We start from the raw sequence: 57671 nt of genomic DNA, 5'->3' as shown, positions 1-57671 counted from the left end.
TCAGCGCCGAGGCGAGCAGCACGTCCACGGACAGCGCCCGGTCCAGGATGCTGGGGCCGATCACCATACGGGTCACGCCCAGCAGGACGGCCGCCCCGAGCAGGAGGCCGATGGCGATCCACAGGATGTTCACGCGTCCCTCCCCAGGTTCTCGACGGTCGGTCCGGCACGGAGCGCGTCGATGTCCTCACGGGTGCCCAAAGCCATCACGATCCGCTCCTCCAGCTTCCAGATGTCCTCCCGGCCGGCCTCGATGCCCCTCTCGTCGTCCGCGCCCAGCAGGTGCACGTACAGGATGTGGTTCGGCTGGGAGACCTCGACGATCACGCTGCCGGGGATGATCGAGCTGGCGATCGCCGTGCACACCAGCATGAGGTCGGCCTCGGTGCGCAGCGGCACCGCGACCACCGAGCTGCGCACGGGGCCGGGGGAGAGGGTCTGCACCGTCACCCGGAAGCTGGCCACGGCCATTCTGCCGAACACGTACACGAGCATGCGGACCAGGTACACCGGCCTGAACCGGAACCCCGGGGTGATCGGCGGCAGCGGGAAGACCAGCATGATCAGGACCGACACCAGGAACCCCAGGACCAGCAGGCCGAGGGACTCGAAGCGCAGCCGGAAGCCGTCGAACAGCAGGAGCCACACCAGGGTCATGCCGAGCGCCACCGGGACCTGGACCTTGCCCAGGCGCCGCCGCAGGGCGGCCAGGCCCATTCTCTTCTTCGCCTTCAGGTCGATCACCGGGCGCCTCCGAGAACCGCCTCGACGTACGGGGTCCGGGCCATCAGCTCCACCGCCGCCTCCGAGGAGTAGTGGATCAGCGGGCCCGCGAACACGGTCAGGGCCAGGCCGAACGCGACCAGGGCGACCGTGGCGCCGACCATGCTCTTGGGCAGGACCACGGACGTCACGACCGGGCCCGCCAGGGTCGAGGTGTCGCCGAGGCGGGAGGACGGGCCGACCGCCTCGCCCGGCCCCAGGGCCGCGGTCGACGCGTCGTCGGCCTCGACGTCCTCCAGCACGGTGCCGGGCTCGGCCACCATGCCCTCGGAGGGCGTCCGCCAGAACGCGTAGTTCCACACCCGCGCGATCACGTACAGGGTCAGGAGGCTGGTGAGGACCGAGGCCCCGACCAGCGTGTAGGAGAGCGGCGTGCCCGCCTCCACACCGGCCTGGAGCAGGCCGATCTTGCCCAGGAAGCCGGACAGCGGCGGGATGCCGCCCAGGTTCATCGCGGGGATGAAGAACAGGACCGCCAGCACCGGCGCGATCCGCCCCAGCCCGCCCAGCTGGTCCAGCGACGTCGACCCGCCCCGGCGCTCGATGAGCCCCGTGACCAGGAACAGCGTCGTCTGCACGGTGATGTGGTGCGCCACGTAGAACACCGCTCCGGCCAGGCCGTGCTCGCTGCCGAGCGCCACGCCGAACAGCATGTAGCCGATATGGCTGATCAGCGTGAACGACAGCAGACGCTTGATGTCGGTCTGCGCGACCGCGCCGAGGATGCCCATGATCATGGTGGCCAGCGCCACCCACATGAGCAGGTCGTTGAGGACCTGGCCCGGGAAGAAGAGCGTCTGGGCGCGGATGATCGCGTACACGCCCACCTTGGTGAGCAGGCCCGCGAACACCGCCGTGACCGGCGCGGGGGCGGTCGGGTAGGAGTCGGGGAGCCAGGCGGCCAGCGGGAAGACCGCCGCCTTGATGCCGAACGCGAACAGCAGCATCACCTGGAGGACGACCCTGAGGTCGGGGGAGATCTCCGGCAGGCGCTCGGCGAGCTGCGCCATGTTGACCGTGCCGGTGGCCCCGAAGATCAGCGCGATGGCGATCAGGAACAGCACCGACGACACCAGCGACACGACCACGTAGATGGCGCCCGCACGCATCCGGGACTGGGTGCCGCCCAGGGTCAGCAGCACGTAGCTGGCGGTCAGCAGGATCTCGAACCCGACGTACAGGTTGAACAGGTCACCGGCGAGGAAGGCGTTGGAGACGCCGGCCACCAGGATCAGGTAGGTCGGCTGGTACACCGACAGCGGCGCGACCTCGGCCTTGCCCGCCATGCCCTGGCCGATCGAGTAGACGAGCACGGCGAGCGTGATCGCCGCCGAGACCGTCACCATCAGGGCGGACAGCTGGTCGGCGACCAGGGTGATGCCGATGGGCGCCTCCCAGCCGCCCACCTGCACGGCCTGCGGGCCGAACTCGTAGGCGCCCAGCATCAGCGCGAACCCGATGAGCAGCACGAGGGCCAGCGAGATGACGCTCAGCCACTGCTGGACCCGCGGCCAGCGGATGCCGAGGGCCAGCTTGACCCCGGCCGCGAACAGCGGGAGCACCACCGGCAGGGGAATGAGGTAGTGCACGAAACCGACGAGGTATTCCCCATCCATGATCAGTCACTCCCTTGCAGGTCGCTGTCCTCGGCGCGGGCCAGGCGCTCGCGCTCGGCCGACATGGTCTGGCGCGCCTGGCGCCGCTGCGAGCGGATGCGGCGGCGCAGCTCGCGCCACAGCTCGCGCTCGGCGGCCCGGTCGGCGCGGCGGTGCTCGCGCAGCCGCCTGCGTCCCAGGCGGATGCGCCCGCGCAGCTCCTGCACCTGGGCGGTCATGCTCTCCGTGCGGTCGGTGAGCCTGCGCATGGTCTCCTGCGACCGCTCGTCCGGCCCGCTCTCCTCGGCCTCGACCTCGTAGCGGGCCAGTTCGGCCTGGGCCGCCGCGATCTCCGCCTTGATGCGGGCCTGCTCGGCCAGCTCCTGGGCGTCGGCGGCGGCGATGGTCGCCTGGAGCTCGGCGCGCTGGCGGCGGATGTCGGCCTGGAGCCTGCGGCGCTCCTTGGCGAAGCGCTGCCGCACCGCGCGGCGGCCCTCGCCCTGCACGATCCTGATGTCCTCGGCGTCGTCCTGGACCTCGTCGTTGCCCTCGAGCTGCCAGTTCCGGTACGCCATCGCCAGCAGGAACGCGGTGATGCCGAGGGTGATGACGATCGCCGTCAGGATCATCGCCTGCGGCAGCGGATCGGTCATCTCCTCCGGATCGGCCAGCCACAGGAGCGGCGGCTCGCCCGGCTCCCCCGCCATCGACAGGATCATCAGGTTGACGCCGTTGCTCATCACGATGAAGCCGAGCAGGACACGGGTCAGGCTGCGCTCCAGCAGGAGCACCACCCCCACCGCGACGAGCACGCCGATGAGGACGACGAGGATCAGGCTGGGTGACTCGTTCACGAGGTGACCTCCTCGGCCCGGGCCAGCGCGTCGGCCCTGGCGCCCTCTTCCGCGTGTGCGGCGTCCCTCTCGATCTGTTCGTCGATACGGGCGCCGAGACTGCGCAGGATGTCCAGGATCAGGCCGATCACCAGCAGGTACACGCCGATGTCGAAGATCATGGACACGGTCACGTGGGCCTCGCCCAGGATCCAGAGGTCGATGTAGGCGTCCCCGCCCGCGAGGACGTCGGTGCCGAAGATCGCCCCGCCCAGCGCCGTGCCGGTGGCCAGCGCCAGCCCGGCGCCGATCAGGGCCCCCGGCTGCACCCACGCCGTGGCGTACAGCTCGAACCGGCCTCCGGCGAGGTAGCGGACGATGAACGCCAGCCCGGCGACGATGCCGCCCGCGAACCCGCCGCCGACCGCCGTGTGGCCGGTGAGCAGCAGGTACACGGAGATCACCATGATCACCGGGAAGAGGAAGCGCGAGACGACCTCGAAGATGACCGACCGGCGCTCGGTGGGCAGGGCGTCCGCGCCCGGCAGCCAGGCGTTGTTCCACCTGGGCTTGATGTGCATGCTGTCCGGCGCCATCCGCAGCTCGCCCAGGTCGATGCTGCCCTGGCCCTTGGCGGGTTCGGGGGCGCTGGTGACCGACACCGCCATCACCCCGCCCGGGGCCTTGCGGGGCTGCGCCCGGCGCCGCACGAACATCAGGCTGGCGACGCCGGCGGCCGCGGCCGCGAGCACCGCGATCTCGCCCATGGTGTCCCACGCGCGGACGTCGACCAGCAGCACCGAGATGATGTTGTAGCCGCCGGCCTCCTCGGCGGCGGCGGGGTACCCCTCGGAGACCGAGGGCGCCTGCCGCGCGGCGAGGGCGAACCAGGTCATCGTGGCGACCAGGATGCCGGTGGCGGCGCCGATGGCCATGTTCCACACCCGGCGGCCGCGCAGCGCGGGCGCCGAGAAGAGGGAGGGCAGCCGGCGCAGGACCAGGACGAAGACCACCAGGCTGACGGTCTCCACCAGGAACTGCGTGAGCGCGATGTCCGGCGCGCCCATCAGGTAGAAGAGGGCGGCGATGCCGTAGCCGCCGGTGCCCACGAGGATCACCGCGAACAGCCGCCGCCGCACGAACAGGGCCAGCAGGGCCGTCCCGGCGACGATCACCGCCGGGATGACCTGGACCGGGGTGTCCCACAGGCGCACCTCGGGGTGCGGCCCCTCCCAGATGCGGCCGCTGACCATCCACCAGCCCGCGGCGACGACCAGGGAGACCAGGACGGTGCCGAGGTAGACCGGCAGCGAACCGCGCTGGGTCCGTCCGGTGACCTGGAGCGCCAGGTTCTCCAGGGCCGCGAGCATCCGCCGGTAGATCCGGTCGGGGTCGACGAAGGAGGTGCGGCTGCCGATCCACACGACCTGGTGGCGGAAGTAGAACAGCACGAGGCCGACCGCGACGCAGACGGCGGACAGCAGGAGCGGGAGCTCGAAGCCGTGCCACAGCGCCAGGTGCGTGGCGTACGCGCCGGGGGCGAGGGGCACCGTGTCCGCGTAGCGGGCGAGGAGGACGTCAAGCGCGTGGGAGAGGGGCCCTCCCAGCAGGCCGAGCGCGGCCATGGCCGCGGCGGGCGCCAGGAAGAGCGCCCCGGGGGCGTGCACCGGGGTGTCCGGGACGTCCTCCTTGACGGCGAACGCCCCCCACAGGAAGCGCAGGCTGTAGGCGACCGTGAGGACGGAGCCGGTGACGATGCCGACGAGGACGGCGGTGTCGAAGGGGCCGCCCTCCGTGAAGGCGCCGAAGGCGAGCTCCTTCGCGGCGAAACCGAGGGTGGGCGGCAGGCCCGCCATCGAGGCGAGCGCCAGGACCGAGATCCAGAAGGTCCCGGGCATGGAGGTGCGCAGGCCGGAGAGCTCACGCAGGTCGCGGGTGCCGGTGCTGTGGTCGATGATGCCGACCACGAGGAACAGCGGCGCCTTGAACAGCGAGTGCGCGATGAGCATGGACACGCCGGCGAGGGCCGCGGCCCGGGTGCCCGCGCCGAGCAGGACGATGAGGAAGCCGAGCTGGCTGATGGTGCCGTAGGCCAGGACGAGCTTGAGGTCGTACTGGCGCAGCGCCTTCCAGCCCCCGAGCAGCATGGTGAGCACGCCGAAGAACAGCGCCGACCAGGTCCAGACGGCGGAGTCGGGGAAGGCCGGGGTGAGCCGGGCGACCAGGTAGACGCCGGCCTTGACCATCGCCGCCGCGTGCAGGTAGCCGGAGACCGGCGTGGGCGCGCGCATGGCGGCGGGCAGCCACAGGCTGAACGGGAAGAGCGCCGACTTGGACATCGCGCCGACCATCACGAGGGCGAGGGCGACGTCGACCAGGGCGCCCGACGGCGGGGCGGCAACGAGCTCGGAGATCACGTAGGTCCCGGCGGTCTCGCCGAGCACGATCATGCCGACCAGCATGGCCAGGCCGCCGAAGGTGGTGACGGTCAGGGCCGTCATCGCCGAGCGGCGGCTCTCCTTGAGCTCCGTGTTGTGCCCGATGAGGAGGTAGGAGAAGACCGTGGTCAGCTCCCAGTACACGAAGAGCTGGATGAGGTCGTCGGCCAGGACCAGGCCGAGCATGGCCCCGGCGAAGGCGACGAACACCCCGGCGAAGCGGCCCAGGCCGGGCTCGGAGTCGTTGAAGTAGCGGGCGCAGTAGACCAGGATCAGCGTGCCCACGCCGGCGGCGATGAGCGTCATGACCAGCCCGAGCGTGTCCATGTACAGGCCGAGCCTGAGCGAGAACTCGGGGGCCCACTCCACGGAGGCCGAGAGCTCGCCGCCGCGCAGGACGGCGGGGGTCTGGAAGAGGGCCCAGACGGTGGACGCGCCGGGGACGACGGCGAGGGCGAAGAACGCGTTGCGGCCCCACTGGCGTACCAGTAAGGGTGCGATCGCCGCTGCGATGAAATGCGCGATCAGCACTGTTGTCAATGCGCCCCTCCCGGACCGGTCCGGGCCCGCCCGGTGCCGGGCGGACGTCCACTGCCCCCAGCGGCGGTCCTCGTCGTCCACAAGCGGACGCGTGGACGGGGTGTCGCTACGGTTTGTGGGGGCATGGATGCTTATGAACTTGCGTGCTTAAGCTATTTAATAGTTAGACTACACAAACGTCAAACCACCGCGCGGGTCGGAGGACCCGCGGCGCCCGCCCAGCCTGCGAGGACCGTTTCGTGCCCGACGAGACCCACGAGCCAAGTGCCGAGCAGCCAAGTGCCGAGCTCGAAGAGTTCCAGCGTGCCTGGACCGAACTGATCAACGCGGCCATACACGCGCGCTCGCGCAGCGGCCACGGACACCGGGGTGCCGAAGAACTCACTCTGACGCAGGCCCTGCTCATGGAGGCGGTGCGGGGCATGGACAACCCGAGTGTGGGCGCCGTCGCCCAGATCGTGGGCGTCTCCTCTCCGTCCGCCACCCGCATGATCCAACAGCTGGAGCGCAAGGGCATGATGGCGCGCCGCCGCTCGGAGCGGGACGAGCGCAGCACGGTGGTGGCGCTCACGGAGGAGGGTGAGAGGGTTCTCGCCATCCGGCGCAAGGAGATGGAGCGCAAGCAGCGGCAGGTCTTCGACGCCATAAGGCCTTCGCTGCGCCCCGTCGTGCTCACGCTCCTGCGGGACCTGCGCGCGGCGGTGGACGACACCTGACCCGCGGGCGGCGGACCCGTTCCTCCCGCACGCGGCGCCCGGGGTGTGGACGGGGGCCGGACCGGAGTGCGCCCGAGGACGGGGACGCGTACGGGACCGGGCGGGACGCGCCGGGCGGGGGCGGGGCCGTGCGCCCCGCCCCCGCCCCGCGCGGTCGGCGGGGACGTGCGCAGCGGAGCCGGTGCGTCCCGCACCCGCCGCGCGGGGCCGGTCGCCCCACTCGAACCACGGCTCGGCGGGTCCCGCCCCCGCCGCGGCCGGCCCGGTCAGCCCCGGCCGCCGGAGACCTCCGGTTTCCCCTCCCCCGGGGGCGGCGCCGCCCCCTCCGCGAGGTGCAGCCCCGCGACGCCGGCCAGGATCAGCACGACGAAGCCGATCCGCAGCGGACCGACGGCCTCGCCGAGGAAGGCGGCCCCGGCCAGGACCACCCCGGCCGCGCCGAGCCCGACCCACACCGCGTAGGCCGTGCCGACGGGCAGGTCCCGCAGGGCCAGGGACAGCAGCGTGAAGCTGGTCGCGGCGGCGCCCACCGCGAGGACGCTCGGCCAGAGCCGGGAGAAGCCGTGCGACTCCTTCATCGCCAGCGCCCACACGACCTCCAGGGCGGCGGCGGCCAGGAGCAGCGCCCAGGGGAGCGGGAGCCACTCGGGAGCGTGCGGCGCGCTCACGCGTTGGCCCCGGCGTCGACCAGGATCGACGTCCCCGTGATGCTCCGCCCGCCCGGTCCGGCCAGGTGGGCCACCGACGCCGCCACGTCCTCCGGGTCGGTGTAGCGCCCCAGGGCGGTCAGTGCGCGCTCGGCGTCCGCGCCGGGGCCGTCGGCCGGGTTCATCTCCGTGTCGGTGGACCCCGGGTGGACGAGGTTGACGGTGATCCCCCGGGGGCCCAGCTCGCGGGCCAGCGAGCGGGTCAGCCCCACCAGGGCCGCCTTGCTCGTCGTGTACAGGGTGGCCTCCGGGAGGGAGGCGCGCTCGCTCAGGTTGGTCCCGACGCCGATGATCCTGCCGCCCGGTCCCATGTGCCGGACGGCGGCCTGGGCGGCGACGAACGCGGCGCGGGCGTGGACGGCCATCGACCGGTCGAACTCGGCCACGGTGGCGTCGCCGAAGGGCCCGAAGACGGCGATCCCCGCGTTGTTCACCAGGATGTCGGGTCCGCCCAGGCGCTCGTGGACGAGGTCGACCGCCTCGCGGATCCGGTCCGGCTCGGCGGAGTCGGCGCGGACCGCGAGGGCGCGGACCCCGACCGCCCCGGCTTCGCGGACCAGCGCCTCGGCGCGCTCCCGCGCGTTCAGGTAGGTGAACGCCACGTCGGCGCCGTCGGCGGCCAGCCTGCGGACGATCGCGGCCCCGATCCCGCGGCTGCCGCCCGTGACGAGCGCGACCCGTCCGGCGAGGGGGCTCCGTGTGCTGTCGTGGGCCATGTCGGCTCCCTGGTGCGTTGCTGGGGGTGGTGCGTCCGGGGAGGGTTCCCCGTGCGGCCGATACTAAGTGGAATTTTTTCCACTTACAAGGGGGCGGTGGGGCTCCGGCTATACTCGCCGCGTGTTCGCAGGTCACCAGGAACCCCCCGAGGCGTCCCCGTGAGCGGCCCCGCCCCGCGGCGCCCCACGCTCCCCATGGCCGGGGCGGCGCGCCCCGAGCGCGCCGACGCCGCCCGCAACCGCAGGGCCCTCCTCGCCGCCGCCCGCGAGCTCCACGCCGAGCACGGCACGGAGGGCCTCACCCTGGAGGCGGTGGCGGCCCGCGCGGGCACCGGGGTGGGCACGGTCTACCGGCGCTTCGGAGACCTGGCCGGACTCACCCACGCGATGGTCGACTCCCAGGAGTACGAGTTCCAGAGGGGCTTCCTCGAAGGCCCGCCGCCCCTCGGACCGGGAGCGCCGCCCCTGGAACGGCTGCACGCCTTCGCCGACGCCTTCGTCGACCGCCTGGAGGCCCAGGCCGGGCTCCTCGCCGTCGCCGAGACCGCCTCGCCGCAGGCCCGCTACCGGAGCGGGGCCTACGCCGCCCACCACGCGCACCTGGTCTCCCTGGTCGCCGAACTGCGCCCGGACGCCGACCACGCCTACCTGGCGGACGCCCTGCTCGCCCCCCTGGAGGCCGCGCTCCACGTGCACCAGCGCCGGGGGCGCGGGATGTCCGAGGAGCGGGTCCGCGCCGGGGTGCACGGGGTGGTCGACCGCATCGCCCGCCCCTGAGGCCGGGGGAGGGGCCCGCCCGGCCCGGACGGCGGGCGTCCCGCCGCCCCCCCCGGGTCGGGGCGGGGGCGGGGGAAGGCGCCGGAGGGCCGCCGGGCGCGGCGGCGCGTCCTCCACGGGCCGGTTCTGCCTTCCGCAGAAGGGCGCCGTCCGCCTCCCGGCCGCTCCGGGCGCGGCGTACGCTCGGAGGAGACCACCGCTCACCCACCGGGAGGACCCGATGACCGACGTCCTACGCTCCCTGGACGAGGCCCGGAGGGGTCACCGCGCCGAGGAACCGCCGGAACCGCTCATGCGGGACCTCATCGGCGACCTCCTGCGACGGACCCGGACCGAGCAGGGCCGGACCCTGCGCGAGGTGGCGGAGGACGCCCAGGTCTCCCTCCCCTACCTGTCCGAGATCGAGCGCGGACGCAAGGAGGCCTCCTCCGAGGTCCTCGCCGCCGTCTACCGCTCCCTCGGCCTCAGCATGGCCGACGTGCTCGCCGCACTGTACGAGCGGACCGTGATGGTCCCGCTCACGCGAACACGCACCGGCCCGGGCGACTTCCGGCGCGCGCCCGTGGCCCCCGTCGCCGTCCCCGCCCACCAGGCCAGGGTCCTCTCCCTGGCCGCGTAGCGGCCCGCGGCGGGCGCAGCCGCTCTCCGTCCTCCTCCCCGACTGCGCAGGGCCCTCGCGTCCACGGCGTGCGGGAGGCCGGGGCCGGGGTCCTCTCCCCGGCGTATCAGGGCGCTGCTCCGCCCCCCGACGGGGTCGGGGGGCGGAGCGCGTGCGGGGGGCCGCCGGTCCGTGCGGGGCCCGGTCCGCGCGGACCGGCGGCGGGAGGCCCCGGGGCCGGCGGCACGCCCGCCGGACCCCGGGGCCCACCGCCCCTCAGGCCGCGCCGACGGCCTCCGGTGCGACCTGGCGGGTGGTGATGATCCCGTCCACCAGGCCGTACTCCTTGGCCTGCTGCGCGGTGAAGATCTTGTCCCGGTCGGTGTCGGCGCGCAGCCGCTCCACCGTCTGCCCCGTGTGCCGCGCCAGGATCTCCTCCACCTGCGAGCGCACCCGCAGGATCTCGCCCGCCTGGATCTCCAGGTCGGCGGCGACGCCCTGGCCCTCGCCCGAGGGCTGGTGCAGCAGGACCCGCGCGTGCTCCAGCGCGAGCCGCTTGCCGGGCGCGCCCGCCGCGAGGAGCACCGCCGCCGCGGAGGCCGCCTGGCCCATGCACACCGTGGCGACGTCGGCACGCACGAACCGCATCGTGTCGTAGACCGCCGTCAGCGCGGTGTTCGAGCCGCCCGGCGAGTTGATGTACAGCTGGATGTCGGCGTCGCTGGACTCGTAGTCGAGGTGGAGCATCTGCGCCATGACCACGTTCGCGACGTCGTCGTCGATCGGGGTGCCCAGGAAGACGATCCGCTCCGACAGCAGCCGGCTGAAGACGTCGAAGGACCGCTCGCCGTGGGGCGTGCGCTCCACGACCATCGGCACCGTGTACCGCCCGCTCATCGGGTTCCCCCCGCCGTGCCCGTGGCGAAGCCGGGGGCGTGCGCGCCCAACCGGATGCCGCCGCCGTCGACCTCGGCCGCGGACGCGACCACGTGGTCGACGAACCCGTAGTCCCTGGCCTCCTCCGCGGTGAACCAGGCGTCGCGGTGCTGGTCCCGGGAGATGGTCTCCTCCGACTGCCCGGTGTGCCGGGCGATCAGCCGCACCATGGTCTGCTTGGTGTGCGCGAGGTTCTCCGCCTGGATGGCGATGTCGGCGGCGGTCCCGCCGAGCCCCCCGCTGGGCTGGTGCATCATGATGCGCGAGTGCGGGAGGCTGTAGCGCTTCCCGGGGGCGCCGACGCAGGCCAGGAACTGGCCCATGCTGGCGGCGAACCCCATGACCAGCGTGGACACGTCGTTGGGGATGAAGTTCATCGTGTCGTAGACGGCCAGCCCCGCGGAGACGGAGCCGCCGGGGCTGTTGACGGCCAGCGTGATGTCCTTGTGCGGGTCCTCGTCGGCGAGCAGCAGCAGCTGGGCGCAGACCCGGTTCGCGCTGGTCTCGTCGACCTGGGTGCCCAGCAGCACGATGCGGCTGCGCATGAGGCGCGCCGCCATCTGGTCGTCGAAGGCCGCCCCCGCCGCCTCGTGCGAGGCGACGGGAAGTGGGTGGATGGACATGGAACCCTCCTCGTCCGGCCCTCCGTGGCGGGATGGTCGCCCGCCCGGCCGGTGGTTCCAGCCTGCGGTGGCGGCGCCGGCGGATTCCACTGTTTCGGCCCGCCGCAGATCTGCCCCTGGCAGACCCCGTTCCGCGCCCGGAGGGGGAAGGGGCCCACGTCCGGGGAGGTGCACGTGCGAACAGGCGTGCATCGGTTTATGCGGGGGAATGCGCCGATGCCCGTGTGCAATTGGCGTGCATGCGGGGAGAGCTTATAGATTTCCGCTCGAAATGTATACCCCGGGGTGATACATCCCTGTCCGCCGAAGGTTTCTTGTGGAGTCGTTGGCGGTTGTCTTGGCTGTTCGTGGCCTCGGGGGGCATTTGTGTTCGATCTTTGTCGGTGTTTATGTTCCTGAGAACAGGCAATGGAGGGTGCGATTATGGTCCGATGTTGAGTGGTGGCCATTGGGTGGTGTTCGGTTGGAGATACAGATCCTCGCCCAGGAGCCCCGGATGCTGGTCGGCGGTCGGCTGGTGGAACTGGGCCCCCCGAAGGAACGGCTCGTCCTCGCGATCCTTGCCCACTCGGTGGGAAAGGTCGTGCCGGTCCGGGTGCTGATCGACCGGGTGTGGGGTCAGGACACCCCGGCCTCGATCCGTACCAGCCTCTACTCGCACATCACCCGCATCCGCAGGCGCCTGCGTGAGGCGGGGGCGGAGATCCGGCTGGAATCCCGGTCCCACGGATACGTCCTGGAGGCCACTCCCGACTCCGTTGATCTGTATCGAGCTCAAAGGCTGTACGGGGACGGAGAGAAGCGCCTGCGGGAAGGGGAGCACCGGCCTGCGGCCGAACTCCTTTCACAGGCTTTGGGGCTCTGGAAGGGTGATCCCCTCGTCGGGGTCCCGGGAGCATGGGCCGAAGCCACACGCGACCGCATCGAGGAGATCCGGCTGAGGGTGCTCGTGCGCTGGGCCGAGGCCCAGGCGGAGCTGGGCGAGTACGACGAGGCCGCCGATCGCCTTGCCGAGGCCTGCGCTCAGAGTCCTGGGAATGATTCGCTGGTCCACGCCCGCATGCGCGTCCTTGCTGCGGCCGGCCGCCAGAGCGAGGCCGTCGAGTGCTACGGGGAATTGCGTGACTTCTATCGGGAGGAACGCGGAGTCGAGCCGAACCCGCGGACACGGAGACTCTTTCAGGAGCTTCTCGAAGGGGACCGGCGGACGGAGGAGAGGGCGCCCGCCCCAGAACGGCGAGTGGACGGGCCGGGCCCCGTCGTCTTCGACAATCTCGAACCCGGACTGCCGGACTTCGTCACGCGTGAGGCGGAACTCGAGATGCTCCTTGCTGGAGCCCGGACCGATACCGCCACCACTGTCGTCCAGGTGGTGGAGGGAAGCGCGGGCGTCGGTAAAACGTCGCTCGCCGTCAAAGCGGCCCAGATCCTGCGCGAGAACTACGATGTCGTCATCCATCTGCTCCTTCGTGGGACGAATGGTCCGGTCCAGCCCGCGCACGCGCTCCACCGGCTGCTGCGCATGCTGGGAGTGCCTCACGACCAGATACCCCAGGGGGTCGGGGCCCGAGCGGACCTGTGGCGGACCCGTCTCTCCCGGCACCGTGCGCTCATCGTCCTGGACGACGCCGTCCGGGGACAGGTGGCGCCACTGGTCCCGGGGGTGGCCGGCAGTACCGTTCTGGTGACCAGTCGCCAAAAGCTCACGGAACTGGACGGCGCGCGCACCCTGACCCTCGGCCCGCTGTCCCCCTCCGACTCCGTCCGGATGCTCGCAGCCCTCACGGGCAAGGCCGCCGAGCCGGAGGCGGCCGGACGGCTGGCATCGCTGCTCGGCGGACTGCCCCTCGGCCTCCGCCTGGCCGCAGGCCGCCTGCGCCGACACCCCACCTGGCCCCTCGACCACCTCGCGGACCGGATCGCCCGAAACGGCATCGAAGAGGTATCGGCCGGTGAGCGGGATCTGACGTCGGTCTTCGAGCTCTCCTACACGGAACTGAGTCCGAGGGCACGGTCCGCGTTTCTGGCCATGGGGATGCACCCGACTGCGGAGGCCTCTCTCCACGTGGTCGCCGCAGTACTGGGGGGCTGGGATGGAGCAGAGAGGGCGATGGAAGAGCTCCTCGGCGTCCACCTGGTGGAGGAGGCGGAACCGAATACGTATCGGATGCACGAGCTTCTGCGGAGTTTTGCACGTCATCGGGCAGCCGAAGTGCTGTCACCGGGCGAGCGCCGCAGTGTGGGGCACAGGTTCCTCGACCACTACCTCGCGATCGCCGACGTGGCGGACCGTGCGGTCGTGCCTGGCCGCTCCCGCCTGGACGTACGACCGACACACGCGTCGCGCCTCCCCTGTTTCGAGGACGCCCGTGAGGCGGGACAGTGGTTCTCGACACACTTCCCGGAGATAGAGGCTGCGGTCGGGTACGCACACTCGCACGGATTCATGGGGCATGCCGCCCGCATCCCCCTGGCATTGGCCGGCCTGCTGGACAAGTACGGTCCGTGGGACGGCGCCGAGGCCCTCTACCTCGGAGCCGTTGAGGCGTGGCGCTGGATCGGCAGGGGGCCGGGGCTCGGCAGGGCCCTGTACGAACTGGGCCGGGTGCGGTGGCGACTGCGCGATCTTCCCGCCGCGGTGGAGGACATTCGGGCGGCCTTGGCGGAGAGCGAGCGGCGAGGGGACCGGACAGGCCATGCCTGGGCGATGGACCAGCTCGGACTGATTCGTCAGCGTTCCGGCGACGACCGGGGTGCCCTTGCTGAGTACCGGAAAGCGCTGACGGAGTTCTGTGCCCTGGGCGACGATCGGGGTGTGGCCCAAGTGTTCAACCACATGGGGATCAGCCAGAGCATCTTGGGGCAGTACGAGGCTTCCGAGGCCTCCCTCACGACGTCGGTCGCGCTCCACCGCTTGCTCGGTGACATCAACTCCGCAGCCCAGGTGCAGATGAACCTCTCGAGGGGGCTCTACCTGAGCGGATACCACCGGGACGTGAGAAGGGCGTGTGAGCGTGGTCTGGCTGTCTTCAAGCAGACCGGCGACGACCGCTCCGTCGCGAAAGTCATGCAGGGCATGGGTCTGGTGGCCGAGTACAAGCACCAGTACGAGGAAGCGCTCGACTGTTTCACGGAGGCACGGCGGCTGCTCCGGAGCCGGGAGGACGAGGCCGAGATCATCGAGGCCGACGCGGGCCTCGCCGCGGCCCTCCTCGGCCTTGGTCGGCACGATGAGGCCGACGCGCTTCTGGAGTCGGCCCTGAGGCGCGTTCGTGCCCTGGGAGTGCCGGAACTCGAGGCGCGGCTGCTGCTCGTCCAGGGCGACGCGCGTGTGGAGGACCGCTGCTTTTCGGAGGCGCGCCTGTGCTACCGCAACGCCTGTGAGTTGGCCAGGCGCGGAGGAGAGCGCTCGTACGAGGCGAGGGCTCACGACCTTCTCGGTGACCTGCTCCGCCGCGAGGGGCGTGAGAGCGAGGCGCTGGAACACTGGAACCGCGCGATCACCCTTCTCGAAGGGGTGCAAAACCCCCATTTGGGATCGATACGCATCAAGGTGGAAATGTGTTCTCAATTCGGTAGTTGAGCACTAGGTCGCCTAGGCGTAATGAGCGTGTTTTGTCCGCTAGGATCTGGTGCATCACCCCGTAGGTTCTCTGCGCTCGGGTGAACCGGTTGGGCCTCTGTGTCCGACCGGTGAATCGTGATGATCCGATAGTGGGGGAGCAAAGGCGCTCATGCCTCCTGAGGTAAATTCCGGCCTTCGTGAACTTGACGCGGCCCAGTCGCGTCGAGCGAAGGCACTTCCCGGCCCTGGTGAGCTTGACGCGGCCCAGTCGCGTCGAGCGGTGGCCCACATGTGGCCCTGGTTCTTCTAGGGCTCCGAGCAGGGTGTTCAGGCTGGCGCAAGTTCTCGGTCAGCCTGACTCAAGGCCCCGCAAGGGGGCCGCAAGAGGTTTTTCATAATTTTCCCAGATTGGTGCTTCATTGTTGCTCCCAGCTTGATCTTAGAGCTGGAAGGAAAAAGCAATGAGATATGGCCACCAGAGTTGGCGGAGAGATTCTGTTGGGCCTGTGGCTCCAGTCACCTTCGAGGTTGAGAGAACTATTCTCGTGCTCCTCGAAAACAGGCAGTCGGCAAACCGGGTCGATGATTTTCTTGGGATGTTCGAGCAGGACAGGCGTATCCAGGTGGTTTTCGCTTTAGGGCGGGGATCACGTTTCGAGCGGAGCGCCGAGTCCTACACTCGGGACCTCGACGGCCTCCTCCTGGAAGCCGAGCAGGTGGAGTGCTTCGAGTTCGACCTGGCTATCGCAGCGAACAACAGTCACAACAGCCACCTTGAAAAGGTGCGGGCACCGACCCTCGTCATACCGCACGGAGTCGGTTTCTCCAAGATCGTCAAGGCTGCGACCGGCTACGGGCCTCCACTGGTGCGTCCGCCAGTGAACGATGCTGTTTATTCCAACCTTGTCCGGTACGGCAGGGTTATTCCGGCGGCGATCGGCGTTTCCCACGAGAATCATCGTGCGATCCTCGCCAATGTGGTTCCTGAGTCTCTTGAGGTGACCCATCTCGTGGGTGACCCGTGCCTCGACAGGGCTTTGATGTCTCGTCCCGAACGGGAACGCTACCGGCAAGCCATCGGAGTGGGAGACGGTGAGAGGCTCGTACTCCTGTCGAGTTCTTGGGGAAGGCGCTCTCTTCTGGGGCGTCACCCCGGTCTGCTCGAACAGCTCATGGACGACCTCCCGCATGACCACGTCGCCGCTGTGAACATCCATCCGGGAGTCTGGTCCGCTCACGGGGGGCGGCAGGTTCACGCCTGGCTCGCCGGAGCCCGTCGACGCGGCCTTCGGGTCCTCGCCGAGAGCTCCCCGTGGCTGGGTCTGCACGTCGCTGCAGACGTTGTCATCGGCGACCATGGATCCACCACCTACGTGTCCAGCGCTCTCGGAACTCCAGTGCTCCTCGCCAGCGGTGACCTCACCTACCTGGCTCCCGGCTCGCCCCTGGAGGCGTTGCACCGGTATGCGCCCGTCTACGAGCCGACTCGGCCCCTGATGCCGCAGATCGAGAAGGCTGCCGAAAGTCGCGACCCCCAACAAGCCTCCCTCTTCACCTCGTTGCTCACCTCAGCCCCCGGGCAGTCCGCGGAATTGCTGCGCGGACTCGTCTACCGCCTGATGGACCTGCCAGAGCCCGTTGGCGCGGCCTCTCTACCGGAGGTTGCGGTACCGAGATTCGTCGGTGGAGGGGCAGGGGAGGAGGTGTCGGTCGCGTGAAACCGACAAGGGCGCGGGCGGCGCTGTCCAGGGTGACCTTTTTTCCCGCCCTCGACCACAGCCGCCCGCTCCCCCCGGACGAGCACCTTGTGGTGGTCGCAGGCCCCCACACGGAGCGTTGTTGGCTCTTGGCGGCGGACGTCGTCCTTCTGCCCAGGGACGGTGAACTCAGCCCCGAAAGAACGTTTGAAGACCTTGTCGGGAGCAGTGTGGTCGCAAGCCTGGGACTGCCCTCGTCGTTGTATGTGCGAGGAGTGCCGGACGGCTTGACGGTGGCGGCAGACGTCCCTGCGTGGGTGGCGGGTTCCGTTGCCTATGCCTGGTTGACGACAGGGGGATGCGTTGAGGGGCTGGAGGCGTTCGTCGCGTCAGCCGAGCTCAGCTCTCCTCGAGTTGTCGGAGGGCGTCCAGACCTCGCCGCGTCTCTTCGGTCTGGGGGGCGGACAGCGCGGTGTAGATGGAGAGCGCTCGTGTGAGCTGACGTCGCGCTTCGCCGAGCTGCCCGGCTTCCCGGGCAGCATCGGCGAACATGACCCGGACACGGGCCTCCTCCGTTTCCGCCCTCAGGTCACGGCTGAGCCTGAGCGCTTCCTCCAGAACAGGCATGGCGTCCGGAAATCGTCCTGCGCTGATGTACGCAGAGGCAAGACCGACCAGGGCACGAAGGCGCATGTAGGCTTCCGTGCTTTCGGGAAGGTCCTTCAGGGCCCTGGTGAAGTATCGGACGGATGCTTCGTGGTCCCCCATCGCGGAGGCGGCCTGGCCCAGGCGTCGGTGGACCAGGACGATGCCGCGCTCCATCCCGATCTCCTGGTAGATGCGCAGGGCCTCTCGGAAGCAGTCAAGGGCTTTTCTCGGTCGACCACGGTCGAGCTCGAGCACGCCGTAACCCTCCAACGCGGCGGTACGGCCGACGACGTGGTCGGCCCGTCGCCACAAGGGGAGGGCTCGGTGATAGCTGTCACCGGCCTGGTCCAGTCTTCCGAGTGTGCGTTGGAGGGCGGCCAGGACCGACAGGAGATACGCCTGGGCGGCGGGGTCGTCGAGGGCCTCGGCGGAGGCCAGACCGGTCGTGTAGGCCTCCTCCCAGGCCGTGTAGTGCTTGCGCAGCATGAAGAGGTTGCGCAGGGCCTCGCACAGCTGCCAGCACACGGAGTGGCGGCCGGTGCCGTGGGCGAGGCGCACGCACGCGCGCAGGCACTCCAGTTCGGCCTCCAACCAGTCCAGGGCCTCGGCGCGCGAACCGAACGCGCGCCGGGGCGGCCGGTCGAACACGGGCGCCAGGTGCCAGCGGCCCGGGTTGAGGGTCCGGTCGGCGGCGGCGGACGTCTCCAGGTAGAAGTCCAGCACCCGGTCCACGGCGTCCTCGCGTTCGGAGCCGTCCCCGCCGCCCTCCTCCGCCAGGGACCGGGCGTGCAGCCGAGCGAGGTCGTGCTGCCGGAGCCGCCCGTCGGCCCCCTCCTCCAGGAGGCTGGCGGCCACCAGGTCCGTCAGCAGGTCCTCGGCGTCGTCGTCCGGCACACCGGCGAGGGCCGCGGCGGCCTCGGGGGTGAGGTCCCGGCCGGGCGCCAGGCCGAGCAGGCGGTACATGCGCCGGGCCGGCCCGGACAGGAGGGCGTAGGAGGCGTTGAACGCGGTGTCCACGGACAGCTCCCGTGTCTGGCTGAGCGCGGCCAGGCGCCCGTGCTCCCCCGACAGCCGCGACACCAGCCGGCTCAGCGGCTGGTGGGGGCGGTCGGTGAGACCGCTGACGGCCGCCCTCAGGGCCAGCGGCAGCCGTCCGCACAGGTCCACCAGCTCCCGGGCCGAGGCGGGTTCGGCGCAGGTGCGGCCGTCGGAGAGCATGAGCGACACCAGGCGGACGGCCTCCGGCTCGTCCAGGGGCCGCACCTCGAGCAGGTCGGCGCCGTCGAGGCGGAGCCCCGCGAGGTGCAGGCGGGACGTGACCACGACCAGGTGCGGCCCCCGGCCCGGGAGGAGGGCGCGGACCTGGGCGGCCGAGAGCGCGTTGTCGAGCAGGACGGCGATCCCCAGGCCGTGGGTGCGGGAGCGGAACGCCGCCGCACGCGCCCCCGTGTCGTGCGGGATGGCGCCGGGGTCGACGTGCAGGGCCCGCAGGAACCCGTCCAGGACGTCGCCGGTGTCGGCGGGGCCCGGATCGCCGAACCCCTGGAGGTCCGCGTAGAGCGCCCCGTCGGGGAAGGCCCCGGCGTTCTCCTCCAGGAAGTGGGTGGCCAGAGCGGTCTTGCCGACGCCGCCGGTCCCGCTGAGCACGACGACGCGCCCTCCGCCCCCCTCGCGGGCCTGCCGGCCGACGGAGTCCAGGAGGCGGGACTCCCGCTCGCGGTCGGTGAAGAACCGCGGGGTGTGCGGGATCTGCCGGGGGACCCTGTGCCGGTGCGGCGGTCCCGCGCCCACGCCCACGCCGCCGTACACGGTGCCCACCTGGATCACCGTGCCGTGGTTGTCTCCGGTGACGCTGTTCCCGGGGGGCCCGGGTCCCGTCCGGTCGCGGTCCTTCTCGGGGGGCATGGGCTTCTCTCGATGTCAAGAGGCCGACAGAGGGAAGACCTACCCCTTGCCGTTCCCGGTCAATCCCCCCGCTGCTCCCGGCCGGTCCGCGGCCCCCGTACAGGCCCGCGTCCTGCCGGACGAGTGGGGACGGGGGGCAAAAAAAGCGGCAAAAGAGTCGTTCAGGGGATGGACTCGCCGTGTTTTCCCCTCCCGGCAATGGGCACGGGGAGAGGGCATCTACGTGGGGGAGGAACCTGTGGAGATCACCGGAATCATCAGTGCGATCATCGTCGGCCTCATCATCGGAGCACTGGGCCGCCTCGTCGTGCCGGGGAAGCAGCACCTGCCGATCTGGCTCACCCTGCTCCTGGGCATCGTGGCCGCCTTCCTCGGCGGCTGGATCGGGGCGATGATCTGGGACCAGTTCCTTTTCATCCTGGTCATCCAGGTTCTTGTCGCCGCCGGAATCGTCTACCTGGCGGACGGGATGTACTCGAAGAACGCGAGGGGGACCGCCTAGCGGAACCGCCCCGGCCGGTGCTCCCGGCCGGGGCGGCCCTCCCGGGGCCGCGGCCCCGGGGCACACGTCCGGAAAGGCCACCGGGTCCTACCCGGTGGCCTCGTCCACGCCCACGGCCCGGCCCAGCGACACGGACCTCTCGGCGGCCTCCAGCACCGCGACCACGTCCCGGCCGAAGCGCACGTCGCACGGTTCCTCCGCGCCGCCGATCCGGGCGGTCAGCCGGTCGACCGCCGTGCCGAACGCCTCCACCGCCGACCGGTCGCCGCCCGGCACCGGGACCCAGCCCCGTTCGCCGTGCAGGACGATCTCGAAGGTCTTCGCCTCCGGCGGGGCGTCGAGGGTCACCGCGAACGAGCCGACGGCCCCGCCCTCGTGCTGGGTGAGCATGTGCGTGGTGTGCCTGGGGCCGGCCAGGGCCGTCACCCGGGTGACCGGGCCGAGCACCGGCAGCACCACCGACAGCACGTGGGGTCCCACGTCCCACAGGCCGCCCCGCTCCCGGCGCCACGGTGAGGCGCCGTACGGGTTGCCGGGCTGGAAGATCGACGCGAACAGGGTCGCCCGGACTCCGTGCCACCCGCCCTCGGCGGCGGCCGAGCACACGAACTCCTCGACGCTGTCGGAGAAGCGGTTGGTGAAGAACACCACCGACGCCAGGTCACGCGCCGCGACCTCGGCGGCGAGTTCTCCGGCGGCCGCGGCCGAGAGCGCCACGGGCTTGTCGAGCAGGAGGTGCTTCCCTGCCCGCGCCGCGCGCAGGGCCAGCTCGGCCTGCACGTCGGGCGGCAGGGCGATCGCCACGGCGTCCACGTCGGCCAGCAGCGCGTCCACGTCGTCGTACGCGCGGGCGCCGTAGCGGTCGGCGAGCGCCGCGGCCTTGGCCGGGTCGCGTCCCCACACCCCGGCGAGGACGGCGCCGGGGTGCGCGTCCAGCGCCGCGCCGTGCGTCTGCGCCGCCCAGTGGCCGGTGCCCAGCAGTCCGAACCTGAGACCCATACGGTTCTCCCTTGTTGTCGGTCGGCCGCCATTGTGCAGGGGCGCGCCCCCGCCCCGGACGACCGGCCCCCTCGCTCCCGCGCTGCGGCCCGGGAGGTGTCAGACGACGCGGCGCGCCCCCGCTGAGGGGACGGCCTCGAAGACCCCGGGTTCGGCGAAGCCCCGCTCCCGGTAGGCCTCCCGTACGGCCTCCTCGCAGCGCCGCGCCCCGTCGGCCGCCACGAGCGCGATCACGCACCCGCCGAACCCCCCGCCGGTGATCCGCGCGCCCAGCGCCCCGGCGGCCAGGGCGGCGTCGACGGCGGTGTCCACCTCGGGCACGGTGACCTCGTAGTCGTCGCGCAGGGAGGCGTGCGAGGCGGTCAGCAGCGGGCCGACCGCGCGCACGTCGCCGGAGCGGAGCAGCGCCACGGCCTCCAGCACCCGCGCGTTCTCGGTCACCACGTGGCGCACCCGCCTCCGGGACAGGTCGTGGGGCAGGGCCGCCAGGGCCCCCGGCAGGTCGGCGACGTCGCGCAGGGCCGCCAGCCCCAGGGCCCGGGAGGCGTCCTTGCAGGCGCGGTGCCGGTCGGCGTAGTGGCCCTCCACCAGCCGGTGCGGGGCGCGGGTGTCCACCACCAGCAGGGAGAGCCCGTGCTCGCCGGGGGCGAAGGGCACCTGCTCGGTGTCCATGGTGCGGGTGTCCATGAACAGGGCGTGGCCCTCGGTGGAGAGCATGGACGCCGACTGGTCCAGGATCCCGCAGGGCATCCCCACGAAGTCGTTCTCCACCCGCTGGGCCAGGCGGATCACCCGGTCGGGCGGGAGGTCGGCGCCGTACAGGGCGGCCGCGGCCATGACCACCGCGCACGTGAGCGCGGCGGAGGACGACAGCCCCGCGCCGGTCGGGACGGTGCTGTCGACCAGCAGGTCCAGCCCGCCCACCGGGTACCCCTCCCGCTCCAGGACCCACAGGGCGCCGGCCGGGTAGGCGGCCCACCCCTCGACCGCGCCGGGGACCAGCTCCGCCAGGGGGGCGCCGAACTCCCCGGCCGTCTGCCCGGACCGGAACCGCACGGCGCCGTCCGGGCGCCGGGAGGCGGCGGCGGTCAGGGCGAGGGGGAGGGCGAACGGGAGCACGAACCCGTCGTTGTAGTCGGTGTGCTCCCCGATGAGGTTGATGCGGCCGGGCGCGGTCCACACGCCCTCCGGGCCGTGGCCGAACGCCGCGCGGAACGCGGACGACACGTCGCTCATGTGATGGTGCCCTCTCGTGTGCCGGAGGACCCGCGCCCCGCGGGCCGTCCGTGTCCCCGTCCCGTTCCCGTCTCCCGTCCCGCCCCGGTCCCCCGCCCCGGGCCGTGCCCGGGGGAAGCCGGGGACGGACGGCCCGGGCCGCCCACCGCCCCGGGGGAGGTCACGTCCGCCGGCTTCACGGGCGGGGGAGCGCGCGGGCGAACGCCCACGCGTCGGCGACGGTCTCGTCCAGCGTGCGGGTCGGGGACCAGCCCAGGTCCCGCCGCGCCCGCTCGTTGGCGGCGACCAGCACCGCCGGGTCGCCGGGCCGGCGCGGGGAGTCCACCGCCGGGACCGGGTGGCCGGTGGCCCGCCGGACGGCGTCGAGGACCTCGCGCACGGTGTGCCCGCCGCCCGTGCCCAGGTTGACGGCGCGGTGGGTCCCCGGGACCACCCGCTCCAGGGCCCGCAGGTGCGCGTCGGCGAGGTCGGCGACGTGCAGGTAGTCGCGCACCGCCGTCCCGTCCCGGGTCGGGTAGTCGGCGCCGTACACGCGCGCGCTGTCCCTCTCCCCGGCGGCCACGCGCAGCAGGTTCGGGATCAGGTGGGTCTCGGGGTCGTGCCGCTCGCCCAGGCCGAGGTGGGCGCCGGCGACGTTGAAGTAGCGCAGGCTCACGGCGCCCAGCCCGTACGCGCGGGCCCAGGACGCCAGCATGTGGTCCACGGCGAGCTTGCTCGCCCCGTACGGGTTGGTGGGCACGGCGGGGTCGGTCTCCGCGATCGGCCCGGGCGACACGGGCTCGCCGTAGACGGCGGCGCTGGAGGAGAACACCATCCGGCGGACGCCGTGGCGCCGTACCGCCTCCAGGAGCGCGAGGGAGCCCGCCACGTTGGTGCGCCAGTAGGCCCCGGGGTCGTCCACGGACTCGCCGACCAGCGACTTCCCGGCGAAGTGCAGGACGGCCTCCACCGACGGGTCCAGCACGTCGGCGGCGTCCGCCAGGTCGGCGACCACCAGCCGCGCGCCCCCGGGGACGGTGTCGCGGTGACCCGTGGACAGGTCGTCCAGCACCGTCACCTCGTGTCCGGACCGCAGGAGCAGCGCGGTCACCACACCGCCGATGTATCCGGCTCCGCCGGTGACGAGCAGTCTCACTGCGCGACCTCCCTGAGGCGCCGGGCGGTGGTCTCCGGGGCGACGTCGTTGATGAACACGCCCATGCCGGACTCGGTCCCGGCGAGGTACTTGAGCTTGCCCGGCGCCCTGCGGACGGAGAACAGCTCCAGGCGCAGGCGTGCCAGGCCGCGCCGGGGGTCCCGGACCGGGGCCTGGTGCCAGGCGGAGATGTAGGGGAGGGGCGCGTCGTACAGGGCGTCGAAGCGGCGCAGCACGTCCAGGTACAGGTGGCCGAAGTCGTCGCGTTCGGCGCCGGTGAGCGCGGGCAGGTCGGGCACCGCCCGGTGCGGGTACAGGTGCACCTCCACCGGCCAGCGCGCGGCGGCCGGGACGAACGCCGTCCAGTGCTCGGTCCGGGCCACGACCCGGCTCCCCGCCTCCTGCTCGGCGCGCAGGACGTCGGCGAACAGGTCGCCCCCGGTGCGCGCCCGGTACTCCTCGGCCGAGTCGAGGGTGCGCAGGGTGCGGGGGGTCACGAACGGGAGGGCGTAGATCTGGCCGTGGGGGTGGTGGAGGGTCACCCCGATCTCCGGCCCCCGGTTCTCGAAGCAGTAGACCTGCTCCACGCCCGGCAGGGCGGACAGGGCGAGGGTCCGGTCGACCCAGGCCTCCATCACGGTGCGGGCGCGCTCCGGGGAGAGGTCGGCGAACGACGCGCGGTGGTCGGACCCGAACACGAGGACCTCGCAGCGGCCCGCGCCCACCCTGCGGGAGGGCTCCAGCTCGCCGACGTCCCCCAGCTCCCGGCCGTGGTCGGGGACCAGGGAGGGGAAGCGGTTCTCGAAGGCCACCACGTCGTAGGAGGCCGCCGGGATCTCGGTCGCGCGCCCGCCGACGGAGGGGCACAGGGGGCAGTCGTCGCTGGAGGGCAGGTGGGTGCGCCCCTGCCGGTGGGAGGCGACGACCACCCACTCGCGCAGCAGCGGGTCCCAGCGCATCTCCGACCCGGTGGCGGACGGCGGCAGGTCGCGCGTGTCGGGCGCGGGCTCGCGGGCGGCGCCGCCCTCGTCGAAGTAGACGATCTCGCGGCCGTCGGCCAGCTTCGCCGGGGTCCTGCGCAGGGGGTGTGCGGGTTCCGCGCCGGCGGGGCCGGGGGCCTCCCGCCCCGCGCCCGCGTCGGCGGCGCCCGCTCCGTGCCCGCGCCCGGCCGGGCCGTCCTGCGGAGTGCGCGTCATCCCTGCTCCGCCCGGGGCCGCACGTCGGTGACCACGAGGCGGCCGACCCTCTCGGAGAGCGCGGCGCGCGCCGCGTCGGGGATCCCGGAGTCGGTGACGAGCACGTCGCAGCGGTCCAGCGGCGCGATGGTGCTGATCCCGACGGTGCCCCACTTGCTGTGGTCGGCGGCCACGACGAGGGTGGCGGCGGCCTCCACCAGGGCGCGGTTGGTCTCGGACTCCATGAGGTTCGGGGTGGTGAACCCGGCGCGCTCCTGCATGCCGTGCACGCCCAGGACCAGGGTGTCCAGGTTGAGGCCGCGGATCGAGGCGAGCGCGAGCGGGCCGACGAGCGCGTCGGAGGGCGTGCGGAAGCCGCCCGTGAGGGCGACGGCCTGGTCCGGCCGGGCGGTGCGGTGGAACACCTCGGCCACGTGCAGGGAGTTGGTGACCACGGTCAGCCCCGGGGTGTCGGCCAGGTACTCGGCGACGAGGGCGGTCGTGGTGCCGGCCGACAGGCCGACGGCGCTGTGCGGTTCGACCAGGCCGGCGGCGGCGCGGGCGATCGCGTGCTTCTCGTCCTCCTGGCGGGTGGACTTGGCCTCGAAGCCCGGCTCCTCGGTGCGGGCGCCCTCCGGCGCGACGGCGCCGCCGTGCACCTTGCGGAGGGAGCCGCGGTGTTCCAGGACGTCGAGGTCGCGCCGGACGGTCATGTCCGACACGGCGAGGCTCTCGACGAGGTCGGCGACCCTGACGCCCCCGGTCCGCCTGACCTGTTCGAGGATCAGCTCCTGCCGTTGCGCGGCGAGCATCCGTCCCCCAAGCGATGAGTGGAAATGTTGAAAGGTGTTCGCATCAGTGTTGCAGGTTCCGTGTTCGTGTCAATAGGCACGCAAGTGCGTGGTTTCCTGTTCGAAAAAGTTGATAAGTGTTGACAAGCGAGAGTGACGTACCGAACATATGGAGGACTGTGATCGCCTTCACACCCGTTCGGAGGAGTCCTCGATGCACCACAGACCTCCGGGGCCGCCGGGCCTGCGGCGCCGCGCCCTTCTGGGCGGCCTGGCCGGGGCCGGGGCGCTCCTGGCCCTGCCCGGCCTCACCGGGTGCGGCGCCGCGGGCCGCGACGACCCGAACACGGTCACGATGGCCTCGAACCGGGCCAACCCCGCCCAGCGGGAGGCCGTCCGGGAGAGCCTCGGCGTGTACGAGGCCGCCTCCGGACGGACCGTCGAGGTCAACACCTTCGACTCCACCTCCTTCCAGGAGAGCGTCAACAACTACCTTCAGGGCACCCCGGACGACGTCATCGGCTGGTTCGCCGGGTACCGGATGCGCTTCTTCGCCGAACGGGGCCTGATCAGCGACGTCACCGACGTCTGGGACCGGCATTTCGAGGGGGCCTTCACCGACCAGGTGAGGAGCCTGTGCACGGCCCCCGACGGCAGGCAGTACATGGTCCCCGACTCCACCGCGCCCTGGGCGGTCTTCCACCGCAGGAGCCTGTTCGAGCGCAACGGCTACGAGGTCCCCGCCACCAGGGAGGAGTTCGTCGGGCTGTGCGAGCGGATGCGCGCCGACGGGCTCGAACCCCTCGCCTCCGGGATCCGCGAGGGCTGGCCCGCGATGGGCATGTTCGACCACCTCAACCTGCGCATCAACGGCCCCGAGTTCCACCTGGAACTCCTCGACGGCGACCACTCCTGGGACTCGTCCGAGGTCAGGAGCGTCTTCGGGGCCTGGGCCGAGCTCCTGCCCCACCACCAGCCCGACCCCCTGGGCCGGGGGATCAACGAGGCGCAGACCTCCCTGGTCCGCGGCGAGGCCGGGATGATGCTGTGCGGCATGTTCATCACCCACGTCTTCCCCGAGGGGGAGGACCTGGACGACCTGGACTGCTTCGCCTTCCCCGAGTTCGACCCCGAGATCGGCGCCGACGTGGTCGAGGCGCCCATCGACGGGTTCATGGTCTCCGGCGACCCGCGCAACCCCGAGGGCGCCCGGGAGCTCCTCGGCCACCTCGGCTCGCTGGAGGCGCAGGAGATCTACACCGCGATCGACCCGCAGGCGCTCCCCACCCACCTGGACGCGGGCACCGGCGGGTTCAGCCCGCTCGACGCGAAGGTCAACGACATGGTCGCGAGCGCCGGCGCGCTCACCCAGTACATGGACCGCGACACCCGGCCCGACTTCGCGTCCGTCGTCATGATCCCCGCCCTCCAGCGCTTCCTGCGCCGACCCGACGACATCGCCGACCTGACCGGCACGATCCAGCGCCAGAAGCTGTCGATCTTCGGCCGGTGAACCAGAAGTGAAGGAGACAGGCATGGCGTCGAACCGCCCCCCGCCGCCGCCACCCGCCGCCCGGACGGACGGGACCCCGCCCCCGTCCCCGCCCCCGGCGCGGCGCACCGGACGCGCCCGCCGCCCGGGGACGGGCCCCCGCCACGGGCGCGCCGACCGCACCGCCCTCGCCCTCATGCTGGGCGTGCCCGCCCTGCTCGTGGTCGGCCTGGTGTGGCTGCCCGCGGCGGCCACGGTCCTGCTGTCGTTCACCCGGTGGGACGGCATCGGCGGCCTGGACACCATCGAGTGGATCGGCGTCCAGAACTACACGGACGCGTTCACCATCTATCCGCCGTTTGAGCCCGCCCTGCGCAACAACCTCGTGTGGCTGGCGGTCCTGTTCACGGTCCCCACCCTGCTCGGGATGTTCCTGGCGGTGCTGCTCGACCGGGAGATGCGCGGCGGCTCGGTGTACCGGAGCATCTTCTACCTGCCCGTGGTGCTGTCGCTCGCCCTCATCGGGTTCGTGTGGCAGCTCGTCTACTCCCGCGACCAGGGCCTGCTCAACGCGTTCCTCGCCCTGGTCGCCGACGCGCCCGCCGTGGACTGGTTCGGCAACCCGGACATCAACCTGTACGCGGTGCTGGTCGCGGCCGGATGGCGGCACACCGGGTACATCATGCTGCTCTACCTGGCCGGACTGAAGGCCGTCGACCCTTCCCTGCGCGAGGCCGCCGCCATCGACGGCGCCGGACCCGTGCGCACCTTCACCCGGGTCGTCTTCCCGGCGCTGCTCCCCGTCAACCTGGTCGTGGTCGTCGTGACCGTCATCGACGCACTGCGCGCCTTCGACATCGTGTGGGTCGTCAACCGGGGCCGCAACGGCCTGGAGCTGATCTCCGCGCTGGTGACCTCCAACGTCATCGGCGAGGCCAGCAGGGTGGGCTTCGGCTCCGCGCTGGCCGTGGTCATGCTGGTGATCTCCCTGGTGTTCATCGTCGTCTACGTGTCCACCATGCTGAGAGGGGCCCAGAGGTGACCGCCGAGACCCCTTCCGAGACCCGGGGCCCCAGGCCCCCGACGCGCCGGAGCCCCGCCCGCCGGCGCCTCCGCCCGGCACGGGCGCTGCTGCACGCGTTCCTCGTCGTGACGGCGCTGGCCTGGCTGTTCCCCGTGCTGTGGGCGGTGGTGAACTCCTTCCGCGACTACGACCACACGGCGCTGCACGGCTACCTGTCCCTCGGCGGGTTCACCCTCGACAACTACGCCGACGCCTGGAACCAGGGCGAACTGCCGGGCTACTTCCTGAACTCCCTGGTCATCACCGTCCCCGCGGTGCTGCTCACCCTGTTCCTGTCGTCGTGCGCCGCGTTCGTGCTCTCCGCCTACTCGCGCCGCTTCAACCTGGTGATGCTCGCGGTGTTCCTCGCCGCGAACCTCCTGCCGCCGCAGGCGCTCCTCGTCCCGCTGTTCCGCCTCTACAACGCCGTCCCCCTGCCCTACTGGATCAGCGGGTCCGGGTCGCTCTACGACAGCCACCTGGGCGTCGTCCTCATCCACACGGCGTTCCAGATCGGCTTCTGCACGTTCGTCCTCAGCAACTTCATGAGGGCGATGCCCGCGTCGCTCCTCGAAGCCGCCAGGGTGGACGGGGCGACCGTCTTCCAGCAGTACCGGAAGGTGGTGCTCCCGCTGTGCCGCCCGAGCCTCGCGGCCCTGGCCACACTGCTGGTCACCTGGATCTACAACGACTTCTTCTGGGCGCTCGCGCTGCTGTCCAGCGGCGACAAGCTGCCCATCACCACCGCGCTCCAGAACCTCCAGAGCGCGTTCTTCGTCGACTACAACCTGCTGTCGGCCGGGTCGGTCATCGTCGCCCTGCCCACACTGGTCGTGTTCTTCGTGCTGCAACGCCACTTCGTGGCCGGACTGACGCTGGGAGCGAGCAAGGGATGACGTACCGCACTGTCCGCCTGAACGCGGCGGGGACCGCGCTGGTCGTCGGGGTCCCCGACGAGGGCCTGCCCCACGTACTGCACTGGGGCGCGGACCTGCCCGACGACACCGGGCTCGCCGCCGCCGCGTCGCCGCCCGCCGCCCACAACGGGATCGACGTCCCCACCTGGATGTCGCTGGCGCCCACCCAGGGGGAGGGCTGGCGCGGCCACCCCGGGATCGCCGGGCACCACGAGGGCCGGGTGACCTTCCCCGCCTGGACCGTCCGCTCCGTGACCGTCGACCCGCCGGAGGGGCCGGACGGCGGCGCGGGGGCGGGCGCCCCCGGGGACGGCGCGGGGGGCGCGGTCACCGTCCTCGCCGGGGCCGCGGGACTGGAGCTGCGCTGCGAGCTGAGGCTGGAGCCCTCCGGGCTGGTCCGCGCCCGCAACACCGTCACCAACACCGACGACGCCCCGTGGACCCTGGACTCCCTCCTGGTCACCATGCCCCTGCCGCGCGAGGCCGGGGAGGTCCTCGACCTCACCGGGCGCTGGTGCCGCGAACGCGCGCCCCAGCGCCAGGACCTCTCCATGGGCACGCGCATGCGCGCCTCCCGCCGCGGCCGGACCGGGCACGACGCCACCCTGCTGCTCACCGCCGGGACGCCCGGGTTCGGGTTCCGGCACGGCGAGGTGTGGGGCGTGCACACCGCCTGGAGCGGCGACCACGTCCACCTGGCCGAGCGCCTGCCCGAGGGGGCCGGGCACGCCGACGCGGTCCTCGCGGGCGGCGAACTCCTCCACCCCGGCGAGGTCCGGCTCGCCCGGGGCGAGTCCTACTCCACGCCGTGGGTGTTCCTGTCCTGGTCCGACCGGGGCCTGGACGGGATGTCGTCGCGGATCCACCGCTGGCTGCGGGCCAGGCCGGGCCACCCCTCCCCGCCGCGACCGGTCGTCCTCAACACCTGGGAGGCCGTCTACTTCGACCACGACCTCGACAAGCTCAAGCGGCTGGCCGACACGGCGGCCCGGATCGGCGCCGAGCGGTTCGTCCTGGACGACGGGTGGTTCCGGGGCCGCCGCGACGACACCGCCGGGCTCGGCGACTGGACGGTGGACACCGGGGTGTGGCCCGACGGCCTGCACCCCCTCTTCGACCACGTCCGCTCCCTGGGGATGGAGGTGGGGCTGTGGGTCGAGCCGGAGATGGCCAACCCCGACTCCGACCTGCTGCGCGCCCACCCCGAGTGGATCCTGGCCGCCGAGGGCCGCCTGCCCCCGCCCAGCCGCAGCCAGCAGCTCCTCGACCTGTCGCGGCCCGAGGCGTTCCGGTACGTGTTCGAGCACCTGGACGCCCTGATCAGCGAGTACCGGCCCGACTACCTCAAGTGGGACCACAACCGCGACCTGCTCGAACCCGTGCACGCCCCCACCGGCGCGGCGGGCACGCACCGGCAGACCCTCGCCGTCTACGCGCTCCTCGACCGGCTGCGCGAACGCCACCCCGGCCTGGAGATCGAGTCGTGCTCCTCCGGCGGCGCCCGGGCGGACCTGGGCGTCCTGGAGCGCACGGACCGCGTGTGGGCCTCCGACTGCAACGACCCCCTGGAACGGCTGGCCCTCCAGCGCTGGACCTCCCTGCTCCTGCCCCCCGAGCTGGTGGGCAGCCACGTCGGCGGCCCCGTGTCGCACACCACGGGCCGGGCCGCTGACCTGTCGTTCCGCTGCCTCGCCGCCCTCCTCTCCCACGCGGGCATCGAGTGGGACATCACCGCGTGCACCGAGGACGAGCTCGGCGCCCTGGCCTCCTGGATCTCCCTCTACAAGGAGCTGCGGCCCCTCCTGCACTCGGGCGACCCCGTGCACGCCGACGCGCCCGACCCCTCCGAACAGCTCGACGGGGTGGTCTCCCGCGACGGCGGCGAGGCGGTCTTCCGGTACTCCCGGCTGACGACCTCCGCGCGGGCCCTCCCGGGACGGGTACGCCTGCCCGGCCTGCGCGAGGACCGCGTCTACCGGCTGGCGTGGCGCCGGGAGGCGGGACGGCCCTCCACCCTGCAGCAGGCGCTCCCGGCGTGGTTCTCCGACGGGGAGGCCGCCGTCTCCGGCGCGGTCCTCGCCCGCTCGGGGGTGCAGCTGCCCAACCTCAACCCGTCCCAAGCCCTGCTCCTGCACCTGAGGGAGGTCTGACATGACCGAGACCCGCAAGCCCGCCTACCTGGAGGACTTCGCCCCCTCTGCCGGGGCCCGCGCGCCCCGTGCCCGGTTCGACGGCGACGCCCCCGCCCTGGACCTCAACGGCACGTGGCGGTTCCGGATGCTCCCCGGGGCCCCGGCCGGCACGGACGGTTTCGAGCGGCCGGACTACGACGACTCCGGGTGGGAGGGGCTGCCCGTCCCCTCCCACTGGCAGCTGCACGGCCACGGGGCCCCCGCCTACACGAACGTCGTCTACCCCTTCCCCGTCGACCCCCCGCACGTGCCGGACGAGAACCCCACCGGGGACCACCGGCGGGAGTTCGACCTGCCGGAGGACTGGCCGGAGGGGGCCGCCGCGCTGCGCTTCGACGGCGTGGACTCCTGTTTCCGCGTGTGGCTCAACGGCGTCGGACTGGGCTTCTCCACCGGGAGCCGCCTGGCCGCCGAGTTCGACGTCGGCCACCTGCTGCGCCCCGGCCGCAACGTCCTGGCGGTCCGCGTGCACCAGTGGTCGGCGGCCAGCTACCTGGAGGACCAGGACATGTGGTGGCTGTCCGGGATCTTCCGCGACGTCACCCTGACCGCCCTCCCCGAGCGGGGGATCGGCGACGTCGCCGTCCACGCCTCCTACGACCACGAGGACGGAACGGGCACCCTGCGCGTCGACGTGGCCGGATCGGCGGAGGCGCTGGTCAGCGTTCCGGAGCTCGGCCTGGTGGACGCCCCGGCCGGGGTGGGGCACGCGGTCGGCCCGGTGGAGCCGTGGACTGCCGAGGAGCCCCGCCTCTACGACGCGGTGGTCGCCGCGCCGGGGGAGCGGGCGCGGCTGCGCGTCGGCTTCCGCACCGTGGAGGTCTCCGGCGGCCTGCTGCGCGTGAACGGCAGGCCCCTGCTGCTGCGCGGCGTGAACCGCCACGAGTGGCACCCCGACCACGGCCGCGCCGTGCCCCGGGAGACCATGCGCGAGGACGTGCTGCTGATGAAGCGGCACAACGTCAACGCCGTGCGCACCAGCCACTACCCGCCCCACCCCGACTTCCTCGACCTGTGCGACGAGCTGGGCCTGTGGGTCGTGGACGAGTGCGACCTGGAGACCCACGGCTTCGAGCTCGTGGGGTGGCGCGGCAACCCCTCCGACGACCCGCGCTGGCGTGACGCCTACCTCGACCGGATCGCCCGGACGGTGGGGCGGGACCGCAACCACCCGAGCGTCGTCCTGTGGTCCCTGGGCAACGAGTCGGGGACCGGGCGCAACCTGGAGGCCATGGCCGCCTGGGTGCGCGAGCACGACCCCTCCCGGCCGGTCCACTACGAGGGCGACCGCGACAGCTCCTACGCCGACGTGTACTCGCGCATGTACCCGCCGCACGACGAGGTGGACGCGATCGGCCGCCGGGAGGAGGAGGCCGCCGACGACCCCGGGGCCGACGCCCACCGGCGGGGGCTCCCGTTCGTGCTGTGCGAGTACGCGCACGCCATGGGCACGGGCCCGGGAGGACTGGAGGAGTACCAGGAGCTGTTCACGCGGCACGAGCGGCTCCAGGGCGGGTTCGTCTGGGAGTGGATCGACCACGGCATCCGCCGCCGCGAACCGGACGGCGCCGAGTGGTTCGCCTACGGCGGCGACTTCGGCGAAACGGTGCACGACGGCAACTTCGTCGCGGACGGCCTGCTCCTCCCCGACCGCACGCCCGGGCCCGGGCTGCACGCCTACAAGAAGACGGTCGAGCCGGTGCGGGTCGTCCCCGACCCGGCCGCGGGGACGGTGGGGATCGCCAACACCTGGGACTTCCGGGACACGTCCGGGCTGGTCCTCCGGTGGCGCGCGGAGGAGGAGGGCGTGCCGTTCGGGGAGGGCGTGCTGGACATGCCGGTGCTCGGCCCCGGGGAGGACGCGAGCGTCCCCCTGCCCGGGCTGCCCGAGCCGCCCGGCGGCGGCGAGGCGTGGCTGACGGTGTCGGTCCACCTGGGCGCGGACCTGCCCTGGGCCCCGGCCGGGCACGAACTGGCCTGGGGGCAGGCCCGGCTCGCCACCGGGAGGCACGGGCCTGCCGGGACCCCGGGGTATGCCGGGACGGCCGGGACCCCGGGGCCTGCCGGGGCCGCTGCGTCCGCTGCGACCGCAGAAGCCGCCGTGTCCGCCGGGGCTGCCGTGGCCGGTGGAGCCGCCGTGTCCGGCGCGCCCGCCGCCGGCACGGAGCGCGCCCTGCTCCGCCTCGGCCCGGGTGTCCTCGACACGGGGACGGGCGCCCTGCTCTCCGTCGGAGGGCTGCCGGTGGAGACCCCGGCGGTGGACCTGTGGCGCGCGCCGACCGACAACGACCAGGCGCGCCACGGGGTGTCCGTCGAGGTCCCCTGGCGGGAGGCCGGGCTCGACCGGATCACCTCGCGCCGACTCTCCGCCGGGCGGGACGGCGACGCGTACGTCGTGCGCGACCGGCTCTCCCCGGCGGGCGCGGACTTCGGGATGCTCGTCGCCTACCGCTGGACCGCGGAGGGCGGGCGCCTCCTCCTGGACGTGGACGGCGAGGCCGAGGGGGAGTGGCCCTGCCCCCTGCCGCGCTTCGGCGTGCGCATGGCCGTGCCCTCCTCCCTGGGAGGGGTCGAGTGGTTCGGGCGCGGTCCGGGCGAGGCCTACCGCGACGTGGACCAGGCCGCGAGGGTCGGCCGGTTCGCCAGCCCGGTCGACGGGCTCCAGACGCCCTACCTGCGGCCCCAGGAGAACGGCAACCGGGCCGACGTGCGGTGGGCCGTCCTGCGGGCGGAGGACGGCACGGGGCTGCGGATCGACGGGGACCCGGTCTTCGGCCTCTCCGCACGCCGGTGGGACACGGCCGCCCTCGACGCGGCCCGGCACCCGCACGAACTGGTGCCGGACGGGCGGATCCACCTGCACCTGGACCTGGAGCACCACGGCATCGGCTCGGCCTCCTGCGGCCCGGGCGTGCTGCCCGCGCACCGGCTGGAGGCCGGCCGCCACCGGCTCCGGCTCGGGTTCTCCCCGGCGGCCCCGACCCCCTGAGGCCCGCCCCCAGACCCCCGCGGAACGCGGCGGCGGGGAGGGGCCCGTCCGGGGCGCCCTCCCCGCCGAAGGGCGAGCCGTCCGGGGGGACCGGTCCGGACCGGTCCCCGGACACCTCGGGAAGAGGGGTGGCCAGGCGGGGGGAAGCGCTGCTGTCATAGGGGTTCCCTCTCACGAAAGGCACCCCCCCCCGCCCATGGCCGACACCACCGGACCCGAACGCGCCCGCCCCGGGCGCAGACCCTCCCGGATCGACGGCGCGGCGCTCCGCGCCGACCTGCGGCGCGTCGTTCCCGACAGCGCCGCCGCCCTTGTCGTCACCCTCGTCATCTTCTTCGTCGTCTACGCACGCATCGAGGCGGGGACCTCGATGACGCTCATGGTCATGCCGTTCCTGTCCGACGCCAGGGAGTACTGGCTGTACTGGCTCTGCCAGGCCTTCGGGTGGTCGGGGCTCCTCTGGGCCTGGATCACCGTCATGCTCGGGCTCCTCCGCTCCACCGCGCCCCCGGCGCGGGCCCCCGTCCCGCACGCCCGCATCGAGCGCTGGCACCGCGTCACCAGCCTCACCACCATGGGGCTGATGTTCGCCCACGCGTTCGCGTTCTTCCTCGAACTCGTGCGGGACAACGAGGAGGGGCTGGCCTGGGGCGGACGCCTGCTGTCCGCGTTCGTGGACGTGTTCGTGCCCGGCGGCTACGCCACCGGGACCGGGCAGGTCGCGATCCTCATCGGGCTGATCGCCCTCTACCTGGCCGTGCCGCTCAGCCTCGCCTACTACTTCCGTTTCCGGACCGGGACGCGCACGTGGCGGGCGCTGCACCGGTTCGTCATCGTCGTCTACGCGCTGAGCGTCTGGCACACCCTGCTCTACGGCACGAACGTGTGGTTCGACGGCTGGTTCCGCACGTTCGTGTGGGCCCTCCAGCTCCCCGTGGCCCTGCTGCTCCTGGCCCGGCTGCTGGCGCCGCTGCGCGCGGACGAGCGCTTCACGCTCCGCGACCTGGCGGGCGGGCGCAGGCTCCGGGCGCTCGCCCGGCTCGGCGCCCGGCTGGCGGTCGCGGCGACCGTCGTCGTGCTGCTCGTCGTGACGGTCACCGGCCGGGACGGGGGGCGGACCCCCGGGGCCGAGGGCGGGGAGATGCTGATCGGCCAGGACATGGTCTGGGGCGGGCTCGCCGTCCTGCTGACGGTGATCGGCGCCGTCGTGCTGTCCCTGCGCGGCCGCGAGCGCCCGGAACGGGGGGCGCGCGTGGGGTAGCGGGCCGTCCGCACCCGCCTCCGGTGCGACACGAAACCCCCACCCCCGATGATCTTGTACTTATAGCCGATCTCGACGCTTAACCCCGCTATAAGTACAAGATCACGGCGGAGGAGCCGAAGGTTTCCCGCTCTCGGGTGCCCGGGCCGGAGCCCCGGGCGGGCACGGCACGCGGCGGGGGCGGGGCGGCCCGGGGCCGCCCCGCCCCCGCCGTCCGCGCGGGTCCTACGGAGCCTTGGGCTTCTTGTCCGAGGTGAGGGCGTCCTTGGCCTTCTCACCGGCCTGCTTGAGCTTGGACACGGTCTTCTCGGACTTGCCCTCGGCCTGCCACTGCTCGTTGCCGGTGGCCTTGCCGAGGGACTCCTTGGCCTTGCCCTTGTACTCGTCGGCCTTGTTGCCGGCGCGGTTCTGCTCGGACATGTCAACCTCCTGCTGGGCATTCGGTCCTGGTCTCTGCCCTCACCGCTGTGGCGGCTCCCAATCATGATCCGCAGAAAAAATCTGCCCAAAGGGGTCGAATTCTCCTGAAATCCTGGGTCGGGAGGCCATGCGCGTCAGCCGCGCGGGGCGACCGGCACCACCGAGGCGAACGGGGCGTGCGTGGTCAGCCGCCTCTCGATCCCCTCGCGGACCATCGCCTTCGCGGTCGCGACGGCGGCGCCCACCTCGGCGCCCTTGGCCAGTTCGGCGGTGATCGCGGCGGCGAAGGTGCACCCGGCGCCGCTCACGCGCTCCTCGCCGATCTTCGGGGCGCTGAGGACCGTCACCTCCTCGCCGTCGAAGTACACGTCCACCGCGTCCGGGCCGGGGAGTTCCGTGCCGCCCTTGACGACCACGTGCTCGGGGCCGAGTTCGCGGATGCGGCGGGCGGCCTCGACCAGGTCGTCCACGGAGTCGATGCGCTCCATGCCCGCGAGGGTGCGCGCCTCGAAGTGGTTGGGGGTGATCACCGTGGCCAGCGGGAGGATCTGGGCGGTGAGCGCCTTGTCGGTGTCCAGGGCCGCGCCCGCCTCCTGGCCCTTGCAGATCAGGACCGGGTCCAGGACCACGTGCCGCCACGGCTGCCGCCGGAGGGCCTCGGCGACCACGTCGATGGTGTCGGGGGTGCCGAGCATGCCGATCTTCACCACGTCCAGGTCGTGGCAGGCGGTCGCCGCCTCGATCTGGTCGGCGATGACGTTCGGGGCGACGGGGACGAACCGGTGGCCCCAGCCGTTGCCGGGGTCGAAGGAGACGATGCAGGTGATCGTCCCCATCCCGTAGACGCCGAGTTCCTGGAAGGCCTTGAGGTCGGCCTGGATGCCGGCGCCGCCGGTGGCCTCCGATCCTGCGATCACGTACGCGCGGTCGGTCATGGGGGACCAACCTCCCTCTGTCGATGTGCTGTTGCCGGTCTCGGGATCCCTCGCGGGTTCACGAACCCGTTGTTATTGCATCACAAGCGCAGGTCCCGGGCGTTCGCGGAGTCCGTGGCGGGCGTCACGAGCCTCGTGTCACGGGCGTCGCGGTCGTCCGGAGCCGGTGGCCGCGCGGCCGGTTCCGGCCACGGGACCCGTCGCCATATTAAAAATAGTGTCGTATTATTTTTTCATGGCGAGAACGGCGGACCACGACGAGCGGCGACGACAGGTCGCCCGGGCACTCCTGCGCTCGGTGGGGAGGCGGGGGCTGGCGAGGACCACCCTCGCCGACGTCGCCGACGAGGCCGGGGTGTCGGTCGGGCTGGTGCAGAGCTACTTCCGCACCAAGTCCCAGCTGCTCCGGTTCGGGGTGGAGTACATGTACAAGCAGGGCGAGGCCCGCCTCGTGGCGCTCGCCGCGGGCGAGGGGCCGGCCACCGTCCGGGAGTGGGTCCTCCTCGCGGCGCAGACCCTCCTCCCCCTCGACGACGAGCGGCGCCTGGAACTCACCGTCTGGCTGGAGTTCCTGCCGGCCACCATGGCCGACGCGGAGATGTCCCGGCTGCACAGGGCCACGACGCGGCAGCTCGTCGACGCGTTCGAGCAGGCGTTCGGCGAGGGCCTGCGGGCGGGCGAGCTGCCGTCCGGCACGGACGCCCGCACGGAGGCCGCCGCCCTCGTCGCCTTCGTGGACGGCCTGACAGTGCACCACCTCGTCACCGGCGGGGACTTCGCCGAGGCCCCGGTCCTCGCCTCCCTCACCACCTACGTCGACCGGCTCTTCACGGACCCCGAGAGCTCGTGACCCACGTCCGACCGAGATCTGGAGCTGGGCTGACCGCATGACGACCACCGATCCGCAGACCGAGTCCCCCGCCCTGGCGGGGGCGCGCCTCCCCCTGCTCGACGTCCTCCGGGGCGTCGCCATCATGGGCACCCTCGCCACCAACGTGTGGCTGTTCACCGCCCCCGGCTCCGAGGCGAGCTTCCTGTTCGGGGCGGAATCCCTCGTCACCCTCGCCGACTTCCGGGAGTCGCCGTCCGCGGCCTCCCTGGGGGAGGGGCTGTTCCTCTTCCTCGCCAACGGCAAGTTCCTCGCCCTGCTCACCCTGCTGTTCGGCGTGGGCCTGGCCATCCAGTTCCGCTCGGCGGCCCGGCGGGGAGAGCGCTGGCCCGGCCCCTACAAGTGGCGGGCGCTGTTCCTGTTCACCGAGGGCCTCGTGCACTTCACCCTGGTCTTCGCCGCCGACGTCCTCATGGGCTACGCGGTCACGTCCCTGGTGGTCGCCTGGCTGCTGACCCGCTCCCGGAGGGCGCAGGACGCCGTGATGTGGACGGCGGCGGCCCTGCACGCGGCCTTCATCGGGCTCCTCACCGCGGTGATGGTCCTCGACCCGGCCGCGGCGGGAGGGGAGACCCCGCCCGAGGTCGTGGACCTCTACGCCCACGGGAGCTACCTGGACCAGGTCGCCTTCCGGCTCGACCACGTGCTCCTCTTCCGGGCCGAGCCGATCCTCACCTTCGCCCTGATGGTGTTCATGTTCCTGCTGGGCGTGCGGCTGTTCCGCGCCGGGGCCTTCGGGGACGACGTCGCCGGCCGCCGCATCCGGGGCCGCCTGCTCGTGTGGGGCCTGGGCGTCGGGGTGCCGTTCAACCTGGCCACGTCCCTGGCCGGGCCCGGGCTGGCACTCCTGGACCGCTACGTCGCCGCCCCGGTGGTGGCGCTCGGCGTGATCGGCGCGGTCGGCTGGGTGCTGGACCGGGCGAACCCCGCGGGCCGCGCGGTCACGGCGGTGTCGTCCCTCGGCAGGACGGCCATGAGCGGCTACGTGGCGCAGAACCTCGTCTGCGTGCTGGTCCTCCACGGCTTCGGCCTGGGCCTGGCCGCCCGCCTCGCCGACTCGGGCCCCTGGTGGGTGATGGGCCTGTGGGCGGCGCTGTGCGCGCTGCTCCTCACCGCCTCCACGCTGTGGCTGCGCCGGTTCCGCGCCGGTCCCCTGGAGGCCCTCCAGAAGGCGGTGCTGGCGCGGGCCCCCGGACACCGCCGCTGACCCGGCCCGCCCCGCCCCCGTCGGCCCGGCGGGGGCGGGGGCCTCCGGACGCCGGCGCGACCGCCTGGGCCGCGCCGTTCCGAAGGCCCCCGGGCCCGGAGCCGGTCAGGCGACGGGGTTCTCCGCCATCGCCATCGCCCTCGCCTCGACCCTCTTCTTGATCAGCCCCATCTCGACCGGGGCCTCCCGGTTGATGTTGGCGGTGATCTGCTCGTCGCCGTAGGGCGAGTCGGGCTTCATGGTGAACTCGTTGCGCCAGGTCATGAGGACCCCGCCCGAGACCTCCTCGTAGGTCCAGTGCAGGTTGATGAACTCGAACGCCCCGGTCTCCACCCGCCGTGCGCGCACCTCGCCCGCGGCGCGGTCCATGACGCGCTCGGACACCCAGCTCCACACGCGGCCCTGGTCGTCCGGGAACTTGGTGATCCGGAACCGGACGGTGTCCCCCTCCCTCTCGAGGACCTCCACCTCGGCGTACTTGGGGAAGAAACCGGTCCACTCGCCCAGGTCGTTGGTCATCTCCCAGACCAGGTCGAGGGGGGCGTCGATGACGATGCTGTTCTCGGTACGCGAGGGCACGGCCGTCACGCTCCTTCCATGTGGACGGGGACGTCCCCGTTGACCAGGGCCATGAGTGCGGCGGGGGAGGGCGCCTGCTCCGCGTCGGCGCCCAGCTTGAGGCCGGTGCGGCGCTCGATCTCGGCCACGATGCCGAGGACGCCGAGGGAGTCGACCCCCAGCTCGTCGAAGGTCTGCGAGGACGCCGTCCCGACGTCGGTCCTGATCCCGGCACAGGAGGAGATCAGCTCCACCTGCTCCTCGATCGTGATGCGGCTCTCGGCCATGGGTCTCCTTGTTGTCGTGTGTCAGACGTGGTCGGGATGCTGGAGGACGAGCGCGGAGTTCCCGCCGCCCACGCCCCGGGACAGCACCAGCGCGGAGCGCAGGCGTGCGGGGCGGGCGACCCTGGTGACCAGGTCGAGGCCCAGGGGCGCGTCCGGTACGTGGGGGGTGGGGGGAACGACCTGGTGTTCCAGGCTCAGCACCGCGGCGGCCACGTCCAGGGCGCCGGCCCCGGCGTAGGCCCGGCCGAATCCCGCCTTCGGCGCGGTGACGGCCACGCCGTCGGGGAAGAGCCGCCGCAGCGCCGCTACCTCGTCGGCGTCGGCCTTGGGGAGGCCGACGGCGTCCGCGAAGACGACGTCCACCCCTGCCGGGCCCACCCCGGCGCGGCGCATCGCCTCCTCGGCCGCGCGCAGGAGGCCCTCGCCGCCGGGGTCGAACGCGCCGACGCCGCCGAACGTGCTCGCGTGGCCCGCGACGACGGCCCGCACCCCGGCCCGGCGCGCCCGCGCGGTGGCCGCGTCCTCCACCAGCGCGACGGCCGCGCCCTCCGCCGGGACGAAGCCGCACGCCCCCTCCGTGAAGGGCGCGTACGCCGTGCCGGGGTCGGCGCCCTCGCTCAGGACCCCGCTGCCGAGCTGGGTGGCCAGGGCGAACGGCGAGCCGAGCGCCGCGTCGCTGCCGCCGACCAGCATTGCCGGTGTCCCGCGCCGCAGCGCCTGCCGGCTCTGCCCCAGCGCGTCGAGCATGCCCGGCTCGTCGGTGGTCAGCACACCGCACATGCCCTTGAGCCCGTTGCTGATCGACACCTGGCCCGTGCTGGCCGCGTAGAACCAGGCGATGGACTGGTAGGGGCCGACGAACTCCGGCCCCCGTCCCCACAGGGCGGCCAGTTCGCGCTGGCCGAACTCGTTGCCGCCGCTGCCGCTGCAGATGAGCACCCCCGTGGCGTAGGGGTCGGCGGCGACGTCGACCCCCGAGTCACGCAGGGCCTCGTCGGCGGCCACCATCGCGAACCAGCTGAACGCGTCGGTCCGGACGACGTAGCGGCCCTCGATGTGCTCGTACGGGTCGAACCCGGGGACCCTGCCGCCGAGGCGGACCGGGTAGCCCCGGGCGCCGACGTCGGGGATCGGCGTCAGGAGGGTCCGCCCCTCCACCAGCGCGGCCCAGTAGGCGTCGGTGCCCGTTCCCGCCGGGGACACCGTGCCCAGGCCCGTGATCACCATGGTCATGGCCGCTCCTCACTCTCCCCGGTCCAGGACGACCGCCGACTGGAACCCTCCGAAACCGCTGCCCACGGACAGCACCACGTCGGTCCTGTGCTCGCGCGCGGTCACCGGGACGTAGTCGAGGTCGCACTCGGGGTCGGGGGTGGCCAGGTTGGCCGTGGGCGGGACCACGCCGGTGTCCATGGCCAGGACGCAGGCCACGAGCTCGATCGAGCCGATCGCGCCGAGCGAGTGCCCCACCATCGACTTGATCGAGGTCATGGGGACCCGGCGGGCGTGCTCGCCGAGCGCGCGCTTGACGGCGTCGGTCTCGTGCCTGTCGTTCTGCACGGTCCCCGACCCGTGCGCGTTGACGTAGTCCACGTCGGCGGCGGAGCGCCGGGCGTGGTCCAGCGCGGTGGTGACGGCGCGCGCCATCTCCGTCCCCTCGCGCCGCAGGCCGGTCATGTGGAAGGCGTTGCCGTGGTTGGCGAAGCCCGCCACCCGGCAGCGGACGCGGGCGCCGCGCCGCCGCGCGGCCGACGCCTCCTCCAGGACGAGGACGGCCGCGCCCTCGCCCATGACGAAGCCGTTCCTGTGGAGGTCGAAGGGCCGGGACGCGCGCCCCGGGTCGTCGTTGCTGTCCGACGTCGCCTTGATGGCGTCGAAGCAGGCCATGGCGATGGGCGAGATCGGCGACTCGGCGGCCCCGGCGACGACCACGTCCGCGAGGCCGTCCTCGACGGCCTGGGCGGCGTAGCCCACCGCGTCCAGCCCGGACGTGCACCCGGTGGAGACCGTGCGCACCGGGCCGCGGGCGCCGACCAGCTCCGCGATCTCCCCGGAGAGCGTGCTCGGCATCAGGGCGAGGTGCGAGTGGGGCTCCGTGGCGGTGTGGTCGACCACCCAGTCCGCGCCGCCGCGGCTCGTCACCGCGTACTCCCGGTCCAGGCGGGTGGTGCCGCCGACCGCCGTGCCCATGCTCACCCCGACGCGCCAGGGCGGGACGCCGGCCAGTGGGGCGCCGCTGTCGGCCAGGGCCTCGGCGGCGGCGACGGCGGCGAACTGGACGTACCGGTCCATGCGCGCGGTCCGCTGCTCGTCCAGGCCGTGCGCGGCGGGGTCGAAGTCGACCTCGGCGGCGATCCGGGAGCGGTAGCCCGCCGGGTCGAACAGGGTGATGCCCCGGGTGGCGGTGCGTCCCGCGGTGAGCATGTCCCAGAACGCGGTGGCGCCGATGCCCCCGGGGGCGACCACGCCCACGCCGGTGATGACGGCCTCACGTTTCACGGCGCGCCCCCCTGGCGGCGGAGTCGCGGCGGGTGCGGAGGAGCGGGCGCGTGCGGGTCTCGGAGGAGGCGCCGCGGTGCCGCCGCGGCGCCCGGTGGGAAGTGCCGGACGGAGGTGTGACGCGCCCCGGTGACACCGGGGGACGGCAGATCTGGGTCAAGGGTGTCTTCTCCACGAGTTCAGGGATATCGACCGGGGCCGGTCGCGGGGCGTGATGCCGAACGGTCCGCGGGTGCTGTGCCGCGCCTCGGGCGGGTCGGGCGACGGACAGCGCGCGAGAGCGGCCGCGGAGTGACGGGTCGGAGGCGGTGCGGCCGGTCACGGGAGACCGCAAACGGCCGACATCGCTACTTTCTGTGTTTGTGATATCACGATGTGGAGTCGATCTGGCGTTGGCCATGCCCCTGACGACGACCTGGTCGCCCAGGTTCCCCGTTTTCCCCGCGGTCCCCGAGCGGCTTGTCCGGCTGTTCGGTATTTGTTCGCCCCCCGGAGCGGCGCAGCCGCCCGGGAACGGGGAATCCCGGGTCCACGACCCGGGGCGGCCGGGTTCCGGTGTGCGGACCGGCGCGGGGCGCGCTCCGCCTCCCCGCCCCCTGACCGGCTCTCGCCGCCCGGGGCCGCGGGCACGGTCCGGCCCCGGGCGGGCGTCCGACGGCGGCCGTGCCCGCCGGAACCGCGGACGCGTCCGTGCGGGCCGCTACAGCCAGTCGTGCTCGCGCGCGTACCTGGCCGCCTCGTGCCTGGTGCGCGTCTGGGTCTTCTGCATGGCGTTCGAGAGGTAGTTGCGCACCGTGCCCTCCGCCAGGTGCAGCCGGGCGGCGATGTCGGCGGCCGAGTACCCCTCGCCGGTCGCCCGCAGGACGTCCACCTCCCGGTCGGTGAGCGGGCAGTCGTCGATGACGGCGAGCGCGGACACGTCCGGGTCGATCCACCGCTTGCCCCCGTGCAGGGTCGCGACGACCGAGGCGATGTGCGCCGGCTCCGCCGACTTGCTGACGAAGCCCTGGACCCCCAGCCGCAGGGCCTTGCGCAGCACCCCGGGCCTGGCGTGCCGGGTCAGCATGAGGATCACCTGGTCCGGGAGCTCCCGGCGGATCGCCGCGACGGCCCCGAGCCCGTCCGTCCCGGGCATCTCCAGGTCGACGACGAGCACGTCGGGCCGGTGCCGGAGCGTGGCCTCCACGGCCTCCTCCCCGTCCTTCGCCTCGGCGAGCACGGTGATCTCCCCCTCCAGGGGGAGCAGCGCGGCCAGCGCCTTGCGGAGCAGGGCCTCGTCGTCGGCGAGCACCACGGTGGTCATCGGTCGTCCTTCCGTGTCGGTGCGGGGCGGTGCGGCAGGGGGGTGGCGCCCGAGCCCGTGTGCGGGAAGCTGGCGGCGGTCAGGAAGCGCCCGTCCTTGCGCTCCACCGTGAGTTCGCCGCCCTCGCCGGCCACGCGCTCGCGCAGGGTGGCGAGCCCGCCGAGCCCGGCGGGCGGGCCCTCCTGCGCGCCGTCGTTGACGATGGAGATACCGGTCCCCGTGAGGGTGATCCACACCTGTTCGGCCTGGGCGTGCCGCAGGATGTTGGTGGTGGTCTCCCGCAGGACCTGGCCGAGCATCTCGCCCGCGCGGGCCCGGTCCCCGCCCTCGTGGCGCACCTCCACGCGGATGCCGGCGGCCTCGAAGAGGTTCTTGGCGTTCTCCAGCTCCGCCGACAGGTTGAGCCTGCGCTGGGCGTGGGCCAGGGCCTTGGTCTGGGCGATGGTGTCGCCGACCAGGGCGTGGATCTCGCCGAGCTCCTCCTCCGCGCGGTCGGTGTCGGTGCGCACCAGCCTGCGGGCCAGCGCGGTCTTGAGCTTGACCACGTGCAGCGTGTGGCCCTGGATGTCGTGCAGGTCGCTGGCGAAGCGCATCCGCTCCCGGGCCACGGCCAGCTCGGCCTCGCGCTCCCGCGACTCCTCCAGCTCCGCGACGAGGCGCGAGACCATCTGGGTCAGGGAGGTGAGGACGACCGCCACCACGGCGATGCCCGCGGAGCCGACGACGTACTCCAGCAGGGTCCCGACGACCTCCCCCGGCGCGACCGCGAGCCTCGCCGCGAGGACCGCGACGACGAAGGCGGCCAGCCCCGCCGCTGCCGCTCCCCGGCGCCGGCGCGGCAGCTGGAGGAGGACCACGGTCCCCACGACGGCGAAGCCGTAGGACGCGGTCGGCGTCTCCGCGACCAGGACCCCGAAGAGCCACACGGCCCCGGTGACGGCGAGGGCCGGGAACGGGACGCGGGCGACGCGGCCCTCCGCCCACCGCGTGACGGTCACCGAAGCCGTCGCCACCCCCAGGGCCAGGACGAGGGCCTGCCACCAGGTCGGCGCGTCGATCACCACCAGGAGCGCCCCCACGGTGGAGAGCGAGGCGAACACGATGCCGAGGTTGACGGTGCGCAGCTCCCCCCGGGCCGCGTCGGCGTGCTCGGACATCGTGCGGGCCCCGGCCCGGGGCGGCGTCACCGGTTCCCGCCCGGGGTGCGGGCCGGGGAGGCCGGGAGGAGGCGGGGCCCCGGGAGGACGGGCGGACCCGCGGCCGCGGCGACCGCCGGCGGAACGCGCGTGCGTCTGGTGTCCATGTGGGGCTCTCCGGGCTCGGCGGCGGGATCTCCCCCAGTATTCCCCCCGCTCAGCGGCGCCACCAGTGACACCGCGTCACGGGTCCGCCCGGGGCCGGGCACTCGGCGCGGCGGCCCCGCCCCCGGCCGCGCGGACGGGGGCGGATCCGCCACTACACTTCCTCCGGTGATCGATCTACGGCGGGCCGCGGAACTGTGGAGGGGCCTCGACGTCACGGTCCGGGACCTCCCGCTGGGGCTGGTGTTCCTCGCCGCGTCGTTCGTGCCGTCGCTCCACAACCACGGGACGATGCTCGGGGGCGTGCCCGACCGCCCCTTCGACCTGCTCGCCGTCGTGGCGATCGCCCTCCAGTGCCTTCCGCTCGCCCTGCGCCGGCGGTGGCCGACCGCCTCCCTCGCCCTGGTGTCCGCGGGCTTCGCCGTCGACCAGCTCATGGGGTACCACACGCTCGCCGGCACGGGGCTGGCCATCGCGGTGCTGAGCGCGGGCGCCCACCTGGAACGGCGCCGGCGCGCCACCGTGCTCGTCCTGACGGCCGCCTACGCGGTGCTGTGGGCGGCGCTCGCGCAGCTCGGCACGGGCGAGACGCCGGTCGGTTTCGCGACGTTCTACCTGGCGCTGGCCTTCGTGTGGGGCATCGGGGCGTGGCTGCGGTCCACCCGGGCCATGGAGGCCGAACGCCGCCGCCGCGTCGCCGAGGACACCCGCACCGCCGAACGCACCCGCATCGCGCGCGAGCTCCACGACGTCGTCACCCACCACGTGACCGCGATGGTGGTGCAGGCCGAGGCGGCGCGCTACCTGACCGCGGACCCCGAACGGCTCGACGGGTCGCTGACCGCCGTCACCGACACCGGCCGCAGGGCCATCACCGACCTGCGGAGCCTGCTCGACCTCCTCAACCCCGACCACGGCGCCGGGGCCAGGACGCCCCCCGTCGGCCGGGTCCTCACGCTCGTGGAGCAGACGCGCCGGGCCGGGCAGCCGGTGGAGTTCTCCGAGGAGGGCGCCCCCGCCGAGTCGACGGGCGGCGCCGACCTCGTGGCCTTCCGGGTCGTGCAGGAGGCCCTGACGAACGCGCTCAAGCACGCCCGGGGCAGCCGCACCTCGGTCCTGGTGCGCCACGGCGAGAAGGAGATCACCGTGGAGGTCGGCACGGAGGGCCCCGGCCCGCGGACCGGCTCCCCCGGCGGGAGCGGGCGCGGCCTCGCCGGGCTCCGCGAGCGGGTCCACGTCCTGGGCGGCGACCTGGAGGCGGGCCCCGGGCCGGAGGGCGGCTTCGTCGTGAGGGCGCGCATACCCGCGGGGAGCCGCTCGTGACCGCGCCGATCCGGGTCCTGGTCTGCGACGACCAGGTGCTGATCCGCACGGGGCTGGTGACGATCATCGGCGCCCAGCCCGACATGGAGGTCGTGGGCGAGTGCGGGGACGGGCGGACCGCGGTCGACCTCAGCGGCCGGTTGGGTCCGGACGTCGTGGTGATGGACGTGCGCATGCCGGTGCTCGACGGCATCGGGGCCACCCGCCTGCTGGCCGGAGCCGGGGTGGAACACCCCGTCAAGGTGCTCGTGGTGACGACGTTCAACCTGGACGAGTACGTCTACGAGGCGCTGCGCGCGGGGGCCAGCGGGTTCCTGCTCAAGGACGCGCCGCCCGGACAGCTGCTGCACGGCATCCGGACCGTGGCCTCGGGTGCGGCGCTGCTGGACCCCGGGGTGACCCGCCAGCTCGTGGGAAGGTACGCCGCCCGTGTCCGGCCGGCCGGGGGCTCACCGGACGACACCCCGCTGACCCCCCGCGAACTGGAGGTCCTGCGCCTCATCGCGGACGGCCTCTCCAACAGGGAGATCGCCGGGGCCCTCGTGATCAGCCAGGAGACCGTCAAGACCTTCGTCTCGCGCATCCTCGCCAAGCTCGCGCTCCGCGACCGCGTCCAGGCCGTCGTCTACGCCTACCGCCACGGCCTGGTGGCCTGAGGGGCCGCGGACCCGCCGTCGGCGGGAACGAGTGTGTCGGCCGGGCCCGCCGCCGGCGAGGCGCGAGCGGTGCGCGGGATCACCGGCGCCCGCCCTCCTCCATGCCCGGGTCCAGGCCGAGCAGGCGCAGCTGGGCGTCCTCGGGGGAGTCGGGGGCGGCGAAGTAGAGCTTGAGGAAATGGCCGTTACTTTTTAGGCCAACAGTTACAGGGGACCGTCCGGGTTATTTGTGACCGCGTCGGTGCCGCGGACTGCGGCGTCGTTCCATGGTGTCAGCGTCGGCCAAGCCCCCGTTGATGAGGTCAAGAGGGCAAGCGGTACAGGTCTAGGGCCCGTTCGGCGTTGTCGAGGAGTTCCTTATAGGTGAGGACCTCGACCCGGGACGTGACCGTGTTCCGTTTGCGAAGGACCTCGTTGATCTTCTCCTCGGCGATCTTTGGCTGGAGTCCCGGATGTCCGATCAATACGGTCGCGCTCGCCCTCCGTGTCTCCAGTCCGAACTGCTTCCGGATCTCCTTATATTGTTCGTCGATTCCTACAAGGTAGTTCTGTGCCTGCCCGATCGCATCGTTGACGGACGAGGTGGGGATGTAGTCCCCTCGATGGCGTTTCACCAGACCGGTTTCGAGACTCATGGAGCGCTTGAGCTCAACGATGTGTAGAGATCCATCGCCTCGGATCAGCGGGATGTCCACCTCGTCGCCCGGCACCAACCGGCGGTGGGCCGCCTCTCCGACGTACTGCCCTCCGAAGATCCAGGGCTGTCCCATGAGAGCCTTCTGGAGATCTTCTTCTCGGGCGGAGTGGTCTTCAACCTTCGCGCGGAGGTGGCCCAGCTTCGCCTTGCGGCGTCGCAACTCCGCGGCCCTGAGGATGAGTTCCCCGTCCTTGTCTGCAGCGACCAGAGCTAGGGCCTCCGGAGAAAGGGAGAGTCGACGGACAGTTTCTTCGATGTCCTCCACATCGATGCGATTATGGGCCACGTGGTGCAACCACAGTGAGAGCTCGTTCCTCCCTCGGGATATGACATAACGGCCGGGACGGTCGAGGGGGGCATCGATGTGTTTGATATCTGGGTAGAGCGACTCGAAGTAATCGATCAGGTCTTTTGCGCTAGCATCCGGATGCTTCTCCAGGAAGCGCTTTGAGCCCCAGATGTCGTGGTCCAGATCCCTTTTTGCCTGGGGGAGGACGAGATCGAGAAGACTTCCCTCTCTGCGCCCTTCTTTCAGCAATCGGTGGCGTTCCTCGAGGTTGGGCTTGGAGAGTCGGTTCTCGGCAAAGTCCAGGGAGTCCTGCAAATGCGACACAATGTCCCACTCGTCAGCCTCTGCGGCATGTGCACGTGCCTGCGCTAGCAGGGTAAGGAGGGCGAACCCACCCGGGGGAGGTTCCCCCTTCGACCCCAGATGATCGAGCACGGTGGAGATCCGCACTTGAAGCCCTGGATCGGTGGCCCTTCCCAGAATCACCTTGAGGTGCCGCCTTAGAAGGGGGTCGAGGCGGACGTCCACGCCTGCCATCTCCTCCGGCGTCTCCGGTACGTGGCGCAGGGCACGGGAAAGCTTGGCTTTGGCAGGCCGGTTCGGTTTGTGTAGGTAGCGCAGAACCCGCTCCCCTCGGATGCGGATTTCGCGGACGGCCCCGTTCCATCGTTCCCTTGCCGACCGGTCCATCCGGGGATCGAACGGTGTGGACGCGAGTTCGTCGAGTTCGGCCAGAGATCGGATGACGTCACCCTTGCTCAGGCTGTCCAGTCGGTCCGCCCACTGGTTGACCCCGATCCAGAGCCCGTACAACTCGTGCGCCACGCGGTAATAGGTGAGCTGTTCCCTGTCGAGACGACGAACAGCGTATCCACCACAGGTCGAACACCAGCGGCCAGGAGTGATGGTCATGAGTTCGTGGGCGGTCATTAGGCTGAACCCGTGCCCGAAGCGTGTGGGTGCGTGCTGGCATCCGGGAGCGTGGCCCATTCTGGACAGTTGCTGACGCATGTCCGTGCTGTAGATCTGAACATCAGCCAGATGACCGAGAGGGAGCCCCAGGCCTGGGCCCCTCTTGTTGGGTGCTCCCCTGTCGAAAAGGGGGCTGCCCAGTGGTCGGAACGGGTCAAGGTCCAGTCGATGCAGGGAGAGCAGCGCATGGTTGAGCCCTGAACGGTGGAAGGCGCGGCTGTTCGCCTCGGCGAAGTCGCGCAAGTCCGGGGCGGTGCGTGCTAGGAGAAGCAAGCGTGCCATGAGGTCGATGGAGCTGTTCCGGTCGCGGCTGTACAGTTTGAGCCATGTCTCCCCCTCCTGCCATCCCAGAACGTCTCCGGCGTGATCACGGTTCCGACCGGTAAGGGGCTCTCCGCTTCTGGCGTCACTGCGGGCGGTTGCCTGCTCTACGAGCGGGGAGACCAGTGCTGTCGGCAGGTCCGACACTCCTGCCAATAGCACACCCTCCCAACCGTGCCGACAGCGTTCTTCCAGGGCAGCGGGGTACAGGACCTCCGTTCCGTGTGTCGCTGAGAACACGATGTAGGGGTGGCAGGAGAGCGGGTCGGAGCTGCTGAGAAGGGCGGCATCCTCCACGCTCAACAGTCGGCGTTCGTGCACCGGGACGTCATCTAGGACCCCGGGGGTCAGGACATGGGTGGACTCGAAGTTGTTGGGGCGCAGGAGTTCCGAGAGAAGAGCGGTACCGTCGGTGTCGGTCGACCTAGTCAGCTCCACGCATGTGATCCCGCGTTTCTCGGACTCCTCGGCCAGGCGTCGAGCGACGAGCTCCGGCACACGGAGGAGAGCGGCCCCCTTCCGCCAGTCTGATGCTGCCGAATACGTGGCGATCGTCCCCGTCCACCAATCACCAGGGTGGAGCCATGGTCGGGGGAAGGTGAGAAGGACCCAGCTTTCCCCGAAGGAGGCGAACCGACCGACAGTGGTTCGGACCTCCCCGAACCAACCTTCGACTATCTCTCGGAACGATTCGCGGGCCTCTTCCCCAGCCTCGTCGGGTACGTAGATACGGAGGGCGTCCGTGAGGGAGTTGATCGAGAATTCCCCTGGGTGATGTTCAGCGGTCCTCTCCCAGGAGTCCCTGAGGTTTTCGAAGGTGTTGCGAACTTTTCCAGCCTCCAGGCCTTCGAACCCGGTGCAGTCGACGGGGAGCTCCGGCCTGACCAGGAACGCGGCCGCTGCTTCCAGGAGGTCGCTGCTCTCCACCAGATCAGCGAAGGCCTGACGTCGGTCTTCGGTTTCCTTGTTCATCGCCGTTACCGTGGGTTGTGCCCACGGTTCCAACCAGGGGTAACGGGTGACAGCGTCGAGCAAGAGTTGCAAAAGGGAGACAGAGGTCAACCACATGTCCTCCGCGAGTTCGCGCAGGGGCGTGGACTCTTCCTCAGAGGCGGGGTACCGGTCGGCCCCCTCCCACGGTCCTTCCCCTTCCTCTTCCTCCGCCCAGGGTTCGTCCGGGCCTTCCTCGTCGATCTCGTCCATGAACCGAGTTGACGTGCGAAGCACGGTGAGCACAGCAGTGACGAAGAGGCCCACCGCGGTGACCGGTCCCCCTCCGGGGATGACGGAACAGTACAGACACAGCTTCCCCACCAGCGTCGATGTGAGAGGTACATGACGTCCATCCGTTGCCTCGCACGAAGGTTCGGCGCAATCCGGTGAGGTGTGCAGCAGGTCGTCGCTGTCGGACGCATAGACGCGCAGAGGCACCCCCTCGAAGGAGCCGAGCGGTATGTCGGAAGAGAGGCTGTGCATGTTCATGGCTGGTTCCAGAAAGGCGCTCACCACAAGGGTGGAGACGGTCGTGAGTACCGCCGAGTGTTCCAGTCAGATCGGACAGACTGGCTTCAGAGGCCACGGAGAGGTTCGTGGTCCGGGAGAGCTGGAACTGCGAGAGCTTCCTACGCCCGGACCGTCCTCCCGGCGCCGTGAGCGGGCGCCGCCGCACCCGCCCCGCACCCGCCGCGAGTCCGGGAACAGGGCCGGGACAACAAAAAAGGCCCTGATACCAGGGCCTTCTGTTTGTGTCCGAGGGGGGACTTGAACCCCCATACCCTTAACGGGCACTAGCACCTCAAGCTAGCGCGTCTACCTATTCCGCCACCCGGACCGGGTGTCCGGCGCCTGCCGCGCCGTACAGGTCAACCATAGCAAAAGTCTGGGGTGGCACGAACCAGGTTTTCCGCCGGGGGGCCTCCATGGCAGGGTCGGGGGGACAGCACGGCAAAAGGTGCGGCTGGACGGGAGCGTCAGATGGCAGAGCCAGACAGGGTCCTGAGCGCGGCGGAGGTGGAGGTCGTCGACCTGTGCCGGGAGCTCATCGAGTTCGACACCTCCAACTACGGCGACCATTCGGGGCCGGGGGAGCGCAAGGCGGCGGAGTACGTCGCCGCCAAGCTCGACGAGGTCGGCGTCGAGTCGAGGATCTACGAGAAGCACCCGGGGCGCAGCAACGTCGTGGCCCGGATCACGGGGGAGGACTCCACCCGCCCCCCGCTGCTCATCCACGGCCACCTGGACGTCGTCCCCGCGGCGCCCGAGGACTGGACCCACCACCCCTTCGCGGGGGAGGTCGCCGACGGGTGCGTGTGGGGCCGCGGCGCGGTCGACATGAAGAACATGAACGCGATGGTCCTGGCCATGCTGCGCCAGCGGCTCCGGGAGGGGCGCCGCCCACCGCGCGACATCGTCCTGGCCTTCCTCGCCGACGAGGAGGCGGGCGGCACCTGGGGCGCCCAGTACCTCGTGGACGAGCACCCGGACCTGTTCGCCGACTGCGACTCGGCGATCAGCGAGGTCGGCGGGTTCTCGTTCACGGTGAAGGAGAACCGCCGCCTCTACCTGGTGGAGACCGCGGAGAAGGGCATCGCCTGGATGAAGCTGACCGCGCGCGGCACGGCCGGGCACGGTTCGATGACCAACAGGGACAACGCCGTCACCGAGCTGGCGGAGGCGGTCGCGCGGCTGGGCCGGCACGAGTTCCCGCTCGACCTCACCCCGACCGTGCGGACCTTCCTGGAGGAGATCTGCGAGGAGTTCGGCATCCCCTTCGACGAGAAGGACGTCGACGCCACGGTCGCCCGCCTGGGGCCGATCTCCCGCATGATCGGCGCCACCCTCCGCAACACCCTCAACCCGACGGTGCTGGGGGGCGGGTACAAGGCCAACGTCATCCCGGGCGAGGCCACCGCCCAGATCGACGGCCGCTTCCTGCCGGGAACCGAGGACGCGTACTTCGCGAAGATCGACGAGTTGCTCGGCCCGAAGGTCGACCGCGAGTTCATCCACCACCTGCCGGCCGTGGAGACGCCCTTCGAGGGTGGCCTGGTCAACGCCATGTCGGAGTCCCTGCTGGCGGAGGACCCGGGGGCCAAGGCCGTCCCCTACTGCCTCTCCGGCGGGACCGACGCCAAGAGCTTCTCCCGCCTCGGCGTGCGCAACTACGGCTTCGCGCCGCTCAAGCTCCCCCCGGAGCTGGACTTCGCGGGCATGTTCCACGGCGTGGACGAGCGGGTCCCGGTGGACGGCCTCCAGTTCGGCGTCAGGGTCCTGGACCGTTTCGTCGGATTGAGCTGACCTCGACGCGTTTTGCGGTGTCGTGCCTGGTGAACCGCGCCGAAAACTTTTTCGGCGCGGTTCACGTTTCGGTGTTGCATCACCCAACGTGATGCTACGGTTGCTTTGAGTTCGAGGGTGTCGTGGTTCTCCCTCCCGCCTCTGTGCGGGTCGGAGCGGCACCGGTACGACCGTGGCGGCCCAGCCGCACGGGACCGTCCAGCGGCAGCGAAACGAGAGGGCGTCATGGTGCTCACGGGCAGGGGGTGGCTGGTGTCGACCGGTCGCGCTGCCTGTGTGTCCCGCAACGCCTGCGCCCGTCTGCTGCTCCTGTCCGGCATCGTCGCCGTCGCCTGGCTGGCCGGGGGGATCGGTGTCGCCCACAGCGACACCGCTCCCGGCTCCGACGGCCTCGTCGACCGCGTCATGGGCGTCGGCGACACCGCGGAGGACGCCGGCCGGGCCGCGACCCAGGAGCTCCGGAAGACCCGGATCTCCGACGCCGCCGCCGGTGCCGGCTCCGCGACCGGTGCGCTGACCGGGGCCGTGGCGCCCCGGGCCGCCGCCCTTCCCTCCCGCGCCCTGGACGAGACGGGTGTCTCGTCCGCGCTGGAGGAGAGCAGGGCGGGAGCCGCGGCCGCCAGGGTCGTGGACGACACCGCGGCCACCGTGGACGGGACCGCCCGCGGTGCGGGAAGCCTCGTCGACGGCATCGCCCGCACCGGTCAGGACGTGGTGCGGTCCACCGACGGCACGCTGCGCGACAGCGGCCTCGTGGACACGGTCGCCGCAGGGCTGAGCGAGTCCACGCGGGTCGTCCGGGGCGGCATCGACGGGGCCGCGAACGCGACGGCCCCCCTGGGCCTGCCCGTCCTCGGCGCCACCGAAGAACTCCCCACCGACCCGGCCGGCCCCGCCGTCGAGCGCGCCGCCGCCGAGACCGCTCGGGGCGCCGATGCGCCCCGTCCCGGTACGGCTGCGGACACCAGCGCTTCCGCGGTGCCGTCCGCATGGAGTTCGGCCGCCGTCGTGGCGGCCGAGCGGGTGCATGACGACGACCCCGGTGAGCGCATCCGCCTCATCGGCGGAGGCGGCGCGCACCATTCGGCCGGAGCGGACGCCACCGGCGCCGCCGCCCCGTCCTTCCCCGCGCCCGGCGCTGCCGGGTTCCTGATGGCCCGGGCCGCCCACCTGGCTCCCCGTGCCCAGCGGGTCGCCCTTCCCGGCGACCCCACCCTGGTCGTCCGCGACGCCGCGGACGACCCCAGCTTCGCCCCCGACTAGCCGCGTCCCCGACCGCGGCCGGTCCGTGCGCTCCCGCACGCAGCCGTCCCGCCGACTCCGGCGGGCGTGCCTTCTCACCGGCTTTCCCAGAGCCCGAAGCTCTCCGACCGCGGTCACACGTGTAGCCAGCCGATCCTTCTCGCTGACATAAGGACACGCGATGACCCACGAGACACAAGCACGTATCGCCGCCCTGGTGACCGCCGGCTTCATCGCCGCCACGGCCGCCGCCGGAACCGCCTACGCCGACACCGTCACCAGCGGAAACGGCTCCATCGGCGGAGGCAACCAGCTCAACGCCGACCTCGACGTCCCGCTGAACGTCTGCGGGAACGCGATCGCGATCCTCGGCCTCGCCGGCGCCCAGTGCACGGACTCCGGAGCCGCCGTCATCGAGGGCAAGTCGTCCTCCGTCCGAGGGCCGCAGGGCGGCTACGAGGGCGCGGAGGAGGCCCCCGGCGGGGAAGCGCCCGGCGGAGAGGCCCCCGGCGGGGGGTCCACCGAGGGCGAGAACCCCGGTGAGGAGGCCCCGGAGGGCGAGGACCCCGGCCAGGGCGTCCCGCCCGAGGTCCCCGAGGACCGTGAGGGGCTCGCCGAGGAGAGCCCCGCGCCGGTGGACGAGCAGCCCGCGCCCGACCCGTCCGCCTCCCCGGCCGGTCCCTCCGCGGAGCAGCCCGACCAGCAGTCCTTCGAGCAGTCCGCGGAGGAGCGGTCCGAGCAGACCTTCGGGCAGCCCGCGGAGCAGGGACCGGGCGCGGAGCTCGCGGTCACCGGCACCGACTCCACCGGCCTGTTCGGCCTGGTCGCCGCCGCGGTCGCCGCGGTCGCCGCCGGGGCCGGCCTGGTCGTGGCGGGGATGCGGCGCAGGGCCCGCTCCTGATCGGCTCCTCGGGCCGCCCCGTGCGGCCCGGGGGTTGACGCGAGTCCCGTAGCACCGGCCGAGGCCACGTGCTCGGGGTTCACGTCAGCCGCCGCCCAACCAGGGCGGAGCTGATCGACGGGGCGCGCGCGTCACCCGCAACCAGCGGGCGCCGACCGCGGCGCGCTCTCCTGAACCGGCCGGCACGCACCGCCCAGGTGTGAGGCCGTCCGGATGATCCCCGGCCCCGGCCGGAGGCCTGCACCCCACCCAGGGATGTGGCACGGCCTGTTGCCCGAGCACAAGCACGCACAAGCACACCTGTTCTCTTCAACATGTCTTCATGTCTTCTCGAAAGGACTCCCCACATGCGTAAGTGGGCCAGCATCTCCGCGAAGTCCGCGCTCATGGCGGCGGGATTCGTCGCTCTGGGCACCGGTGTGGCCTTCGCCGACACCGAGCCCGTGACCTCGGGCAACGGTTCGATCCTGGGCGGCAACCAGGCGGTCGCCAACCTCGACGTCCCGGTCAACGTCTGCGGGAACGCGATCAGCGCCGTCCTGGGCACGTCCGGCGCCCAGTGCACGGACTCCGGCGCCGCCGTGGTCGACCACCACAGCGACGAGGTCGCGACCTCGGGCAACGGCTCCGTCCTGGGCGGCAACCAGCTCGTGGTGGACGGCGACGTCCCCGTGAACGTCTCCGGGAACGCGATCGCCGCGGTGGGCGGCATCGCGGGCGCCGCGGCCACCGACACCGGCGCCCTGGTCCACGAGGGCGGCCACCACGGCCACCACGGCCACCACGGCCACCACGAGCGCGGCCACGCCCACCAGCAGGGCCACGACGGCTACGACGTCGTGCACCAGGGCCACGGGCACCACGGGCACGACCACGGCCCGGACGTCGCCACCTCGGGCAACGGCTCGGTCGCCGGCGGCAACCAGCTGGTCGCCGACCTGGACGTCCCGGTCAACGTCTCCGGCAACGCGATCGGCGCCGTGGCGGGCGTCGCGGGCGCCGCGGCCACCGACACCGGCGCCCTGGTCCACGAGGGCGGCGGCCGTCACCACCAGTCCGCCCCCGCCGGGCTCACGGCGATGGACCTGGTCAACGAGGCCGTCTCGAACGCCAGCATCCTGCCCGACACCTCCGGCGTGGACGCGGGCATCCTGCGCCAGTCGGCCGAGCGCGAGCACCAGTCGGGCGTCGCGACCTCGGGCAACGGCTCGCTCGTGGGCGGCAACCAGCTGGTCGCGGCCCTGGACGTCCCGGTCAACGTGTCCGGCAACGCGATCGGCGCCGTGGGCGGCGTCGCGGGCGCCGCGGCCACCGACACCGGGGCCCTGGTCCTGGAGGAGGAGCCCCACGTCGCCACCTCGGGCAACGGCTCGGCCGTGGGCGGCAACCAGCTGGTCGCTCACGCGGACGTCCCCGTCAACGTGACCGGCAACGCCGTCGCCGCCGTCGCGAGCCTGGCGGGCGCCAGCTCCACCGACAACGGCGCCGCGGTCGTGCACCAGAGCGCGACCGAGCACCAGTCGGGCGTGCTGCAGGACGCCCCGGTCGTGCGCGACCTGCCCGAGATCCCCGTCTCGCAGATGCTGCCCGTCGACTACACCCTGAGCGAGACCACGCACCAGGCCGTGGCCGAGCACGCTCCCGAGCACGTGGACCAGCTGCCCGCCCCGGCTCCGAGCGTCGACCCCGTCGGCGCCCTGCTCGGCGCCGCGGGCGTGGGCCTGTAGCGACCAGCGCGGGGTGGGCCCGGGGGCCCGCCGACCGGCCTGGAGGGTGACGGCGCCTCGTTCCGTTTGGAACGCGGTGGACTGCGAGGTGCCGAATCCCACAGGACGGCGGTGGCCCCCGGGCGGGACCCCGCTCCGGCACACCGGTGCCGTGTGCGTCCGCAGAGCAGGATGAGTCGCCTCCGCACTCCCGTTCCGTTTGGAACGCGGTGGACTGCGGGAGGGTGGAGGTGACGACGCCGGCTCGGGACGTGAGCCGAGTCCTCCCGGGAATATCCGGGAGGACTCGCCGCATTCTGGGGGATATCAGCACTCGGGCGTTTATAAGTGTGACCGAAGTCACACACAAGATGGGTTCCGGGTGCTCGACGAAGGCGGCGACCGTTGACCGACGGGCGTTGCCAGGACCGCTCGCGTACGCTACGGACCGGTACCGGTGCGCGAAGCGCTTATTCTGCGGATGCCGGTGGGTGTGAGCCGGGCGCCCTGCCCGGGGCGGTGGACCCCGCACACGCGGAGAGGGCCCCGCACGCCCATCGACGGGGGAGTGCCTGGAGTTTCGGTTACTGTCGGTTCCCACGGGAACCGACAGACCGCGGCCGGATAGATCACGTAAGGCTAGACGTAGGGGAACAGCGTGCCACCCACGAAGGGCAGCGCCGGCAAGAACGGCTCGAAGGACAGCGGACGGCAGGGGGCGGGCACCGCTCTGGTCATCGTCGAGTCGCCCGCCAAGGCGAAGACCATCGCCGGTTATCTGGGGCGCGGCTACGTCGTGGAGTCCAGCATCGGCCACATCCGCGACCTGCCCAACAAGGCCGCCGAGATCCCCGCCAAGTACAAGGGGGAGTCCTGGGCCCGGCTCGGCGTGGACGTCGACGGCGACTTCGAGCCGCTCTACGTCGTCAACGCGGACAAGAAGTCGCACGTCAGGAAGCTCAAGGAGCTCATGGCGGACGCCGACCTCCTCCTGCTCGCCACAGATGAGGACCGCGAGGGCGAGGCCATCGCCTGGCACCTGCTGGAAGAGCTCAAGCCCAAGATCCCCGTCCGCCGCATGGTGTTCAACGAGATCACCAAGGACGCCATCCAGCGCGCGGCGAGCAACACCCGCGACCTGAACACCCGCCTGGTCAACGCACAGGAGACCCGGCGCATCCTGGACCGCCTCTACGGCTACGAGGTCTCCCCCGTGCTGTGGAAGAAGGTCATGCCGAAGCTCTCGGCGGGCCGCGTCCAGTCCGTGGCCACCCGGCTGGTGGTGGAGCGCGAGCGCGAGCGCATGGCGTTCACGTCCGCCGAGTACTGGGACCTCAAGGCGCTCTTCGACGCGAGCGAGGCGGGCGTCCCCGAGGGGCCGGCGACCTTCCCCGCCACCCTCGTCTCCGTGGACGGCACCCGTGTCGCCGTCGGCCGCGACTTCACCCCCCAGGGCACGCTGCGCTCGGACCGCGGGGTCCGCCAGCTGGACGAGGCGACGGCGCGCGGCCTGGCCGAGCGCCTGGCGGGGGCCGGGTTCTCGGTCCGCTCGGTCGAGCGCAAGCCCTACCGCCGCTCCCCGTACGCCCCGTTCCGCACCACGACCCTCCAGCAGGAGGCCTCGCGCAAGCTCGGGCTGTCCGCCAAGCAGACCATGCAGGTCGCCCAGCGGCTGTACGAGAACGGCTACATCACCTACATGCGCACCGACAGCACCACGCTGTCGGACAGCGCCGTCGGCGCGGCCCGCTCCCAGGTGCGCAGCCTGTACGGCGGCGACTACCTCCCCGACAAGCCGCGCGTGTACGCCAAGAAGGTCAAGAACGCGCAGGAGGCGCACGAGGCGATCCGCCCCGCGGGCGACGCCTTCCGCACCCCCGCCTCGACCGGCCTCTCCGGGCCCGAGTTCCGGCTCTACGAACTGATCTGGAAGCGCACCGTCGCCTCCCAGATGAAGGACGCGGTCGGCGAGTCGGTCACCGTGCGCATCGAGGGGACCTCCTCCACCGGGGAGGTCGCCGAGTTCAGCGCGACCGGCA

Annotated in this window: 45 protein-coding genes and 1 tRNA gene (2 of these 46 running past the window's edge); 21 read left to right on the top strand and 25 right to left on the bottom strand. The window is 72.3% G+C overall.

The features are described from left to right. The 5 genes in view from ACQPYD_RS30205 to ACQPYD_RS30185 are tightly spaced (at most 2 nt apart) and all read right to left on the bottom strand, a layout consistent with a single transcriptional unit that may run on beyond the window. Nucleotides 1–133 carry the 5' end (the start) of a monovalent cation/H+ antiporter complex subunit F gene (locus tag ACQPYD_RS30205; protein WP_344182378.1) on the bottom strand. 188 nt of this gene lie to the left of the window's left edge, so the window shows 133 of its 321 coding nt (coding positions 1–133); its start codon is at nt 131–133; the stop codon falls past the left edge of the window. Then, the gene (locus tag ACQPYD_RS30200; protein WP_433698750.1) at nt 130–744 is read right to left on the bottom strand and encodes a Na+/H+ antiporter subunit E; all 615 of its coding nucleotides are present in this window, start codon (nt 742–744) and stop codon (nt 130–132) included. Before ACQPYD_RS30200 ends, ACQPYD_RS30205 begins: the two co-directional genes overlap by 4 nt. Then, nucleotides 741–2399 carry a Na+/H+ antiporter subunit D gene (locus tag ACQPYD_RS30195; protein ID WP_433698749.1) on the bottom strand — a complete coding sequence of 553 codons (1659 nt, stop codon included), beginning with the start codon at nt 2397–2399 and terminating at the stop codon, nt 741–743. The genes ACQPYD_RS30200 and ACQPYD_RS30195 overlap by 4 nt, the downstream gene beginning before the upstream one ends. A 2-nt stretch (nt 2400–2401) precedes the next feature. Beyond that, complete coding sequence (locus ACQPYD_RS30190) at nt 2402–3232, bottom strand: Na(+)/H(+) antiporter subunit C (protein WP_433698748.1); 831 nt, start codon at nt 3230–3232, stop codon at nt 2402–2404. Then, a complete protein-coding gene (locus ACQPYD_RS30185) occupies nt 3229–6180 on the bottom strand; it encodes a Na+/H+ antiporter subunit A (protein WP_433702176.1) in 2952 nt (983 codons plus the stop codon). Before ACQPYD_RS30185 ends, ACQPYD_RS30190 begins: the two co-directional genes overlap by 4 nt. A 248-nt stretch (nt 6181–6428) precedes the next feature. Here ACQPYD_RS30185 and ACQPYD_RS30180 point away from each other — a divergent pair, with 248 nt between their 5' ends. After that, the gene (locus ACQPYD_RS30180; RefSeq protein WP_267946915.1) at nt 6429–6905 is read left to right on the top strand and encodes a MarR family winged helix-turn-helix transcriptional regulator; all 477 of its coding nucleotides are present in this window, start codon (nt 6429–6431) and stop codon (nt 6903–6905) included. A 266-nt stretch (nt 6906–7171) separates the two neighbouring features. Here the strand turns inward: ACQPYD_RS30180 and ACQPYD_RS30175 are convergent, their stop codons facing one another. Further along, on the bottom strand, nt 7172–7573 hold the full coding sequence (locus ACQPYD_RS30175; RefSeq protein WP_433698747.1) for a DMT family transporter: 402 nt from the start codon (nt 7571–7573) through the stop codon (nt 7172–7174). Beyond that, nucleotides 7570–8328 carry an SDR family NAD(P)-dependent oxidoreductase gene (locus ACQPYD_RS30170; RefSeq protein ID WP_433698746.1) on the bottom strand — a complete coding sequence of 253 codons (759 nt, stop codon included), beginning with the start codon at nt 8326–8328 and terminating at the stop codon, nt 7570–7572. The genes ACQPYD_RS30175 and ACQPYD_RS30170 overlap by 4 nt, the downstream gene beginning before the upstream one ends. Before the next feature lie 159 nt (nt 8329–8487). Here ACQPYD_RS30170 and ACQPYD_RS30165 point away from each other — a divergent pair, with 159 nt between their 5' ends. Further along, on the top strand, nt 8488–9105 hold the full coding sequence (locus ACQPYD_RS30165; protein ID WP_433698745.1) for a helix-turn-helix domain-containing protein: 618 nt from the start codon (nt 8488–8490) through the stop codon (nt 9103–9105). A 220-nt stretch (nt 9106–9325) separates the two neighbouring features. Further along, a complete protein-coding gene (locus ACQPYD_RS30160; RefSeq protein WP_433698744.1) occupies nt 9326–9724 on the top strand; it encodes a helix-turn-helix domain-containing protein in 399 nt (132 codons plus the stop codon). A 255-nt stretch (nt 9725–9979) separates the two neighbouring features. Here the strand turns inward: ACQPYD_RS30160 and ACQPYD_RS30155 are convergent, their stop codons facing one another. Together ACQPYD_RS30155 and ACQPYD_RS30150 are read right to left on the bottom strand one after the other, a co-directional pair. Then, on the bottom strand, nt 9980–10600 hold the full coding sequence (locus ACQPYD_RS30155) for an ATP-dependent Clp protease proteolytic subunit (protein WP_433698743.1): 621 nt from the start codon (nt 10598–10600) through the stop codon (nt 9980–9982). Then, nucleotides 10597–11262 (bottom strand): ClpP family protease, encoded by a 666-nt coding sequence (locus ACQPYD_RS30150; protein ID WP_330156444.1) that lies wholly within the window; start codon nt 11260–11262, stop codon nt 10597–10599. The genes ACQPYD_RS30155 and ACQPYD_RS30150 overlap by 4 nt, the downstream gene beginning before the upstream one ends. Nucleotides 11263–11725: 463 nt before the next feature. On the opposite strand from ACQPYD_RS30150, the gene ACQPYD_RS30145 reads away from it, so the two are divergent. Beyond that, nucleotides 11726–14845, top strand: a complete 3120-nt coding sequence (locus ACQPYD_RS30145) for a BTAD domain-containing putative transcriptional regulator (protein WP_433698742.1) — start codon at nt 11726–11728, stop codon at nt 14843–14845. Between the two features lie 488 nt (nt 14846–15333). Next, complete coding sequence (locus ACQPYD_RS30140; RefSeq protein WP_433698741.1) at nt 15334–16545, top strand: hypothetical protein; 1212 nt, start codon at nt 15334–15336, stop codon at nt 16543–16545. 378 nt (nt 16546–16923) lie between these two features. Here ACQPYD_RS30140 and ACQPYD_RS30135 read toward each other — a convergent pair whose 3' ends face one another. Further along, nucleotides 16924–19077 (bottom strand): tetratricopeptide repeat protein, encoded by a 2154-nt coding sequence (locus tag ACQPYD_RS30135; protein ID WP_433698740.1) that lies wholly within the window; start codon nt 19075–19077, stop codon nt 16924–16926. A gap of 238 nt (nt 19078–19315) precedes the next feature. On the opposite strand from ACQPYD_RS30135, the gene ACQPYD_RS30130 reads away from it, so the two are divergent. Next, nucleotides 19316–19579 (top strand): GlsB/YeaQ/YmgE family stress response membrane protein, encoded by a 264-nt coding sequence (locus tag ACQPYD_RS30130; protein WP_267946905.1) that lies wholly within the window; start codon nt 19316–19318, stop codon nt 19577–19579. An 87-nt stretch (nt 19580–19666) separates the two neighbouring features. On the opposite strand, the gene ACQPYD_RS30125 is transcribed toward ACQPYD_RS30130, so the two are convergent. The 5 genes from ACQPYD_RS30125 to ACQPYD_RS30105 all read right to left on the bottom strand — a co-directional run bounded on the left by ACQPYD_RS30125 (nt 19667) and on the right by ACQPYD_RS30105 (nt 24936). Beyond that, nucleotides 19667–20578 carry a Gfo/Idh/MocA family protein gene (locus ACQPYD_RS30125; protein WP_433698739.1) on the bottom strand — a complete coding sequence of 304 codons (912 nt, stop codon included), beginning with the start codon at nt 20576–20578 and terminating at the stop codon, nt 19667–19669. A 99-nt stretch (nt 20579–20677) separates the two neighbouring features. Next, on the bottom strand, nt 20678–21814 hold the full coding sequence (gene galK, locus ACQPYD_RS30120) for a galactokinase (RefSeq protein ID WP_433698738.1): 1137 nt from the start codon (nt 21812–21814) through the stop codon (nt 20678–20680). Nucleotides 21815–21989: 175 nt separating this feature from the next. Beyond that, a complete protein-coding gene (gene galE, locus ACQPYD_RS30115; protein ID WP_433698737.1) occupies nt 21990–22949 on the bottom strand; it encodes a UDP-glucose 4-epimerase GalE in 960 nt (319 codons plus the stop codon). Next, on the bottom strand, nt 22946–24031 hold the full coding sequence (gene galT, locus ACQPYD_RS30110; protein WP_433702175.1) for a galactose-1-phosphate uridylyltransferase: 1086 nt from the start codon (nt 24029–24031) through the stop codon (nt 22946–22948). The genes galE and galT overlap by 4 nt, the downstream gene beginning before the upstream one ends. A 110-nt stretch (nt 24032–24141) precedes the next feature. After that, nucleotides 24142–24936, bottom strand: a complete 795-nt coding sequence (locus ACQPYD_RS30105; RefSeq protein WP_433698736.1) for a DeoR/GlpR family DNA-binding transcription regulator — start codon at nt 24934–24936, stop codon at nt 24142–24144. A 193-nt stretch (nt 24937–25129) separates the two neighbouring features. On the opposite strand from ACQPYD_RS30105, the gene ACQPYD_RS30100 reads away from it, so the two are divergent. The 6 genes from ACQPYD_RS30100 to ACQPYD_RS30075 all read left to right on the top strand — a co-directional run bounded on the left by ACQPYD_RS30100 (nt 25130) and on the right by ACQPYD_RS30075 (nt 34829). Then, nucleotides 25130–26428, top strand: a complete 1299-nt coding sequence (locus tag ACQPYD_RS30100) for an ABC transporter substrate-binding protein (protein ID WP_433698735.1) — start codon at nt 25130–25132, stop codon at nt 26426–26428. A 22-nt stretch (nt 26429–26450) separates the two neighbouring features. After that, the gene (locus ACQPYD_RS30095; protein ID WP_433698734.1) at nt 26451–27449 is read left to right on the top strand and encodes a carbohydrate ABC transporter permease; all 999 of its coding nucleotides are present in this window, start codon (nt 26451–26453) and stop codon (nt 27447–27449) included. 86 nt (nt 27450–27535) lie between these two features. Next, nucleotides 27536–28366, top strand: coding sequence for a carbohydrate ABC transporter permease (locus ACQPYD_RS30090; protein ID WP_433702174.1), 831 nt, complete (start codon nt 27536–27538; stop codon nt 28364–28366). Next, complete coding sequence (locus ACQPYD_RS30085; protein WP_433698733.1) at nt 28363–30537, top strand: alpha-galactosidase; 2175 nt, start codon at nt 28363–28365, stop codon at nt 30535–30537. The genes ACQPYD_RS30090 and ACQPYD_RS30085 overlap by 4 nt, the downstream gene beginning before the upstream one ends. A gap of 1 nt (nt 30538) precedes the next feature. Then, nucleotides 30539–33568: a glycoside hydrolase family 2 TIM barrel-domain containing protein gene (locus tag ACQPYD_RS30080; protein WP_433698731.1), complete on the top strand. Its 3030-nt coding sequence runs from the start codon at nt 30539–30541 to the stop codon at nt 33566–33568. Between the two features lie 196 nt (nt 33569–33764). Beyond that, entirely contained in the window at nt 33765–34829 is a 1065-nt protein-coding gene (locus ACQPYD_RS30075) for a ferric reductase-like transmembrane domain-containing protein (RefSeq protein WP_433698730.1), read from the top strand. Between the two features lie 225 nt (nt 34830–35054). Here ACQPYD_RS30075 and ACQPYD_RS30070 read toward each other — a convergent pair whose 3' ends face one another. Both ACQPYD_RS30070 and thiD read right to left on the bottom strand, forming a co-directional pair. Next, a complete protein-coding gene (locus ACQPYD_RS30070) occupies nt 35055–35249 on the bottom strand; it encodes a CsbD family protein (RefSeq protein ID WP_433698728.1) in 195 nt (64 codons plus the stop codon). Between the two features lie 134 nt (nt 35250–35383). Continuing rightward, complete coding sequence (thiD, locus tag ACQPYD_RS30065) at nt 35384–36184, bottom strand: bifunctional hydroxymethylpyrimidine kinase/phosphomethylpyrimidine kinase (RefSeq protein ID WP_267946894.1); 801 nt, start codon at nt 36182–36184, stop codon at nt 35384–35386. Between the two features lie 235 nt (nt 36185–36419). Between thiD and ACQPYD_RS30060 the strand changes: the two genes are divergently transcribed. Together ACQPYD_RS30060 and ACQPYD_RS30055 are read left to right on the top strand one after the other, a co-directional pair. Then, nucleotides 36420–37034 carry a TetR/AcrR family transcriptional regulator gene (locus ACQPYD_RS30060; protein WP_433698726.1) on the top strand — a complete coding sequence of 205 codons (615 nt, stop codon included), beginning with the start codon at nt 36420–36422 and terminating at the stop codon, nt 37032–37034. 37 nt (nt 37035–37071) lie between these two features. Further along, the gene (locus ACQPYD_RS30055) at nt 37072–38280 is read left to right on the top strand and encodes a DUF418 domain-containing protein (RefSeq protein ID WP_433698724.1); all 1209 of its coding nucleotides are present in this window, start codon (nt 37072–37074) and stop codon (nt 38278–38280) included. Nucleotides 38281–38385: 105 nt separating this feature from the next. Here the strand turns inward: ACQPYD_RS30055 and ACQPYD_RS30050 are convergent, their stop codons facing one another. The 6 genes from ACQPYD_RS30050 to ACQPYD_RS30025 all read right to left on the bottom strand — a co-directional run bounded on the left by ACQPYD_RS30050 (nt 38386) and on the right by ACQPYD_RS30025 (nt 44084). After that, entirely contained in the window at nt 38386–38868 is a 483-nt protein-coding gene (locus tag ACQPYD_RS30050) for an SRPBCC family protein (protein ID WP_433698722.1), read from the bottom strand. Then, complete coding sequence (locus ACQPYD_RS30045; RefSeq protein ID WP_433698721.1) at nt 38865–39125, bottom strand: acyl carrier protein; 261 nt, start codon at nt 39123–39125, stop codon at nt 38865–38867. The genes ACQPYD_RS30050 and ACQPYD_RS30045 overlap by 4 nt, the downstream gene beginning before the upstream one ends. Before the next feature lie 21 nt (nt 39126–39146). Then, nucleotides 39147–40358, bottom strand: coding sequence for a beta-ketoacyl synthase N-terminal-like domain-containing protein (locus ACQPYD_RS30040; RefSeq protein ID WP_433698720.1), 1212 nt, complete (start codon nt 40356–40358; stop codon nt 39147–39149). Nucleotides 40359–40367: 9 nt separating this feature from the next. Then, the gene (locus ACQPYD_RS30035) at nt 40368–41624 is read right to left on the bottom strand and encodes a beta-ketoacyl-[acyl-carrier-protein] synthase family protein (protein ID WP_433698719.1); all 1257 of its coding nucleotides are present in this window, start codon (nt 41622–41624) and stop codon (nt 40368–40370) included. Nucleotides 41625–42324: 700 nt separating this feature from the next. Continuing rightward, nucleotides 42325–42927 carry a response regulator gene (locus ACQPYD_RS30030; RefSeq protein ID WP_433698718.1) on the bottom strand — a complete coding sequence of 201 codons (603 nt, stop codon included), beginning with the start codon at nt 42925–42927 and terminating at the stop codon, nt 42325–42327. Then, the gene (locus tag ACQPYD_RS30025) at nt 42924–44084 is read right to left on the bottom strand and encodes a sensor histidine kinase (protein WP_433698717.1); all 1161 of its coding nucleotides are present in this window, start codon (nt 44082–44084) and stop codon (nt 42924–42926) included. The genes ACQPYD_RS30030 and ACQPYD_RS30025 overlap by 4 nt, the downstream gene beginning before the upstream one ends. Before the next feature lie 312 nt (nt 44085–44396). Between ACQPYD_RS30025 and ACQPYD_RS30020 the strand changes: the two genes are divergently transcribed. Together ACQPYD_RS30020 and ACQPYD_RS30015 are read left to right on the top strand one after the other, a co-directional pair. Continuing rightward, nucleotides 44397–45551, top strand: coding sequence for a sensor histidine kinase (locus tag ACQPYD_RS30020; protein WP_433698716.1), 1155 nt, complete (start codon nt 44397–44399; stop codon nt 45549–45551). Further along, nucleotides 45548–46207, top strand: a complete 660-nt coding sequence (locus tag ACQPYD_RS30015; protein ID WP_433698715.1) for a response regulator — start codon at nt 45548–45550, stop codon at nt 46205–46207. Before ACQPYD_RS30020 ends, ACQPYD_RS30015 begins: the two co-directional genes overlap by 4 nt. 302 nt (nt 46208–46509) lie before the next feature. On the opposite strand, the gene ACQPYD_RS30010 is transcribed toward ACQPYD_RS30015, so the two are convergent. After that, nucleotides 46510–49968: a Shedu anti-phage system protein SduA domain-containing protein gene (locus ACQPYD_RS30010; protein WP_433698713.1), complete on the bottom strand. Its 3459-nt coding sequence runs from the start codon at nt 49966–49968 to the stop codon at nt 46510–46512. A gap of 264 nt (nt 49969–50232) precedes the next feature. Then, nucleotides 50233–50317, bottom strand: a tRNA-Leu gene (locus tag ACQPYD_RS30005). 143 nt (nt 50318–50460) lie between these two features. On the opposite strand from ACQPYD_RS30005, the gene ACQPYD_RS30000 reads away from it, so the two are divergent. The 5 genes from ACQPYD_RS30000 to topA all read left to right on the top strand — a co-directional run. Further along, nucleotides 50461–51783 carry a M20/M25/M40 family metallo-hydrolase gene (locus tag ACQPYD_RS30000; RefSeq protein WP_433698712.1) on the top strand — a complete coding sequence of 441 codons (1323 nt, stop codon included), beginning with the start codon at nt 50461–50463 and terminating at the stop codon, nt 51781–51783. 225 nt (nt 51784–52008) lie between these two features. Beyond that, a complete protein-coding gene (locus ACQPYD_RS29995; protein ID WP_433698711.1) occupies nt 52009–53046 on the top strand; it encodes a hypothetical protein in 1038 nt (345 codons plus the stop codon). A gap of 160 nt (nt 53047–53206) precedes the next feature. Next, nucleotides 53207–53926 (top strand): chaplin family protein, encoded by a 720-nt coding sequence (locus tag ACQPYD_RS29990; RefSeq protein ID WP_433698710.1) that lies wholly within the window; start codon nt 53207–53209, stop codon nt 53924–53926. 347 nt (nt 53927–54273) lie between these two features. Continuing rightward, nucleotides 54274–55653, top strand: coding sequence for a hypothetical protein (locus ACQPYD_RS29985; RefSeq protein WP_433698709.1), 1380 nt, complete (start codon nt 54274–54276; stop codon nt 55651–55653). A 637-nt stretch (nt 55654–56290) separates the two neighbouring features. Then, nucleotides 56291–57671, top strand: partial view of a type I DNA topoisomerase gene (gene topA, locus ACQPYD_RS29980; protein WP_433698708.1) — the start only. It continues 1460 nt past the right edge of the window; the window shows 1381 of its 2841 coding nt (coding positions 1–1381); it begins with the start codon at nt 56291–56293; its stop codon lies off the right edge, out of view.

The sequence above is a fragment of the Nocardiopsis sp. CA-288880 genome, assembly GCF_050955985.1.
GTDB lineage: Bacteria > Actinomycetota > Actinomycetes > Streptosporangiales > Streptosporangiaceae > Nocardiopsis > Nocardiopsis tropica.
Note: the sequence above shows the minus strand (reverse complement) of the source record. Positions and strands in the feature narration are given on the sequence as shown.

Bases quoted from the DNA above. Each gene is read 5' to 3' on its own strand.
- ACQPYD_RS30195 (WP_433698749.1), bottom strand. From the start codon at position 2,399: ATGGATGGGGAATACCTCGTCGGTTTCGTGCACTACCTCATTCCCCTG.
- ACQPYD_RS30170 (WP_433698746.1), bottom strand. From the start codon at position 8,328: ATGGCCCACGACAGCACACGGAGCCCCCTCGCCGGACGGGTCGCGCTC.
- ACQPYD_RS30160 (WP_433698744.1), top strand. From the start codon at position 9,326: ATGACCGACGTCCTACGCTCCCTGGACGAGGCCCGGAGGGGTCACCGC.
- ACQPYD_RS30155 (WP_433698743.1), bottom strand. From the start codon at position 10,600: ATGAGCGGGCGGTACACGGTGCCGATGGTCGTGGAGCGCACGCCCCAC.
- ACQPYD_RS30150 (WP_330156444.1), bottom strand. From the start codon at position 11,262: ATGTCCATCCACCCACTTCCCGTCGCCTCGCACGAGGCGGCGGGGGCG.
- ACQPYD_RS30135 (WP_433698740.1), bottom strand. From the start codon at position 19,077: ATGCCCCCCGAGAAGGACCGCGACCGGACGGGACCCGGGCCCCCCGGG.
- ACQPYD_RS30125 (WP_433698739.1), bottom strand. From the start codon at position 20,578: ATGGGTCTCAGGTTCGGACTGCTGGGCACCGGCCACTGGGCGGCGCAG.
- galK (WP_433698738.1), bottom strand. From the start codon at position 21,814: ATGAGCGACGTGTCGTCCGCGTTCCGCGCGGCGTTCGGCCACGGCCCG.
- ACQPYD_RS30105 (WP_433698736.1), bottom strand. From the start codon at position 24,936: ATGCTCGCCGCGCAACGGCAGGAGCTGATCCTCGAACAGGTCAGGCGG.
- ACQPYD_RS30100 (WP_433698735.1), top strand. From the start codon at position 25,130: ATGCACCACAGACCTCCGGGGCCGCCGGGCCTGCGGCGCCGCGCCCTT.
- ACQPYD_RS30095 (WP_433698734.1), top strand. From the start codon at position 26,451: ATGGCGTCGAACCGCCCCCCGCCGCCGCCACCCGCCGCCCGGACGGAC.
- ACQPYD_RS30085 (WP_433698733.1), top strand. From the start codon at position 28,363: ATGACGTACCGCACTGTCCGCCTGAACGCGGCGGGGACCGCGCTGGTC.
- ACQPYD_RS30080 (WP_433698731.1), top strand. From the start codon at position 30,539: ATGACCGAGACCCGCAAGCCCGCCTACCTGGAGGACTTCGCCCCCTCT.
- ACQPYD_RS30075 (WP_433698730.1), top strand. From the start codon at position 33,765: ATGGCCGACACCACCGGACCCGAACGCGCCCGCCCCGGGCGCAGACCC.
- ACQPYD_RS30070 (WP_433698728.1), bottom strand. From the start codon at position 35,249: ATGTCCGAGCAGAACCGCGCCGGCAACAAGGCCGACGAGTACAAGGGC.
- thiD (WP_267946894.1), bottom strand. From the start codon at position 36,184: ATGACCGACCGCGCGTACGTGATCGCAGGATCGGAGGCCACCGGCGGC.
- ACQPYD_RS30060 (WP_433698726.1), top strand. From the start codon at position 36,420: ATGGCGAGAACGGCGGACCACGACGAGCGGCGACGACAGGTCGCCCGG.
- ACQPYD_RS30055 (WP_433698724.1), top strand. From the start codon at position 37,072: ATGACGACCACCGATCCGCAGACCGAGTCCCCCGCCCTGGCGGGGGCG.
- ACQPYD_RS30045 (WP_433698721.1), bottom strand. From the start codon at position 39,125: ATGGCCGAGAGCCGCATCACGATCGAGGAGCAGGTGGAGCTGATCTCC.
- ACQPYD_RS30040 (WP_433698720.1), bottom strand. From the start codon at position 40,358: ATGACCATGGTGATCACGGGCCTGGGCACGGTGTCCCCGGCGGGAACG.
- ACQPYD_RS30030 (WP_433698718.1), bottom strand. From the start codon at position 42,927: ATGACCACCGTGGTGCTCGCCGACGACGAGGCCCTGCTCCGCAAGGCG.
- ACQPYD_RS30025 (WP_433698717.1), bottom strand. From the start codon at position 44,084: ATGTCCGAGCACGCCGACGCGGCCCGGGGGGAGCTGCGCACCGTCAAC.
- ACQPYD_RS30010 (WP_433698713.1), bottom strand. From the start codon at position 49,968: ATGAACATGCACAGCCTCTCTTCCGACATACCGCTCGGCTCCTTCGAG.
- ACQPYD_RS30000 (WP_433698712.1), top strand. From the start codon at position 50,461: ATGGCAGAGCCAGACAGGGTCCTGAGCGCGGCGGAGGTGGAGGTCGTC.
- ACQPYD_RS29995 (WP_433698711.1), top strand. From the start codon at position 52,009: ATGGTGCTCACGGGCAGGGGGTGGCTGGTGTCGACCGGTCGCGCTGCC.
- ACQPYD_RS29990 (WP_433698710.1), top strand. From the start codon at position 53,207: ATGACCCACGAGACACAAGCACGTATCGCCGCCCTGGTGACCGCCGGC.
- ACQPYD_RS29985 (WP_433698709.1), top strand. From the start codon at position 54,274: ATGCGTAAGTGGGCCAGCATCTCCGCGAAGTCCGCGCTCATGGCGGCG.